Annotated in this window: 60 protein-coding genes, 1 tRNA gene, 1 pseudogene and 2 riboswitches (2 of these 64 cut by a window edge); of the genes and pseudogenes, 31 read left to right on the top strand and 31 right to left on the bottom strand. The window is 61.5% G+C overall.

The annotated features are described in order from the left end of the window. The 7 genes from sufB to sufA all read left to right on the top strand — a co-directional run. On the top strand, window positions 1–1,457 hold the 3' portion of the coding sequence (sufB, locus tag AMK00_RS11535) for a Fe-S cluster assembly protein SufB (protein ID WP_064802824.1). Its footprint begins 13 nt before the window's first position; the window shows 1,457 of its 1,470 coding nt (coding positions 14–1,470); its start codon lies beyond the left edge, outside the window; its stop codon occupies window positions 1,455–1,457. 60 nt (window positions 1,458–1,517) lie between these two features. Then, window positions 1,518–1,859, top strand: coding sequence for a GIY-YIG nuclease family protein (locus AMK00_RS11530; RefSeq protein ID WP_064810459.1), 342 nt, complete (start codon window positions 1,518–1,520; stop codon window positions 1,857–1,859). 101 nt (window positions 1,860–1,960) lie between these two features. Next, the gene (gene sufC, locus AMK00_RS11525; protein ID WP_064802821.1) at window positions 1,961–2,716 is read left to right on the top strand and encodes a Fe-S cluster assembly ATPase SufC; all 756 of its coding nucleotides are present in this window, start codon (window positions 1,961–1,963) and stop codon (window positions 2,714–2,716) included. 24 nt (window positions 2,717–2,740) lie between these two features. Next, on the top strand, window positions 2,741–4,015 hold the full coding sequence (gene sufD, locus AMK00_RS11520; RefSeq protein ID WP_064810458.1) for a Fe-S cluster assembly protein SufD: 1,275 nt from the start codon (window positions 2,741–2,743) through the stop codon (window positions 4,013–4,015). Window positions 4,016–4,028: 13 nt separating this feature from the next. Then, window positions 4,029–5,270 carry a cysteine desulfurase gene (locus tag AMK00_RS11515; RefSeq protein ID WP_064810457.1) on the top strand — a complete coding sequence of 414 codons (1,242 nt, stop codon included), beginning with the start codon at window positions 4,029–4,031 and terminating at the stop codon, window positions 5,268–5,270. A 12-nt stretch (window positions 5,271–5,282) separates the two neighbouring features. Then, a complete protein-coding gene (locus AMK00_RS11510; protein WP_064810456.1) occupies window positions 5,283–5,663 on the top strand; it encodes an SUF system Fe-S cluster assembly protein in 381 nt (126 codons plus the stop codon). Between the two features lie 123 nt (window positions 5,664–5,786). Beyond that, on the top strand, window positions 5,787–6,179 hold the full coding sequence (sufA, locus tag AMK00_RS11505; RefSeq protein WP_064802812.1) for a Fe-S cluster assembly scaffold SufA: 393 nt from the start codon (window positions 5,787–5,789) through the stop codon (window positions 6,177–6,179). 81 nt (window positions 6,180–6,260) lie between these two features. Here the strand turns inward: sufA and AMK00_RS30725 are convergent, their stop codons facing one another. The 6 genes from AMK00_RS30725 to gcvT all read right to left on the bottom strand — a co-directional run bounded on the left by AMK00_RS30725 (window position 6,261) and on the right by gcvT (window position 13,120). Further along, window positions 6,261–6,884, bottom strand: a complete 624-nt coding sequence (locus AMK00_RS30725; protein WP_082240297.1) for a hypothetical protein — start codon at window positions 6,882–6,884, stop codon at window positions 6,261–6,263. A gap of 152 nt (window positions 6,885–7,036) precedes the next feature. After that, complete coding sequence (locus AMK00_RS11500; RefSeq protein WP_064810455.1) at window positions 7,037–7,342, bottom strand: flagellar basal body protein; 306 nt, start codon at window positions 7,340–7,342, stop codon at window positions 7,037–7,039. Window positions 7,343–7,480: 138 nt separating this feature from the next. Continuing rightward, window positions 7,481–8,521, bottom strand: coding sequence for a GH25 family lysozyme (locus AMK00_RS11495; RefSeq protein ID WP_064810454.1), 1,041 nt, complete (start codon window positions 8,519–8,521; stop codon window positions 7,481–7,483). 208 nt (window positions 8,522–8,729) lie between these two features. Continuing rightward, window positions 8,730–11,594 (bottom strand): aminomethyl-transferring glycine dehydrogenase, encoded by a 2,865-nt coding sequence (gene gcvP, locus AMK00_RS11490; RefSeq protein ID WP_064810453.1) that lies wholly within the window; start codon window positions 11,592–11,594, stop codon window positions 8,730–8,732. Beyond that, window positions 11,594–11,956 (bottom strand): glycine cleavage system protein GcvH, encoded by a 363-nt coding sequence (gcvH, locus tag AMK00_RS11485; protein ID WP_064810452.1) that lies wholly within the window; start codon window positions 11,954–11,956, stop codon window positions 11,594–11,596. The genes gcvP and gcvH overlap by 1 nt, the downstream gene beginning before the upstream one ends. A gap of 27 nt (window positions 11,957–11,983) precedes the next feature. Further along, window positions 11,984–13,120 (bottom strand): glycine cleavage system aminomethyltransferase GcvT, encoded by a 1,137-nt coding sequence (gene gcvT, locus AMK00_RS11480; RefSeq protein ID WP_064810451.1) that lies wholly within the window; start codon window positions 13,118–13,120, stop codon window positions 11,984–11,986. 75 nt (window positions 13,121–13,195) lie between these two features. Further along, window positions 13,196–13,276, bottom strand: a riboswitch (glycine riboswitch). Continuing rightward, window positions 13,277–13,369, bottom strand: a riboswitch (glycine riboswitch). A 158-nt stretch (window positions 13,370–13,527) separates the two neighbouring features. Here gcvT and AMK00_RS11475 point away from each other — a divergent pair. Both AMK00_RS11475 and AMK00_RS11470 read left to right on the top strand, forming a co-directional pair. Further along, window positions 13,528–13,908: a hypothetical protein gene (locus AMK00_RS11475; RefSeq protein ID WP_064810450.1), complete on the top strand. Its 381-nt coding sequence runs from the start codon at window positions 13,528–13,530 to the stop codon at window positions 13,906–13,908. Window positions 13,909–13,981: 73 nt separating this feature from the next. Beyond that, window positions 13,982–15,025, top strand: a complete 1,044-nt coding sequence (locus AMK00_RS11470) for a copper chaperone PCu(A)C (RefSeq protein ID WP_064810449.1) — start codon at window positions 13,982–13,984, stop codon at window positions 15,023–15,025. Window positions 15,026–15,087: 62 nt separating this feature from the next. Here AMK00_RS11470 and AMK00_RS11465 read toward each other — a convergent pair whose 3' ends face one another. Continuing rightward, window positions 15,088–15,354: a hypothetical protein gene (locus AMK00_RS11465; protein WP_064802797.1), complete on the bottom strand. Its 267-nt coding sequence runs from the start codon at window positions 15,352–15,354 to the stop codon at window positions 15,088–15,090. A gap of 120 nt (window positions 15,355–15,474) precedes the next feature. Between AMK00_RS11465 and crcB the strand changes: the two genes are divergently transcribed. The 7 genes from crcB to AMK00_RS11430 all read left to right on the top strand — a co-directional run bounded on the left by crcB (window position 15,475) and on the right by AMK00_RS11430 (window position 20,989). Beyond that, window positions 15,475–15,852, top strand: coding sequence for a fluoride efflux transporter CrcB (crcB, locus tag AMK00_RS11460; RefSeq protein WP_064802795.1), 378 nt, complete (start codon window positions 15,475–15,477; stop codon window positions 15,850–15,852). Between the two features lie 87 nt (window positions 15,853–15,939). Next, a complete protein-coding gene (locus tag AMK00_RS11455; protein ID WP_064802793.1) occupies window positions 15,940–16,938 on the top strand; it encodes an RluA family pseudouridine synthase in 999 nt (332 codons plus the stop codon). Continuing rightward, complete coding sequence (locus AMK00_RS11450; protein WP_064810448.1) at window positions 16,935–17,588, top strand: HAD-IA family hydrolase; 654 nt, start codon at window positions 16,935–16,937, stop codon at window positions 17,586–17,588. The genes AMK00_RS11455 and AMK00_RS11450 overlap by 4 nt, the downstream gene beginning before the upstream one ends. A 9-nt stretch (window positions 17,589–17,597) precedes the next feature. Further along, entirely contained in the window at window positions 17,598–18,383 is a 786-nt protein-coding gene (locus AMK00_RS11445; RefSeq protein WP_064802789.1) for an ATP12 family chaperone protein, read from the top strand. Window positions 18,384–18,450: 67 nt separating this feature from the next. Beyond that, window positions 18,451–18,909: a hypothetical protein gene (locus AMK00_RS11440; protein ID WP_064802787.1), complete on the top strand. Its 459-nt coding sequence runs from the start codon at window positions 18,451–18,453 to the stop codon at window positions 18,907–18,909. A gap of 36 nt (window positions 18,910–18,945) precedes the next feature. Next, window positions 18,946–20,478: an acyl-CoA carboxylase subunit beta gene (locus tag AMK00_RS11435; protein ID WP_064810447.1), complete on the top strand. Its 1,533-nt coding sequence runs from the start codon at window positions 18,946–18,948 to the stop codon at window positions 20,476–20,478. 118 nt (window positions 20,479–20,596) lie between these two features. After that, the gene (locus tag AMK00_RS11430) at window positions 20,597–20,989 is read left to right on the top strand and encodes a DoxX family protein (RefSeq protein ID WP_064802783.1); all 393 of its coding nucleotides are present in this window, start codon (window positions 20,597–20,599) and stop codon (window positions 20,987–20,989) included. A 41-nt stretch (window positions 20,990–21,030) separates the two neighbouring features. Here the strand turns inward: AMK00_RS11430 and sugE are convergent, their stop codons facing one another. The 8 genes from sugE to lipB all read right to left on the bottom strand — a co-directional run bounded on the left by sugE (window position 21,031) and on the right by lipB (window position 28,294). Continuing rightward, entirely contained in the window at window positions 21,031–21,345 is a 315-nt protein-coding gene (gene sugE / locus AMK00_RS11425) for a quaternary ammonium compound efflux SMR transporter SugE (protein WP_064802781.1), read from the bottom strand. A 154-nt stretch (window positions 21,346–21,499) separates the two neighbouring features. Then, window positions 21,500–21,967, bottom strand: coding sequence for a YaiI/YqxD family protein (locus tag AMK00_RS11420; RefSeq protein ID WP_064810446.1), 468 nt, complete (start codon window positions 21,965–21,967; stop codon window positions 21,500–21,502). A gap of 10 nt (window positions 21,968–21,977) precedes the next feature. Next, window positions 21,978–22,451: a GNAT family N-acetyltransferase gene (locus AMK00_RS11415; RefSeq protein WP_064810445.1), complete on the bottom strand. Its 474-nt coding sequence runs from the start codon at window positions 22,449–22,451 to the stop codon at window positions 21,978–21,980. Further along, window positions 22,451–23,578, bottom strand: a complete 1,128-nt coding sequence (locus tag AMK00_RS11410; protein WP_064810444.1) for an S-(hydroxymethyl)glutathione dehydrogenase/class III alcohol dehydrogenase — start codon at window positions 23,576–23,578, stop codon at window positions 22,451–22,453. Before AMK00_RS11410 ends, AMK00_RS11415 begins: the two co-directional genes overlap by 1 nt. 75 nt (window positions 23,579–23,653) lie before the next feature. Continuing rightward, a complete protein-coding gene (locus AMK00_RS11405) occupies window positions 23,654–25,663 on the bottom strand; it encodes an acetyl-CoA carboxylase biotin carboxylase subunit (RefSeq protein WP_064810443.1) in 2,010 nt (669 codons plus the stop codon). A 108-nt stretch (window positions 25,664–25,771) separates the two neighbouring features. Beyond that, window positions 25,772–26,476 (bottom strand): hypothetical protein, encoded by a 705-nt coding sequence (locus AMK00_RS11400; protein ID WP_064802771.1) that lies wholly within the window; start codon window positions 26,474–26,476, stop codon window positions 25,772–25,774. Between the two features lie 97 nt (window positions 26,477–26,573). Further along, window positions 26,574–27,494, bottom strand: coding sequence for a DMT family transporter (locus AMK00_RS11395; protein WP_064810442.1), 921 nt, complete (start codon window positions 27,492–27,494; stop codon window positions 26,574–26,576). Window positions 27,495–27,574: 80 nt separating this feature from the next. Then, window positions 27,575–28,294: a lipoyl(octanoyl) transferase LipB gene (lipB, locus tag AMK00_RS11390; protein WP_064802767.1), complete on the bottom strand. Its 720-nt coding sequence runs from the start codon at window positions 28,292–28,294 to the stop codon at window positions 27,575–27,577. A 182-nt stretch (window positions 28,295–28,476) separates the two neighbouring features. Here lipB and AMK00_RS11385 point away from each other — a divergent pair. Continuing rightward, window positions 28,477–28,561 (top strand) — tRNA-Leu (locus AMK00_RS11385). A gap of 96 nt (window positions 28,562–28,657) precedes the next feature. After that, window positions 28,658–28,978 (top strand): annotated as a pseudogene (locus AMK00_RS11380) (methyltransferase); the annotation flags it as partial. Between the two features lie 60 nt (window positions 28,979–29,038). Here the strand turns inward: AMK00_RS11380 and AMK00_RS11375 are convergent. The 3 genes from AMK00_RS11375 to AMK00_RS11365 form a co-directional block, all read right to left on the bottom strand. Beyond that, window positions 29,039–29,407, bottom strand: coding sequence for a hypothetical protein (locus tag AMK00_RS11375; RefSeq protein ID WP_064802766.1), 369 nt, complete (start codon window positions 29,405–29,407; stop codon window positions 29,039–29,041). 301 nt (window positions 29,408–29,708) lie between these two features. Next, window positions 29,709–30,221: a BON domain-containing protein gene (locus AMK00_RS11370; protein ID WP_064802764.1), complete on the bottom strand. Its 513-nt coding sequence runs from the start codon at window positions 30,219–30,221 to the stop codon at window positions 29,709–29,711. A gap of 70 nt (window positions 30,222–30,291) precedes the next feature. Continuing rightward, window positions 30,292–30,786, bottom strand: a complete 495-nt coding sequence (locus AMK00_RS11365) for a peptide deformylase (protein WP_064810441.1) — start codon at window positions 30,784–30,786, stop codon at window positions 30,292–30,294. Between the two features lie 241 nt (window positions 30,787–31,027). Between AMK00_RS11365 and mgtE the strand changes: the two genes are divergently transcribed. Together mgtE and AMK00_RS11355 are read left to right on the top strand one after the other, a co-directional pair. Next, on the top strand, window positions 31,028–32,440 hold the full coding sequence (gene mgtE, locus AMK00_RS11360; protein WP_064810440.1) for a magnesium transporter: 1,413 nt from the start codon (window positions 31,028–31,030) through the stop codon (window positions 32,438–32,440). 65 nt (window positions 32,441–32,505) lie between these two features. Beyond that, entirely contained in the window at window positions 32,506–32,898 is a 393-nt protein-coding gene (locus tag AMK00_RS11355; RefSeq protein WP_011425479.1) for a MerR family transcriptional regulator, read from the top strand. 27 nt (window positions 32,899–32,925) lie between these two features. Here AMK00_RS11355 and AMK00_RS11350 read toward each other — a convergent pair whose 3' ends face one another. Beyond that, entirely contained in the window at window positions 32,926–33,915 is a 990-nt protein-coding gene (locus AMK00_RS11350; protein ID WP_064810439.1) for a heparan-alpha-glucosaminide N-acetyltransferase, read from the bottom strand. Beyond that, complete coding sequence (locus AMK00_RS11345; RefSeq protein WP_064810438.1) at window positions 33,915–34,679, bottom strand: DUF599 domain-containing protein; 765 nt, start codon at window positions 34,677–34,679, stop codon at window positions 33,915–33,917. Before AMK00_RS11345 ends, AMK00_RS11350 begins: the two co-directional genes overlap by 1 nt. A gap of 267 nt (window positions 34,680–34,946) precedes the next feature. Here AMK00_RS11345 and AMK00_RS11340 point away from each other — a divergent pair, with 267 nt between their 5' ends. Both AMK00_RS11340 and AMK00_RS11335 read left to right on the top strand, forming a co-directional pair. Beyond that, window positions 34,947–36,350 (top strand): L-serine ammonia-lyase, encoded by a 1,404-nt coding sequence (locus tag AMK00_RS11340; protein ID WP_064810437.1) that lies wholly within the window; start codon window positions 34,947–34,949, stop codon window positions 36,348–36,350. A gap of 183 nt (window positions 36,351–36,533) precedes the next feature. Then, window positions 36,534–36,971 carry a DUF1489 family protein gene (locus AMK00_RS11335; protein ID WP_064802753.1) on the top strand — a complete coding sequence of 146 codons (438 nt, stop codon included), beginning with the start codon at window positions 36,534–36,536 and terminating at the stop codon, window positions 36,969–36,971. 39 nt (window positions 36,972–37,010) lie between these two features. On the opposite strand, the gene AMK00_RS11330 is transcribed toward AMK00_RS11335, so the two are convergent. The 7 genes from AMK00_RS11330 to AMK00_RS11300 all read right to left on the bottom strand — a co-directional run bounded on the left by AMK00_RS11330 (window position 37,011) and on the right by AMK00_RS11300 (window position 43,736). After that, the gene (locus AMK00_RS11330) at window positions 37,011–37,286 is read right to left on the bottom strand and encodes a hypothetical protein (protein WP_064802751.1); all 276 of its coding nucleotides are present in this window, start codon (window positions 37,284–37,286) and stop codon (window positions 37,011–37,013) included. A 112-nt stretch (window positions 37,287–37,398) separates the two neighbouring features. Further along, a complete protein-coding gene (locus AMK00_RS11325; RefSeq protein WP_082240295.1) occupies window positions 37,399–38,925 on the bottom strand; it encodes a D-alanyl-D-alanine carboxypeptidase in 1,527 nt (508 codons plus the stop codon). Window positions 38,926–39,065: 140 nt separating this feature from the next. Beyond that, window positions 39,066–39,812, bottom strand: a complete 747-nt coding sequence (locus AMK00_RS11320; protein WP_064810435.1) for a hypothetical protein — start codon at window positions 39,810–39,812, stop codon at window positions 39,066–39,068. Between the two features lie 258 nt (window positions 39,813–40,070). After that, window positions 40,071–40,676, bottom strand: coding sequence for a transglutaminase-like cysteine peptidase (locus tag AMK00_RS11315; protein WP_064802741.1), 606 nt, complete (start codon window positions 40,674–40,676; stop codon window positions 40,071–40,073). A gap of 352 nt (window positions 40,677–41,028) precedes the next feature. Further along, window positions 41,029–42,000 (bottom strand): prolyl aminopeptidase, encoded by a 972-nt coding sequence (gene pip, locus AMK00_RS11310; protein WP_064810434.1) that lies wholly within the window; start codon window positions 41,998–42,000, stop codon window positions 41,029–41,031. A gap of 357 nt (window positions 42,001–42,357) precedes the next feature. Further along, window positions 42,358–42,969, bottom strand: coding sequence for a PilZ domain-containing protein (locus tag AMK00_RS11305; protein WP_064802738.1), 612 nt, complete (start codon window positions 42,967–42,969; stop codon window positions 42,358–42,360). A gap of 122 nt (window positions 42,970–43,091) precedes the next feature. Beyond that, the gene (locus AMK00_RS11300) at window positions 43,092–43,736 is read right to left on the bottom strand and encodes a PAS domain-containing protein (protein ID WP_189637600.1); all 645 of its coding nucleotides are present in this window, start codon (window positions 43,734–43,736) and stop codon (window positions 43,092–43,094) included. A gap of 260 nt (window positions 43,737–43,996) precedes the next feature. On the opposite strand from AMK00_RS11300, the gene AMK00_RS11295 reads away from it, so the two are divergent. Together AMK00_RS11295 and AMK00_RS11290 are read left to right on the top strand one after the other, a co-directional pair. Beyond that, window positions 43,997–44,785 (top strand): rhomboid family intramembrane serine protease, encoded by a 789-nt coding sequence (locus AMK00_RS11295; RefSeq protein ID WP_064802735.1) that lies wholly within the window; start codon window positions 43,997–43,999, stop codon window positions 44,783–44,785. A 95-nt stretch (window positions 44,786–44,880) separates the two neighbouring features. Next, on the top strand, window positions 44,881–45,315 hold the full coding sequence (locus AMK00_RS11290) for a CBS domain-containing protein (RefSeq protein WP_064810432.1): 435 nt from the start codon (window positions 44,881–44,883) through the stop codon (window positions 45,313–45,315). Between the two features lie 59 nt (window positions 45,316–45,374). Here AMK00_RS11290 and AMK00_RS11285 read toward each other — a convergent pair whose 3' ends face one another. The 3 genes from AMK00_RS11285 to folE form a co-directional block, all read right to left on the bottom strand. Beyond that, window positions 45,375–46,337: a patatin-like phospholipase family protein gene (locus tag AMK00_RS11285; RefSeq protein ID WP_064810431.1), complete on the bottom strand. Its 963-nt coding sequence runs from the start codon at window positions 46,335–46,337 to the stop codon at window positions 45,375–45,377. A 116-nt stretch (window positions 46,338–46,453) separates the two neighbouring features. Then, a complete protein-coding gene (gene hisI / locus AMK00_RS11280; protein ID WP_064802731.1) occupies window positions 46,454–46,906 on the bottom strand; it encodes a phosphoribosyl-AMP cyclohydrolase in 453 nt (150 codons plus the stop codon). A gap of 25 nt (window positions 46,907–46,931) precedes the next feature. Beyond that, the gene (folE, locus tag AMK00_RS11275; protein ID WP_064802729.1) at window positions 46,932–47,546 is read right to left on the bottom strand and encodes a GTP cyclohydrolase I FolE; all 615 of its coding nucleotides are present in this window, start codon (window positions 47,544–47,546) and stop codon (window positions 46,932–46,934) included. Window positions 47,547–47,855: 309 nt separating this feature from the next. On the opposite strand from folE, the gene AMK00_RS11270 reads away from it, so the two are divergent. The 4 genes from AMK00_RS11270 to thrS all read left to right on the top strand — a co-directional run bounded on the left by AMK00_RS11270 (window position 47,856) and on the right by thrS (window position 51,484). Next, entirely contained in the window at window positions 47,856–48,302 is a 447-nt protein-coding gene (locus AMK00_RS11270) for an iron-sulfur cluster assembly scaffold protein (RefSeq protein WP_064802727.1), read from the top strand. A gap of 5 nt (window positions 48,303–48,307) precedes the next feature. After that, window positions 48,308–48,712: a membrane protein insertion efficiency factor YidD gene (yidD, locus tag AMK00_RS11265; protein ID WP_064810430.1), complete on the top strand. Its 405-nt coding sequence runs from the start codon at window positions 48,308–48,310 to the stop codon at window positions 48,710–48,712. A gap of 115 nt (window positions 48,713–48,827) precedes the next feature. Further along, window positions 48,828–49,355, top strand: a complete 528-nt coding sequence (locus AMK00_RS11260; RefSeq protein WP_064802723.1) for a DUF1697 domain-containing protein — start codon at window positions 48,828–48,830, stop codon at window positions 49,353–49,355. Window positions 49,356–49,477: 122 nt separating this feature from the next. Next, window positions 49,478–51,484 (top strand): threonine--tRNA ligase, encoded by a 2,007-nt coding sequence (gene thrS, locus AMK00_RS11255; RefSeq protein ID WP_064810429.1) that lies wholly within the window; start codon window positions 49,478–49,480, stop codon window positions 51,482–51,484. A 259-nt stretch (window positions 51,485–51,743) separates the two neighbouring features. On the opposite strand, the gene AMK00_RS11250 is transcribed toward thrS, so the two are convergent. After that, window positions 51,744–52,847, bottom strand: a complete 1,104-nt coding sequence (locus tag AMK00_RS11250) for a hypothetical protein (RefSeq protein ID WP_064806155.1) — start codon at window positions 52,845–52,847, stop codon at window positions 51,744–51,746. A gap of 113 nt (window positions 52,848–52,960) precedes the next feature. Between AMK00_RS11250 and AMK00_RS11245 the strand changes: the two genes are divergently transcribed. The 3 genes from AMK00_RS11245 to AMK00_RS11235 all read left to right on the top strand — a co-directional run. Beyond that, a complete protein-coding gene (locus AMK00_RS11245; RefSeq protein WP_064810428.1) occupies window positions 52,961–53,545 on the top strand; it encodes a nitroreductase family protein in 585 nt (194 codons plus the stop codon). Next, entirely contained in the window at window positions 53,545–54,162 is a 618-nt protein-coding gene (locus tag AMK00_RS11240; protein WP_064810427.1) for a flavin reductase family protein, read from the top strand. The genes AMK00_RS11245 and AMK00_RS11240 overlap by 1 nt, the downstream gene beginning before the upstream one ends. 101 nt (window positions 54,163–54,263) lie before the next feature. Beyond that, window positions 54,264–54,680: the 5' portion of a DUF2336 domain-containing protein gene (locus AMK00_RS11235; RefSeq protein WP_064802715.1), read on the top strand. 729 nt of this gene lie beyond the right edge of the window; the window shows 417 of its 1,146 coding nt (coding positions 1–417); its start codon is at window positions 54,264–54,266; its stop codon lies off the right edge, out of view.

Here is a 54,680-nt window from a genome sequence, read left to right as displayed (position 1 = left end):
AGGAAACGATCGACCAGGTCCGCCTGATCGATGTGGACCAGTACAAATACGGTTTCGAGACCGTCATCGAAATGGATAAGGCGCCGAAGGGCCTGTCCGAGGATATCATTCGCTTCATTTCGGCCAAGAAGCAGGAGCCGGAGTGGATGCTGGAATGGCGTCTCGAGGCTTATCGGCGCTGGCTGACTCTGGAAGAGCCGACCTGGGCGCGCGTCAATTATCCGAAGATCGATTTCAACGACATCCACTATTACGCCGCGCCGAAGAGCGCGCCGGGTCCGAAGTCGCTCGACGAGGTCGATCCGGAGCTCTTGAAGGTCTATGAGAAGCTTGGCATCCCGCTGCGCGAGCAGGAAATCCTGGCCGGCGTCGAGAAGCCGAAGATCGCCGTCGACGCCGTTTTCGACAGCGTCTCGGTCGTCACCACCTTCAAGGCGGAGCTGAAGAAGGCAGGCGTGATCTTCATGTCGATCTCCGAAGCCATTCGCGAACATCCCGATCTGGTTCGCAAATATCTCGGCTCGGTCGTGCCGACCTCGGACAATTATTACGCGACGCTGAATTCGGCTGTTTTCACCGACGGCTCCTTCGTTTTCGTGCCGAAGGGCGTTCGCTGCCCGATGGAGCTTTCCACCTATTTCCGCATCAACGAGAAGGGCACCGGCCAGTTTGAGCGCACGCTGATCATCGCCGAAGAGGGCGCCTACGTCTCTTACCTCGAAGGCTGCACGGCGCCGCAGCGCGATGAAAACCAGCTGCATGCGGCCGTGGTCGAGCTCGTGGCGCTCGACGATGCCGAGATCAAGTATTCCACCGTCCAGAACTGGTATCCGGGCGACAAGGAAGGCAAGGGCGGCATCTACAACTTCGTCACCAAGCGCGGCGATTGCCGCGGTCACCGCTCGAAGATTTCCTGGACGCAGGTCGAAACCGGCTCGGCGATCACCTGGAAATATCCGTCCTGCATCCTGCGCGGCGACGACTCCAGAGGCGAATTCTATTCGATCGCCGTCTCCAACGGCCATCAGCAGATCGATAGCGGCACCAAGATGATCCATCTCGGCAAGAACACGTCGAGCCGCATCGTCTCCAAGGGTATCGCCGCCGGCGTTTCCAACAACACCTATCGCGGCCAGGTCTCTGCCCACCGCAAGGCGTCGAACGCACGCAACTTCACCCAGTGCGATTCGCTGCTGATCGGCGACAAGTGCGGCGCCCATACGGTACCCTACATCGAGGCGAAGAATTCAACGGCGCAGTTCGAGCACGAAGCGACGACCTCGAAGATCTCCGAGGATCAGCTGTTCTACTGCCTGCAGCGCGGCATCCCGACCGAAGCGGCGATCGCGCTGATCGTCAACGGCTTCGTCAAGGAAGTGCTGCAGGAGCTGCCGATGGAGTTCGCCGTCGAGGCGCAGAAGCTGATCAGCATCTCGCTGGAAGGGAGTGTTGGCTAAGCGGTTTTCCGTCATCCTCGGGCTTGTCCCGAGGATCTAAGCACGTCTGCGGAGCATGGGGTGAGCGGGTTTGTCTACATGATGTCCGACAAACCAAGAGGTGTAATCTACACCGGCGTCACCAGCGATCTGCAGGGGCGCATTTGGGAACACCGCAACGAAATCCATAAGGGTTTTACGGAGAAATACAGAGCGAAAAACCTCGTCTGGTTTGAGTATCATCCCAATATTGTGTTGGCGATCCAGCGGGAGAAGTCGCTGAAGCGTTATTTGCGCGAATGGAAAATTAAGCTCATCGAGGAGCTCAATCCGACCTGGATGGACCTCTACGAGCGCATCGATGAAATTGAGAATGTCTATCGACCGCATCCGAATACGCGGGAGTGGAGCGATTACAATTGAGGGCTTAGATCCTCGGGACAAGCCCGAGGATGACGGACGAGGCCGGTGCGAACGGTCAATCAGGCGGCCCTTGAAGCCGCTTTATGAACAGGAAAAATGAGATGCTTGAAATCAGAAACCTTCATGCCCGCATCGCCGAAGACGGCACCGAGATCATCCGTGGCCTGAACCTGACGGTGAAGGCCGGCGAAGTTGCGGCGATCATGGGGCCGAACGGCTCCGGCAAGTCGACACTCTCCTACGTGCTGTCCGGCCGCGAAGACTATGAAGTGACCGAGGGTGACATCCTTTATAACGGCGAGAGCATTCTCGAGCTCGATCCCTCCGAGCGCGCCGCCAAGGGCATTTTCCTCGCCTTCCAGTATCCGGTCGAAATCCCGGGTGTCGCCACGATGCAGTTCCTGAAGGTGGCAATGAACGAGCAGCGCAAGGCGCGCGGCGAAGACGAGCTGACGACGCCGGATTTCATGCGCCGCGTTAAGGACGCTGCGGCCAAGCTGCAGATCAATACCGAAATGCTGAAGCGGCCGCTCAATGTCGGCTTCTCCGGCGGCGAGAAGAAGCGCGCCGAGATCCTGCAGATGGCGCTGCTGGAGCCGAAGCTCTGCGTGCTCGACGAAACCGATTCCGGCCTTGACATCGACGCGCTGAAGATCGTTGCCGACGGCGTCAACGCGCTGCGTTCGCCTGATCGCGCCGTCGTCGTCATCACCCACTATCAGCGCCTGCTCGACTATATCGTGCCTGATACCGTCCACGTGCTCTACAAGGGCCAGGTGATCAAGTCGGGCGACAAGACCTTGGCCCATGAACTGGAAGCCAATGGTTACGCCGACATCATCGGCACAGCGGCCTGAGTTCGGGTGGAAAGGACGACGTCCATGAACATGCAGACGACGAGCCGCCTGACCGCGGCCGAAACGGCGCTGATCGAGGCCTTCAATCAGCAGATCGGCGACCTGCCGGGCAATGGTGCGGTGACGGCGCTGCGTGACCGGCTTCTCGATGATTTGAAGAAGGCCGGCCTGCCGACGCGCCGCATCGAAGCCTGGCACTATACCGACCTCAAGAATCTGCTGCGCGCCGTACCGGCGCAAGTGGGTGACGCGGGCTCCAACGCGCTTGAGCCGGTCGTTGCCGGTTCCTCGGTGCTGGCGGTCATTCAGGGCCATGCCAATCAGAAGGCGGCCGTCGATGGTCTTGGCCTTTCGGCCTATTCCGAACGGCTGATCGACGGTTCCGCCGTCGAAAGGCTCGATGCGTTGGGCAGCGACGATGCGGTCGGTCGGATCAACGGCAGCTTCGTGCGCGACGGCTATGTGGTCGACGTGCCTGATGAAACCGAACTTGAAAATCCGCTGGAAATCCAGTTCATCCATGCCGGCGGGCAGACGCATACGCGTCTTCCGGTTTCCTTCGGCGCCGGCGTCAAGGGAACTGTCATCGAGCGTCACCGTGCGGTGACGGGCGATGCCGCCTTCGTGTCCCACGTCAGTGACATCACCATCGGCGAGGGCACGGAGTTGACCTGGATCATCCTGCAGCAGCAGGGCGCCGACGACACGCATCTCGGTCAGATCCGCGTCGATCTTGGCGCTAACGCCAAGCTTCGCCTGTTCGTCATCAACGCCGGCGGAAAGCTGGTGCGCCAGGAACTGAATATCAAGGTGACGGGTGAGGGTGCCGATCTGACGCTGCGCGGCATCAACCTGCTCGGGGTCGAAAGCCATACCGATGTGACGATGGTGCTCGGCCACGACGTCCCGCATACCGGTTCGACCGAAGTGATTCGCAACGTCGTCTTCGACCGCGCCAAGGGTATCTTCCAGGGCATGATCCGGGTCGCGCCCGATGCGCAGAAGACCGACGCCAAGATGGCTTGCAACACGCTGCTGATGTCCGACGACGCCGAGTTTTCGGTCAAGCCGGAGCTCGAGATCTTTGCCGACGACGTGCAATGCGGCCACGGCGCCACGGTCACCGATATCGATGCCAATCATCTCTATTACATGATGGCGCGCGGCATTCCGGAGAACAAGGCGCGGGCGATGCTCGTCAACGCCTTCGTCGCCGAGATCGTCGAGGAACTGGAAGACGAGGCCTTGGTCGAGGCGCTGGAAAGCGTGATTTCGGCCTGGCTCGAAAAGCACGCCTGATCGGATAAATGCCATGGACAAGATAGTGCCGGCCACTGAGTACGACGTCGAAGCCATCCGCCGGGATTTTCCGATCCTGGCGGAGAAGGTGCACGGCAAGCCGCTGGTCTATCTCGACAATGGTGCGTCGGCGCAGAAACCGCAGGCAGTCATCGACGCCATCTCGCATGCCTACGCCCATGAATATGCCAATGTGCATCGCGGACTGCACTATCTCTCCAATGTCGCCACGGATGCCTATGAGGCAGCGCGCGAGAAGGTCCGTCGCTTCCTCAACGCGCCCTCGGTCAATGACATCGTCTTCACTAAGAATTCGACGGAAGCGATCAATACTGTCGCCTATGGCTGGGGCATGCCGAAGATCGGCGAAGGCGACGAGATCGTCCTGACAATCATGGAGCACCATTCCAACATCGTGCCCTGGCACTTCATCCGCGAGCGTCAGGGCGCCAAGCTGGTCTGGGTGCCGGTAGACGACGAAGGCGCCTTCCATATCGAGGATTTCGAGAAGAGCCTGACGGAGCGCACCAAACTCGTCGCCATCACCCATATGTCAAATGCGCTCGGCACGATCGTTCCAGTCAAGGAAGTCTGCCGCATCGCCCATGAGCGCGGCATCCCGGTCTTGATCGACGGCAGCCAGGGTGCCGTGCACCTGCCGGTCGATGTGCAGGATATCGATTGCGACTGGTACGTCATGACCGGCCACAAGCTCTACGGCCCATCCGGCATCGGCGTGCTCTACGGCAAGAAGGAACGGCTTGCCCAGATGCGCCCATTCCAGGGCGGCGGCGAGATGATCTTCGAGGTCGCCGAGGACGCGGTCACCTACAACGATCCGCCGCATCGCTTCGAAGCCGGCACGCCGCCGATCGTGCAGGCGATCGGGCTCGGTTATGCGCTCGACTATATGGAGAAGATCGGCCGCGAGGCGATCGCCCGGCATGAGGCCGATCTTGCAGCTTACGCAGCCGAGCGCCTCCGGTCGGTCAATTCGCTGCGGATGTTCGGGACGGCGCCCGGCAAGGGGAGCATTTTTTCCTTCGAGCTTGCCGGCCTCCACGCCCATGACGTCTCGATGGTGATCGACCGGCAGGGAATTGCCGTGCGGGCCGGCACGCATTGCGCCATGCCGCTCTTGAAACGCTTCGGCGTCACCTCCACATGCCGTGCATCGTTCGGCATGTACAATACCCGCGCCGAGGTCGATGCGCTGGCTGATGCGCTTGATTATGCGCGCAAGTTCTTTGCCTGAGGAGTGTCCGTGATGAGCCTGGACGAAAGCGAACAGAAGATCGACGTGCGCGAAGGCATCGTGCATTCCAGCATCCCGACCGATGAACTGGCGCGGCTCAGCGATGACGTCATCGCCGCGCTGAAGACCGTCTACGACCCGGAAATCCCTGCCGACATCTTCGAACTCGGCCTGGTCTACAAGATCGACATCGAGGACAACAGGATGGTGAAGATCATGATGACGCTGACCGCGCCCGGCTGCCCGGTTGCCGGCGAGATGCCGGGCTGGGTGGAGAATGCCGTTGGCGCCGTCGAAGGTGTGTCGGGCGTCGAGGTCGAAATGACCTTCGATCCGCCATGGACGCCGGACCGCATGTCCGAGGAGGCGCAGGTCGCCGTCGGCTGGTACTGAACCCGTACTGAGCTGCGCTAGTACGCAGTACCGCACGCGGTATTGATCCGTTTACCTCGGGCGACTACATTTGATTCACGAAGCACCGGATCTTGACCCCGGTTGTGGAAGGAGATGAAGCCGATGGGCTTTGCAGTGATGAGCATGACGGACGGGGCTGCCGCCCGCGTCAAGGCGATCGTCGAAAATTCCGGGCCGGAAGCGAAAGGGGTTCGTGTCGGCATCAAGAAGGGCGGCTGCGCCGGGATGGAATATACCATCGACCTGGTGACCGAGCCGAATGCCAAGGACGATCTGATCGAGCGCGACGGCGCCAAGGTCTGGGTCGAACCCTCAGCCGTACTTTACCTGCTCGGCACCGAAATGGGTTTCGAGCAGACGACGCTGCGCTCCGGCTTCACCTTCACCAACCCCAACCAGACATCGGCCTGCGGCTGCGGTGAATCCGTCGAACTGAAACCCGCCGATCTCGCTGCCCTTGCTGCACAGCGCCAAAACGAGCCGGCGCATTCCTGACATCGCTCACACACGCTGAAATTAGCCGCTATCCGTTCCTGATGAAGCCGGTTTGGCTCCGTTAAGATCGCGGCTTTCTATTTATGGATGAGCAAAACGAGGCGCTGCACCACAGGCTGCGTCTTGTTCGGCGGTGCCTGTCGCGAAAAATGATGGCGATTGGGATCGGGTCTCGATTTGCATGAGAGAAACGACGTGGCAGTCCGAAGGATTTTTCTCGGCTAACCGAACACCCAGGTTGGTGGAAAATATGGGGTCCGGATTCCAGCGCTCGTAGCGCCCAGTGCCGAGGAGTACATCTCGCTCGGCAAGAAATGCCGTCCTCAGTTGGTTTTCTTCGTCTGCCGAGATCGGCTTTGCTCCCCGAGCGAGTTCGAGTTTGCACGCACGTCGCGATTTGCCATGATCGGGTGGATACTCGGTTTCGACGACAACGAATCGAGCTCCGGGAACCTCCCAGCGCTGTTCAGCCATTTTGTACCCATGCAGAAGTGGAAAGGGTACCCCAGGTGCGGTCACCGGGGCCGCCGTTCTAATGTCACGCCCAAGGTCGCGTAATCCTGTTGCATCAAAGTCTTTGCCCGTCTCCACGGCAATTCGACAGCGTGTGAACAGGTCACGCCAAACACCGGAAAGGTCTTCGTTAGCGCTAGCACTGGTTATCAGGGCCAAATTCAGAAGAATTGATAAGGTGGTGCGGCGCAAGCGGAATTCTTTCCTGAGATGATGTGTAAGCGCGTAAAGGGCAATTCCGCTAACAGAGCGGCTGATTTCGCGACGGCCGGCGCAATCGGCAGATCGACATAGGTCCGATGCAAAGCAGATTTATAACAGCACGACGACTTTGAGAGTCGCACTCAGTCGCGCTTAATGCTCATCAGCATTTCCCACATGTCCGCGCCGGTCTCGAAGACCACTGCGTTCGCCTTGTTGGCCTGTTCGGCTTCGATGAGATCGGTTAGTTCGGTGGCCGGGTCGACATCCGACGCCGTCGGGCTGACTGTCGCCTGGACGCCGCCTGATGCAGCGGCGGTGAGGCTGGTGTTCAGCCTTGCGTAGTCAGGCGTGCTGCTATTTGCGACGTTGTTGGCGATCGCGCCGATCCGCATCGTCTGCGCCCGCATTCCCGAAAGAGCAGTGTTGGTAATCCCGGATATGCTCATCAGCCGTTTCCCCAGAACTGGATGATCGTCTTTTACCTGCAAGCATTTAGGGAATGCTGAAGGCATTGCGTTAGCAAAGACCTAGCGGATACGCGTTCGGTCGTTTCGCCTGTTCCGGAGTGGCACGGCGGGCCGTCGCTATCGCGACGCCACCCAGTCGTGCCAGTCGCTTTCGCTGCCGTTGAAAACGTTGAGGTCGATCTTACCGTCGACGCCGTCGGAGAGGCCGGAGCCGGAATATTGCCAGAACAGCCACTTGCGGCCGGGATAGACCTTGGAGGGGTGGGCGGCGACCGAGCGCAGCCAGAAGGGATAGTCGAGCATCTGGCCCTTCAAATTGTCGCGGTAGAAGTCCGGTGCCGTGTAGATGATCGGGCGCTGGCCGTAATGACGCTCCAGCTTGTCCATGAAGACCTGCATCTTTTCCCGGACGCGGGCCGGGGAAATGCGCCGCTTGCAGCTCGATTCGCCGTTCCATTCGACGTCGATGACCGGCGGAAGCGCGTTGGCTTCCTTTGGAACGTTGCGGATGAACCAGTCGGCCTGCTCGCCGGCCGTCCGGCACCAGTAGAAGAAGTGATAGGCGCCGTGTTTCAGGCCGGCTTCCCTGGCGCGGCGCCAGTTCTTCTTGAACATCGGATCGAGGTGATCGCCGCCATCCGTTGCCTTGATGTAGACGAAGTTGGCCCCCTGCTGGCGCAAAGTTTCCCAGTCGATCTCGCCCTGCCAGCGCGAGACGTCGACGCCATGCACGGCAAGCTTTCTCGGCGAAGTCCTGCCGAAGTTGATCGGTTTGGCATCGCGGAAGCGGTGGCCGTAAATTCGCGAGCGCGTCGGTGATTTCGGGCCGGCATCCGGATCGATCGCCGGGTCAGCGGGCATGAGCATCGCCACCGGCCGTTCCGTCGGCATCGGCATGCCGACCGGCCTGTCTGCGGGCACGAGCGCCTGGGGCTCCGGAACCGGTGCCGTCCAGCTCAATGCTTCCTGCGGCGGGCTTGCCTGTGGGGCAGCTTCGCCAACGGCGGCGGACGGTATCGGACCGCTCGGCTTCGCGATGGCGTTTGTGGTTTCCTTGGACGGTACAGGGGTGAGCACGTCTTCGGCGCCAGAGCTCGTGGAGCATCCCGACAGGATCACGGCGGCGAGGAGAATTGCTGATACAGCCGATGAACGCATAAGAACCTGCACGCAAGACCAAGATCGACGGTGACGTTTTCGGTAAGGAAAACTGCCCATTTTGAATTGCTAACAGAGACTTGCTAAGAAAGGTTAAATTTGAATCCAATGCCGCGAAAGGTACATTGGTTCATTGCGCCGGTTACAACCTGCGCAAGGCGGCGTGTCAGCCCTCCCGAACGGCGCGGGAGGGCCTGTACAATTGCTGTTATTCCGCAGCCTCCGCGTAGCTTTCCACCGGCGGGCAGGTGCAGATCAGGTTGCGGTCACCGTAGACATTGTCGACGCGGTTGACCGGGGACCAGTATTTGTCGACGCGGAAAGCGCCGGGCGGGAAGCAGGCCTGTTCCCGGCTGTAAGGCCGATCCCATTCGCCGACAAGGTCTTCCACCGTGTGCGGGGCGTTCTTCAGCGGGTTGTTGGCCTTGTCCATGCGGCCGTCCTCGATGGCACGGGCTTCCTCGCGGATCGCCAGCATCGCCTCGCAGAAGCGGTCGAGCTCGGCCTTGGTCTCGCTTTCCGTCGGCTCAATCATCAGCGTGCCTGATACAGGCCAGCTCATGGTCGGCGCGTGGAAGCCGCAGTCGATCAGACGCTTGGCGACATCGTCGACGGTCACGCCCGCGCTGTCGACCAGCGGGCGAGTGTCGATAATGCATTCATGCGCGACGCGGCCGGTTTTCGACTTGTAGAGCACGTCGTAAGCGCCCTTCAGCCGGGCGGCGATATAGTTGGCGTTGAGGATCGCCACCTTGGTCGCCTGGGTCAGACCTTCGCCACCCATCATCAGACAGTAGCTCCAGGAGATCGGCAGGATCGACGCCGAGCCGAAGGCTGCCGCCGAAACGGCACCCGGCCGGCCGTCGGTCTCCGGGTGGCCCGGCAGGTGCGGCGCCAGATGCGCCTTGACGCCGATCGGGCCCATGCCGGGGCCGCCGCCGCCATGCGGGATGCAGAAGGTCTTGTGCAGGTTGAGGTGGGAAACGTCGGAGCCGATGTCACCGGGGCGGGACAGGCCGACCATGGCGTTCATGTTGGCGCCGTCGAGATAGACCTGGCCGCCGTGCTGATGCACCAGTTCGCAGATTTGCTTGACCGTCTCTTCGAACACGCCGTGCGTCGAGGGATAGGTGATCATGCAGCAGGAGAGATTGGCCGCGTGCTCCTCGGCTTTGGCGCGGAAATCCTCCATGTCGATGTCGCCGTTTTCGCGCACCTTGACGACGACAACCTTCATGCCGGCCATCTGCGCCGAGGCAGGGTTGGTGCCGTGCGCCGAAGTCGGGATCAGGCAGACGTCGCGATGGCCTTCGCCATTGGCGATGTGGTAGTTGCGGATCGTCAGCAGGCCGGCATATTCGCCTTGCGCGCCGGAATTAGGCTGCATCGAGAAGGCGTCGTAGCCGGTGACGGCGCAGAGTTTTTCGGTGAGATCATCAAGCACCTCGCGGTAGCCGAGCGCCTGGTCTGCCGGCACGAAGGGATGGATATCGGAAAATTCCGGCCAGGTGATCGGCAGCATTTCCGCCGTGGCATTGAGCTTCATCGTGCAGGAGCCGAGCGGGATCATCGCACGGTCGAGCGCGAGGTCGCGATCGGACAGCCGGCGGATGTAGCGCGTCATTTCGCTTTCGGCCCGGTTCATGTGGAAGATCGGATGAGTGAGATACTCGCTGGTCCTGAGCAGGCCCTTCGGCAGGCGGTAGGACGGCTCGAAATCGGCGATCTTGAAATTGCCGCCGAAGGCGCGCCAGACGGCTTCGAGTGTCGCGGGGCGCGTGCGCTCATCAAGGCTCATGCCGATCTGGGTGTCGCCGACCTTGCGCAGATTGACGCCTTCGGCGACGGCGGCGCGCAGGATGAGGCCCTGCATGTGGCCGACATCGACGGTGATCGTATCGAAGAAGCTTTCCGGTTCGATCCTGTAGCCGAGCTTTTCCAGGCCCTTGGCCATCAGCACGGCCTTCTGGTGCACCTGCTGGGCGATCGCCTTGATGCCCTTCGGGCCGTGGAAGACGGCGTACATCGAGGCCATGACGGCGAGCAGCACCTGGGCGGTGCAGATGTTCGATGTCGCCTTTTCGCGGCGGATATGCTGTTCGCGGGTCTGCAGCGACAAGCGGTAGGCGCGGTTGCCGCGGGCATCGACGGACACACCCACGAGGCGGCCGGGCATGGAACGCTTAATGGCGTCCTTGACCGCCATGTAGGCGGCATGCGGACCGCCGTAGCCGACGGGAACGCCGAAGCGCTGCGAGGAGCCGATGGCGATATCGGCGCCCATTTCGCCGGGCGATTTCAAGAGCGTCAGCGCCAGAATGTCGGCTGCGACCACGGCGATTGCGCCGGTCTGGTGCAGGCGGGAGATCAGGCCGGTGAAGTCATGCACGTGACCGTGCGTGCCGGGATACTGGAAGATCGCGCCGAAGACATCGACCGGATCGAGATCGGTGAAGGGATTGCCGACGATGACGCTCCAGCCCAGCGGCTCGGCGCGGGTGCGAATGAGGGCAATGGTCTGCGGATGGCAGTCGGCATCGACGAAGAAGGCCTTCGCCTTCGACTTGGAGACGCGCTCGGCCATCGCCATGCCTTCGGCGGCGGCAGTAGCCTCGTCGAGCAGCGAGGCATTGGCGACGTCGAGGCCGGTGAGGTCACAAATCATCGTCTGGTAGTTCAGGAGCGCTTCCAGGCGACCCTGGCTGATCTCCGGCTGGTAAGGCGTATAGGCCGTATACCAAGCAGGATTTTCCAGGATGTTGCGCTGAATGACAGGCGGCGTGATCGTGCCGTAGTAACCCTGGCCGATCAGCGAAACCAGCACCTTGTTCTTGTTGGCCGTCTCGCGCAGCTTGTCGAGCGCCTCACGCTCGGTCATCGGCGCGCCCCAGACGAGCGGCGCCTTCTGACGGATGGCGGACGGCAGCGTCGCGTCGATCAAGCCGTCGAGGCTGCTATAGCCGATCACCTTCAGCATGTCGGTCATTTCGGCCGGCGAGGGGCCGATGTGACGGCGATTGGCGAAATCGTAGGGCTGATAGTCGGTGAACTGGAATTCGGTCGGCGTCGTCATTACGCGGTGAGCTCCTTGTAGGCGGCCTCGTCGAGCAGGCCGTCGGCATCGGCGGGGTTCTTGAGTTTGAGCTTGAAGAACCAGCCGGCGCCTTGAGGATCGGAGTTGATGAGCGAGGGATCGGCAACGATCGCTTCGTTGACCGCGGTGATCTCGCCCTCGAGCGGACAATAGACCTCTGAGGCTGCCTTGACGGATTCGACGGTTGCCGCATCGTCGTTCTTCGCAAAGCTCTTGCCGACTTCGGGCAGTTCGACGAAGACGAGATCGCCGAGCTGTTCGACGGCGTAGGTGGTGATGCCGACGGTTGCGACATCGCCGTCGAGTTCGAGCCATTCATGTTCAGCGGTAAATTTCAGCATGGAAAAATCCTTTCGGAAAACAGGGTTTCAGCGTTTGTAGGTCGGCGTCACGAAGGGCAGGGCGGAGACAACGACGGGCAGGAACTTGCCGCGCACTTCGGCATAGACCTGGGTGCCTGCCGCCGCATGCGAGACCGGCAGATAGCCCATGGCGACGGGACCTTCGACGCTGGGGCCGAAGCCGCCCGAGGTGACTTCGCCGATTTCGGTCTTGCCCTCGGCATCGGCGTAAAGCTTGGCATGGCCGCGCACCGGCGCCTTGCCCTCCGGCTTCAGGCCGACCCGCCGGCGGGCGGCGCCGTTTTCGAGTTCGGAGAGGATGCGGCCGGAGCCCGGAAAGCCGCCGGCGCGTGCGCCGCCGGCCCGCCGCGCCTTCTGCATCGCCCATTCGAGCGCTGCCTCGACCGGCGAGGTGGTGGTGTCGATGTCGTTGCCATAAAGGCAGAGGCCGGCTTCCAGTCGCAGGGAGTCACGGGCGCCGAGGCCGATCGCCTGGACGTCCGGATGTTCGAGCAACCTCATGGCGACATCTTCGGCCTTGTCAGCCGGGACCGAGATTTCGAAGCCGTCCTCGCCGCTATAGCCGGAGCGCGAGACAAGGCAGGAAATGTCATGCAGGCGGCAGTGGCGCACATCCATGAATTTCATCGCCGCGACGTCGGCCCAGAGTTCGGCGAGAACCTCGACCGCACGCGGTCCCTGCAGCGCGATCAGCGCGCGGTTCAAAAGGGTGATGTCGCACTGGTCGGCGATATGGGCCTGCAGATGGGCGAGATCGGCCTCCTTGCAGGACGCGTTGACGACGACGAAAAGGTGGTCATCGAGATGGGTGATCATCAGATCGTCGAGAATGCCGCCGGTATCGTCGGTGAAGAAGCCGTAGCGCTGGCGGCCCTGCGGGAGCCCGAGAATATCGACAGGCACCAGGCTTTCGAGCGCCAGCGCCGCATCCTCGTAGCTGCCCGACTTCGCCTTCACGATGACCTGGCCCATGTGGGAGACGTCGAAGAGGCCAGCCTCGGCGCGGGTATGAAGATGTTCTTTCATGACGCCCGCCGGATATTGCACCGGCATGTCGTAACCCGCAAACGGCACCATGCGGGCGCCGAGCGAAAGATGCAGGGCATGCAGCGGGGTTTTCTTCAGGGCAGCAGTATCGTCCAAACGACGCCTCCGGGGTTTGCGCCTTTTGCTAAGGCGCGGGCTCAAATCTGAAGGCGCGGCTGCGCGCTTCTCTCCTGAGCCCCCTCTGTCCCTTTGCCTGAGATTGTTATCCCTTCGGCGAGCGTTTCGAGAACGCTTCTCTCCAGAGTTCCGTCTGCCCCCTTGCTGGTCCTTTGGCCTGAGAGTTTCCGGGGCGGTTGCTCCTTCGGCACCGGTGGCACAAGCACCGGATTCTCCCAACAGGGTTGGCCGCAATTATCCGGCGGGCGCAGCGCTTGGCAAGGCCAAATGTCGTGACCTGACAAATTTTTGTCGCCATAGTCAGGGGAGGGCGCGATCTGCGGCAAATCTGCTTTTGCATTCGGCTGGGAAAACGGCTATCGCGACATGCTGTTGAAGGGGATCTCATGCGGCGGACAGGACTGAAAGCGACGCTCTTCCTGCGCATGCTTTGCGCCTTGGGCCTGCTTTTGCTCGGATTCGCCCATCAAGCGCCGCAGGCTATCGCTTCCGATGGTTATGATGCCGCGGCCTACATGCTGCCGGATGGCACCTTTGCCTCGCTCTGCGTCACCGTGAAGGAGGCCGAAGGCAAGACTGTCGGTTTCAAGCCGAATTGCGAAGCCTGCCGGCTGTCTGCCTCGGTGATTCTGCCGACACCGGATGCGTGTTCGTGGCTCGAGCGCAAGCTCGCCTCACTCGTCAATGCCCCGATCGAGGCCGCAGCCGTTGCCGGCGTCAGCGCCATCAGCCGGGCAAATTCGCGTGCGCCTCCTTCCCTCATCTGATCTGCCTCCGCAACCTAAGACGCAGAATGCCGGTTCGCCCAAAAGAAGATCGCGGCCGGCGAGGAGATATCCGATGAAAACAATCAAGACTTTCGCGCTTGCCGCGCTTCTTTCCGCAACCGCCTTCGCCGGCGCCCAGGCGCATGTCAGCTTCCTCGACCGCGAGGTGCCGCTGGACACCACGATTCTCGCCACGCTGCAGGTGCCGCATGGCTGCGATGGCAAGGCGACCACGGAAGTGCGGGTGAAACTGCCGGAAGGTTTCGTCTTCGCCAAACCGCAGCCAAAGGCTGGCTGGGAGCTCGAAGTGATCAAGGGCGACTACCAGAAGACCTACGACAATCATGGCGACAAGGTGAAGGCAGGCGCCATCGAGATCCGCTGGAAGGACGGCAATCTTTCCGATGATTTCTACGATACCTTCGTCATCCAGGGGAAGGTTTCGGGCGTCGAAGCCGGCAGCTCGCTCGCCTTTCCGGTGACGCAGCTGTGCGGCGATGCGGTCACGGCCTGGGATCAGGTAGCAACGGCCGGCGGCGATGCGCATGAGCTGAAAAGTCCGGCGCCGCTGCTGAAAGTGGTTGCCGGCGAAGATCATGGCCACGACCATGACGACATGGCTGGGATGAGCATGCCCGGCATGGACACGACCGGCAAAGCCGGCATGGACACGACCGGCAAAGCCGGCATGGACATGTCCGCCATGGCGGCTGGGGCGCAGGCCGGAGAAACGGTCAAGGCCGGCGACCTTGAAATCTCCGGCGCCTTCGCCAAGGCGATGCTGCCCGGCCAGCCGGTCGGCGGCGGCTTTTTCACGGTGAAGAACAACGGCAAGACGGATGATCGCCTGGTATCGGTGTCTTCCCCGGTGGCCGGCGAGGTTCAGATTCACGAGATGGCGACGAAGGACAATGTCATGCGGATGCGCCAGCTGAAGGATGGCGTCGCCATTGCCGCGGGCGAGACCCTAAAGCTCGAGCCAGGCAACCTGCATCTGATGTTCCAGAAGGTGAAGACCCCGTTCAAGCAGGGCGATACGGTGCCGGTGACGCTGAGCTTCGAGAAAGCCGGCAAGATTGACTTGGTGTTGCAGGTACTTTCGGCGCAAGGCAAGTGAGTACAGGCCGGTTAAGACAGAAAAGCCCGCGGCGCGGGCTTTTCGCTGGAAAGGCGGTTTTCTCAGACGTCTTCGTAGGACTGCAGCGCCTGCTTGAGGCCGGCCTGCGGCTGGCGATTGCCCTTCTCCATCAGATCGAGCGCCACTTCGGTCGACTGGATGATGCTGGAGGGATCGTCGATTCCTTCGGTGCCTTCGGCCTTCAACTGCCGGTCGGCGAGACGGCGGGAGTCGCGGGCGGCGGTGCTCGTGGCGACGCGCTGCGGTATTCTCAGCGTTTCCAGGGCAATGGCGGCGGTGCTTGCCGAAATGGACAGGAGCTGGGTCATGCCGGCACAGTATCGACAGGATCTTGGCGCCGGCATAAGAAAGTCGCTGGCATTTTACTGAATTAAAAGAATTTCAGTCCGTCACGTTCGGATGCGCTCTCAAACTCGGATATCCCGCCCATGATCCAGGCTCTCCTCGTCGCCGTCGGCGGCGCCATCGGTTCCGTCCTCAGATATTTTGTCGGCCAATGGGCGCTGAGGCTCATGGGGCCGGCCTTTCCCTGGGGGACTCTCGCCGTCAATGTCGTCGGCTGTTTCGTCATCGGTGTCTTTGCCGAACTGGTCGCGCGGAAGTTCAACGCATCGATGGAACTGCGCCTGCTGCTGATCACCGGTTTTCTCGGCGGCTTCACCACCTTCTCGGCTTTCTCACTCGACGCCATCTCGCTCTTCGAACGCGGCGAGGCGGTCGCCGGCGGCATCTACATAGCAGCCAGCGTCGGCCTTTCGATGGCGGCAGTGTTCACGGGCCTCGCCATCATGCGCGCTTTGGTCTGATTCCGGTTTCCGTTTTGCATGAAAATGCTCTAAGGCTGCGGCAAGAACGCCGGCTTGGCCCGCGCTGCAATTTCCGAAAGACTATTCATGGCTGGCATAGAACATATCAAGGTTGAACTCGATGAGGCGGGCATGCGGCTCGATCGCTGGTTCAAGGTGCATTTTCCCGGGCTCGGCTTCGGTCCGCTGCAGAAGCTTCTGCGCTCCGGCCAAGTGCGTGTCGACGGCGGCCGTGTCAAATCGGATGCGCGCGTGCAGGCCGGCCAGATGGTGCGCGTGCCGCCGCTCGATGTCGATGCAAAGCTGAAATCCGGTCCGATCGCCGGCAAGGATCTCAAGCATTCCAGCGATTTCGAACTCCTGTCGCGCATGGTGCTGCATGAGGACGAAAAGGTGATCGTTCTCAACAAGCCGCCCGGGCTTGCGGTGCAGGGCGGCTCGGGCGTCGCCAGGCATATCGACCAGATGCTCGAAGCCTGGATCAGCCCCAAGGGTGAGAAGCCGCGGCTCGTCCACCGCCTCGATCGCGACACGTCAGGCGTTCTCGTCATCGCCCGCACCCGCGGCGCCGCCCAGAAACTGACGGCGGCCTTTCGCGAGCGCGATACCAAGAAAACCTACTGGTCACTGGTCAAGGGCGTGCCGCGCAAGCGTGAGGACAAGATTTCGACCTGGCTCGTCAAGGAGCCGACCGCCGATGGCGACCGCATGCGCATCGCCAAGCATGGCGAAGAGGGCGCCGATCATGCCGTGTCCTACTACCGCATCGTCGAGACGGCGGCGCAACGTCTCGCCTGGCTGGAGATGGAGCCCTATACGGGGCGCACCCACCAGCTTCGTGTCCATGCCTTGCACATCGGCCATCCGATCATCGGCGATCCCAAATATTTCGACGACGATCCGAACTGGGATTTTCCCGGCGGTATCCAGAAGCGGCTGCATCTACACGCCCGCCATATCGACATTCCGCATCCCTCGGGCGGCCGGTTGCGCGTCACCGCGCCTTTGCCGCCGCATATGGTGCAGAGCTGGAACCTGCTCGGCTTTGATGAAAATTCGGCCCCTATCCTGGACGATGAAGCATGAAACTTGCGCTCTTTGATTGCGACGGCACGTTGGTCGACAGTGCCGGGCTCATCCACGAAACCATGCGCCGCACTTTCGAGAAGTTCGGCAAGGCGGAGCCTCGATTTGGCGACACCAAGGCCATTATCGGCCTGTCGCTGGATATCGCTATCGCGCGCATGCAGGGCAGGCCGCATGTCGAGCAGGAAGACATCGACATGACGGCGCATTACAAATCGCTGTTTACGATCGTACGTCAGGATCTCGACCACAGAGAGCCGCTGTTTGCCGGCATTCGGGAGATGATCGACGCGATCAGCGGCCGCGAGGATCTGCTGATCGGGGCGGTGACCGGCAAATCCCGGCGCGGGCTGAACCTCGTGATGGAGACGCACGGCTTCGACAAGCATTTTGTCGTTGCGCGCACCGCCGACGACTGCCCCTCCAAGCCGCATCCGGCCATGGTGACGGAATGTTGCGACGAAACCGGGATGAATGCCGCCGATACCATTGTCATTGGCGACGCGGTTTACGATATGCAGATGGCAAAGGCTGCCGGCGCCAAGGCGATCGGTGTTGCCTGGGGCTATGCCAGTGTGGATGAGTTGATCGCCAACGGCGCCGATGCGATCGCCTACCATCCGAACGAGATATTGCGCCATTTTTCCTGAGGTGAGCCCATGCGCGATCTGCTGAACGATCTTTCCGAGGGCCTGAGCCATCCCGATCCCATCCGCCGGGCCCAGATCCAGATGAAGAAGCCGCTGCCGAAGCGTTTCTACACCGACGTGGCGGTCGCCGAGGACGGGGGCAGTTTCGCGATCACGCTCGACGGCAAGTCGGTGCGCACGCCGGCACGGCAGGTTCTTGCCGTTCCCACAGAGGCGCTCGCACGGCTTGTCGCCGCCGAATGGCGGGAGCAGGGCGAGGAAATCGATCCGACCACCATGCCGGTGACCCGGCTGGTCAACACTGCGCTCGACGGCGTGGCAACCAATACGCAGGCGATCTTCGAAGATATTCTCCGCTTTTCCTCGAGCGACCTCATCTGCTACCGCGCCGACGGGCCGGAGCTGCTGGTCGAGCGCCAGAGGCAACGTTGGGACCCGATCATCGACTGGGCGGCCAGCGATCTCGGCGCCCGTTTCATTCTCGTCGAAGGGGTGATGCATCACGAACAGCCGCGTGAGGCGACCGCGGCCTTTGCCGTGACGCTGGCGCGGCATCAGAGTCCGATGGCGCTCGCCGCCCTCCATACGGTCACGACGCTGACCGGCTCGGCGATCCTGGCGGTTGCCTTGGCCGAGGGCCGGGTGACGGTGGAGGAGGCGTGGTCGCTTGCTCATCTCGACGAAGACTGGACGATCGAGCATTGGGGGCGCGACGAAGAAGCCGAGGAGCGAAGAGCCAAGCGCTTTGCCGAGTTCAAGGCGGCAGCGGATGTTTTTTTCGCCCTAAGCGCCTGAAACATATTGCCTTCTCAGACATTATGGCGAAATCTGCGACTCCAACGGGGTGGTGCGGGATTTTGCGATGGATTGGCTGAGGTCGTGTTTTTGCCGGACCGTGCTCGTCTGTATTGCGCTGACGGCTTGCGGCAGCCTCTCGGCCAACAAGCCGAAGGCGCCGCTCTATGATGTGCGCAGCGCCGTCGTTCTCTCCGGCCCGAACATCCCGGCCGAGCTGCTTGCCGGGATCAACGACCGCGTCAATGCCGCGATCAATGCAACGATGCGCGACACCGTGCTGCCGCGGGTGGTGCTGACAATCCGCGTGGTTTCGATTCAAAAGGGACTCGGTTTCCAAAAGGACCGCAACGTCGCCAAAATCAGCGTCGACGCGGCTTCGGTCGAGGATGGCTCGGTGATTGCCGTCAGCGCCTTCGACGTAACCAGTATCGCCGCCGATCCGAAACTTGCCGACGACATCATGGCCGAGGACGTCGCTGCACGGATTCGCTCGGTTTTCTCACTTAGCGGACGCAGCCGCTAGCGCATATCGACCGCGAGAGCGGCGAGGAGAGATCGCATGAAGGAAATTCTCGAAGAACTGGAACGCCGCCGCGGCATCGCCCGCCTCGGCGGCGGGAAGGAGCGCATCGATGCTCAGCACAAGCGCGGCAAGCTAGCGGCGCGCGAGCGCATCGACCTCTTTCTCGACGAGGGCTCCTTCGAAGAGTTCGACATGTTCGTGGAGCACCGCTCCACCGATTTCGGCATGGATAAGAGCCGTATCGCCGGCGACGGCGTCGTCACCGGCTGGGGCACGGTCAACGGCCGCACGGTCTTCGTCTTCGCCAAGGACTTCACCGTCTTCGGTGGCTCGCTTTCGGAAGCGCATGCGGAGAAGATCATGAAGGTGCAGGACATGGCGCTGAAGAACCGCGCGCCGATCGTCGGCATCTACGATGCCGGCGGCGCCCGAATCCAGGAAGGTGTGGCGGCCCTCGGTGGCTACGCCGAAGTCTTCCAGCGCAACGTGCTGGCCTCCGGCGTCATCCCGCAGATCTCGGTGATCATGGGTCCCTGTGCCGGTGGTGACGTCTATTCGCCTGCCATGACCGATTTCATCTTCATGGTGCGCGATACCTCCTACATGTTCGTCACCGGCCCCGACGTGGTGAAAACTGTGACCAACGAGACAGTGACGGCTGAAGAGCTCGGCGGCGCCGTGGTGCATACGGTGCGCTCGTCGATTGCCGACGGCGCCTATGAGAATGATGTCGATACGCTGTTGCAGGTGCGCCGGCTGATCGATTTCCTGCCGCTTTCGAACACTTCCCCGTTGCCGGAGATCGAATGTTACCAGTCGGTGACCGAGACCGATGCGTCGCTCGACACCCTGGTGCCGGCGAGCGCCAACAAGCCCTACGATATCAAGGAACTCATCCGGAAGGTGGCGGACGAGGGGGATTTCTTCGAAATCCAGGAGAGCTTTGCCAAAAACATCGTCTGCGGCTTCGGCCGCGTCGAAGGCTCCACCGTCGGTTTCGTCGCCAACCAGCCGATGGTGCTGGCCGGCGTGCTCGACAGCGACGCCTCGCGCAAAGCGGCGCGCTTCGTGCGCTTCTGCGACTGCTTCAACATTCCGATCGTCACCTTCGTCGACGTGCCGGGATTTCTGCCGGGCACGGCGCAGGAATATGGCGGCCTGATCAAGCATGGCGCCAAGCTGCTCTTCGCCTATGCCGAGGCGACGGTGCCGAAGCTCACCGTCATCACCAGGAAAGCCTTTGGTGGCGCCTATGACGTTATGGCGTCAAAACATCTGCGGGGCGACCTGAACTATGCCTGGCCGACGGCGCAGATCGCGGTGATGGGCGCCAAGGGCGCGGTCGAGATCATCTTCCGCAAGGATATTGCCGATCCGGAGAAGATCGCCGCCCATACGAAAATGTACGAGGACAGGTTCCTCTCTCCCTTCGTCGCTGCAGAGCGCGGTTATATCGACGAGGTGATCATGCCGCATTCGACCCGGCGGCGGCTGGCGCGCGGACTGAAGATGTTGCGCAACAAGGATCTCGCCAATCCCTGGAAGAAACACGACAACATCCCGCTCTGACATTCGGCCGCGTGTTGCCTGCTGTCGAAAAAGTGAACGGCCGTCAGCGATCCGTGTGTTCAATCAGGGCCGGGGACGGGCTAACGCTCGGCTGCAATTTCTTTAATGGAGAGGTTTAATGTCAACTTTCGAGCGTCTTTCCGCCTATCGCCCCTATGGGCTGGCCGCTCTCAGAATCATCACCGCGCTGCTGTTTATCGAGCACGGCACCATGAAGCTTTTCGCCTTCCCGGCTGAACAGATGGCGGGCTCGCTGCCGCCGCTGATGCTTTTCGCGGCTCTTCTGGAGCTTGTCGGCGGGCTCCTTATTCTCATTGGCCTGCTGACGCGGCCCGTGGCCTTCCTGCTGGCCGGCGAAATGGCGGTCGCCTATTTCATGGCGCATGCGCCGAAAAGCTTCTTCCCGGCCCTCAACCAGGGCGACGCGGCAATTCTGTTCTGCTTCGTCTTCCTCTACCTGTTCTTCTCGGGTGCCGGCGCTTTCTCCGTCGACAACCGCAAGGCAGCTTGAGCGATTGCTGAGGGGCGTCGACGACGCCCCTCAAGCTTATTTCAGGCTGTCAGCTTGAGACCGGCGATGCCGCCGACGATCAGCATGATGCAGGCAAGGCGGGAGACGCTTGCCTGATCGCCGAGCAGCCAGATACCGAGGAGCACGGTGCCGACCGTGCCGATGCCGGTCCAGACCGCATAGGCGGTGCCGATCGGCAGGTGCTTCACTGCCAAGCCGAGCAGCACGACGCTCACCACCATGGAAATGACGGTCAGCGTCGTCGGCAGCGGCCGCGTGAAACCCTCGGTGTATTTAAGGCCGATCGCCCAGCCACATTCGAAAAGACCAGCGAGAAAAAGCAGAAACCAGGCCATACGCCTCTCCTTATTCAAGAGCGAGGCCGTCCCCGCGACGATTGCATCCTTGGGATGCCGCAGTCGTCTGCGATGGAACCTATATGCGTGAGGAAGCGGCCGGCTTCAAGATAAGAATCGGCATGGCGGCCATGCCACCCGTTTCTTGCCGGCCCTATGACCTGCCACCGGCCTCACCGGAAAGGTTCTTGGCGCGGCGACAGAGGCGATCGAACGTCTCGAGAAAACGCGAGCGGTCCTTCGGGCTGAAGGCGGCATTATAACCTTTGCTTTCCCCGGTTTCCCGCAAATGCGCACCGAGATCGCGCATGGCGCTCGCCATGCCGATATTGGTCTCGTCGAAGACACGTCCGGTCGGACCACTGACGAAGGCGCCAGTCGCGACGCAGCGCACGGCGAGCGGCACGTCGGCAGTAACGACGACGTCGCCCGTGCCGGCGCGCTCGGCGATCCAGTTGTCGGCGGCATCGAAGCCGTTGGAAACGATGACGTTGTGGACCATCGGATCGCGGGACTGGCGCAGGCCGGAATTGGCGACGAAGGTGACCTCGAGGCCGTGGCGTTCGGCAACCTTCAGAACTTCCGGCTTCACCGGGCAGGCATCGGCGTCGACATAGATCATGGCGGTGTCCTCATACCGGCTGACTGGCCGGCTGTCTGACCATATCGATATGGGGAATGCCGTCTTCCAGATATTCCTGCGACGTCCCGACAAAACCGAACGATTCGTAGAAGCGGCGCAGATGGGCCTGCGACGACAAGGCGATCGGATTTGCCGGATAAAGCCGCTCACAGGCGGCGATTGATTCGCGCATCAATGCATCGCCCAGACGTTTGCCGCGATGGGCAGGCGAGACGACGACGCGGCCGATCTTTGACGGGTCCTGCGGCTCATGCGGTTTCAGGATCCGCACCGCCGCCAGGAGGTCACCGCCCTCCAACAGTCTGAGATGCAGGGCATCAATGTCCTTGCCGTCGAGTTCCGGATAGGGACAGTTCTGCTCGACGACGAAGACATCGACGCGCATTCGAAGGAGATCGTAGAGCTCCCGCGCGGGGAGCTCATCGAAATGCCTGAGATCGACTTGGTAGTTGGCTACCGCCATCAGTAGACCACCACGCCGCGGATGCTTTCGCCCTTGTGCATCAGCTCGAAGCCCTTGTTGATGTCTTCGAGCGGCATCGTGTGGGTGATCATCGGATCGATCTGGATCTTGCCCTGCATGTACCAGTCGACAATCTTCGGCACGTCGGTGCGGCCGCGCGCGCCGCCGAAGGCGGTGCCCATCCAGTTGCGGCCGGTCACCAGCTGGAACGGCCGGGTGGAGATCTCCTGGCCGGCGCCGGCCACATCGATGATGACCGATTTGCCCCAGCCGCGGTGCGATGCTTCCAGCGCCTGGCGCATCACCTTGGTGTTGCCGGTGCAGTCGAAGGTGTAGTCGGCGCCGCCGATCAGGTCGCCATTACGCTTGGTCATGTTGACCAGATAGGGCACGATGTCGTCGCCCACCTCCTTCGGGTTGACGAAATGCGTCATGCCGAACTTCTCGCCCCAGGCCTTGCGATCCGGGTTGATATCGACGCCGATGATCATGTCGGCGCCGGCAAGCCGCAGGCCCTGCAGCACGTTGAGGCCGATGCCGCCGAGCCCGAAGACGATCGCCGTCGAACCGATCTCGACCTTGGCGGTGTTGATCACCGCGCCGATGCCCGTGGTGACGCCGCAGCCGATGTAGCAGACCTTGTCGAAGGGGGCGTCGGGATTGATCTTGGCCAGCGCGATCTCCGGCAGCACCGTGTAATTGGCAAAGGTCGAGCAGCCCATATAGTGATGGATCTTGTCCTTGCCGATCGAGAAGCGCGAGGTGCCGTCCGGCATCACGCCCTGGCCCTGGGTCGAGCGGATCGCCGTGCAGAGATTGGTCTTGCGCGACGTGCAGGAATAGCATTCGCGGCATTCGGGCGTATAAAGCGGAATGACGTGGTCGCCCTTCTTGACCGAGGTCACACCCGGGCCGACGTCGACGACGATGCCGGCGCCCTCATGGCCGAGGATCGCCGGAAACAGGCCTTCCGGATCGGCTCCCGACAGGGTGAAATCGTCGGTGTGGCAGATGCCGGTCGCCTTGACCTCCACCAGCACTTCGCCGGCCTTCGGCCCTTCCAGCTGCACGGTCATCACTTCAAGCGGTTTTCCGGCCTGAACGGCTACGGCGGCGCGAACGTCCATCTTTAGATCTCCCTGATTTTCTCTGTTTCTGATTGCCTGTATCCGGGCAAGCTTGGCATGGCCGGCGAGGCCGGCTCAAGCGAATTCCATGATCACCGCGTCGACGGCCAGGCTTTCGCCGGCCGCGGCATTGATCTTGGAGACAACGAGATCGCGCTCGGCGCGCAAGACGTTTTCCATCTTCATCGCCTCGACGATGGCAAGCGTCTCACCGGCCTTGACCTCCTGACCCTCGGCGACCGCAATGGACACGACGAGGCCGGGCATCGGGCAGAGCAGGAGCCTGGAGGTATCCGGCGGCAGCTTCACCGGCATCAGCCTGTCGAGTTCCGCATGGCGCGGCGAAAAGACCTTGGCGGTCACCGACAGTCCCTGCCAGTCGACGCGCAGGCCGTTGAGGATGGGACGGATCTGCGCGGCAATATCCTGGTTGCCGACCCTGCCGCTCCAGACCGAATCACCCGGTCTCCAATCGGTGACAACGCTCCGGCTTTCGCCCTCGATCTCCATCTCCATATCGAAAGGAATGGTGACGAGGCCATCGAGCAATCTGACAGCGACGTAGTTCCCAGCTGTTTTGACCACCCAATGCTCCCGCAGCGTGGCCGATGCGGAGCGCAGGCGATCGGCGAAACGTTCGCGGCGGTTCGCTTCGATGAGCGAGGCAGACAGCGCGATTGCGGCAAGCGTGGCTTCCTCCTGCCGGTCCGGCTTCATCGGCGCGAAACCGTCAGGATATTCCTCGGCAATAAAGCCGGTCGACAGCCGGCCCTCGCGCCAGCGCGGATGTTTCATCAGCGCCGACAGGAAGGGAACATTGTGCTCGATGCCGTCGACGACGAAGCCGTCCAGCGCCTGGCCCATGGCCTCAATCGCTTCACTACGCGTCGGCGCCCAGGTGCAGAGCTTGGCGATCATCGGATCGTAATACATCGAGATCTCGGCGCCCTCGAAAACGCCGGTATCGTTGCGAACGACAATGTTGCCGGTCCTGCCTTCCGCCGGCGGGCGGTAGCGCGTTAGGCGGCCGATCGAAGGCAGGAAGTTGCGGTATGGATCTTCGGCATAAAGCCGGCTTTCGATCGCCCAGCCATTAAGCCTGATAGCGTCCTGGCTGAAGCTCAGCGGCTCTCCCGCGGCGATGCGGATCATCTGTTCGACGAGGTCAATGCCGGTGACGAGTTCGGTCACCGGATGCTCGACCTGCAGGCGGGTGTTCATTTCGAGGAAGTAAAAATTGCGGTCGCGGTCAACGATGAATTCGACCGTGCCGGCGCTCTGGTAGTCGACGGCCTTCGCCAGCGCCACCGATTGTTCGCCCATGGCCTTGCGAGTTTTTTCATCGAGGAAAGGTGAGGGTGCCTCTTCCGCCACTTTCTGGTTCCGACGCTGGATCGAGCATTCCCGCTCGCCGAGATAGACGACGTTGCCATGCGCATCGGCCAGCACCTGGATCTCGATATGGCGCGGCTCAACGACGAATTTCTCGATGAAGACGCGGTCGTCGCCGAAGGAGCTCTTCGCTTCGGAGCGGGCGCGCTCGAAGCCGTCGCGCACCTCGGCCTCGTTCCAGGCAATGCGCATGCCCTTGCCGCCGCCGCCGGCAGACGCCTTGATCATGACCGGATAGCCAATCCCGCCGGCGATCGTTTCCGCATGCGCGGCATCCTCGATGACGCCGAGATGGCCCGGCACGGTGGAGACGCCGGCCGCATTGGCGAACTTCTTCGATTCGATCTTGTCGCCCATCGCCATGATGGCCTTCGGCTTCGGGCCGATGAAAACGATGCCCTGCTTTTCCAGCTCGGCGCAGAAAGAGGCGCGCTCGGAGAGAAATCCGTAACCGGGATGCACCGCCTCGGCGCCGGTCGCCTTGCAGGCGGCGATGATCTTTTCGGCAACCAGATAGCTTTCCGACGCTGCGGCGGGGCCGATATGGACGGCCTCGTCGGCCATTTCGACATGCAGCGCATCCCGATCCGCATCCGAATAGACCGCAACGGTCGAAATGCCCATGCGGCGCGCCGTCTTGATCACGCGGCAGGCGATCTCGCCGCGGTTCGCGATCAGGATTTTCTTGAACATCGAGACTCCACCCAGAAATGCGTTCCGGAGTTTTACGCATAAAACACAGGAACGCACAATCGGGCTTGGCGCCGGCACGCAGGAGACGTGGGATGACGTCGCGGAATGTCAGGCGACGGCGGCTTCCGCGACGGATTCCTCGTCGACGATGCGCAGCCAGCGGCTGCGCCGCGGTTCCGGTCGATCGCGCAGCGTGACGGCGGCCATGATCCCAGCCCAGTGAGGATGGTTGGCGCCCGGCAGCGTTGCCTGCTCGATCTGATGGAGGACACCATATTCAGCCGGCGATACGGCGATGACGCCGCCTGCGGCGATGCTTCTGAAGATGCGCATCGCAAAATCGACGTCCTGGCGTGTGATGTTCTTGCGGTCGACGGCGCGCGACAGCTTGTAGCCGCCGATGCCGTCGGTGATCGCCAGCCGAAGCTGGTCGAGGGCAAGCGCTCTCAATTCACCCGGCACATCGGCCGAAATCTCCATGACGTGGAGAATGAGCTCGAGCTCCAGCGCCGAGTTGACGACGCCGTCGGTCGTGAACATGCGCATGATCCAGGCAACGTTGATTTCATCAAGCGAGCCCTGTGGATAGGTGTAATGGACGATGAAACCGGCGATCTGCTCCACGAAGAAAGCGTTCCACTCGGCACATTTTTCGGGACAGGAATTGTTGAGCGCCAACATTGCGACGACATCCTGAGACGTCCGGATCCCCTCGGGGAAAGCATGTTTGCGCAGCAGCACGATATCTTCGGCCGTCAGCCGATGCTTGCCGGCCACGACGCAGGCCGGAAAAGCGAGACGGAATTCGCTCATGTTTTAACTCCAGGCTTCATCATGAAGCCGGAAACCGTTTTAGCGGCTGCGAATTGACGATCCCTCAAGAAGAGGAGTTAACCCGCTGTTGCGGATATCAGGACGATTTTAGCGACTGTGCCTGCAGCCGCTCGCGCCAGATGATGAAGAGGCCGGATGCGACGATGATTAAAATGCCGATCCATTTGGAGAAATTCGGGAAATCATTGAACAGCGCATAGCCGAGCACGGTGGCCGAGATGATCTCGAAATATTGAAACGGGGCAAGCAGCGACAGCGGTGCAAGCCGGAAAGCCCGCACCACCAACATATGCGCATATCCTGAGATCGAGCCGAGGGCGACAAGCAGCGCAAGGCCGAGGCCGGAGGAGGGCAGGGAAATGGCGAAATCCCCATTGCCTGCGCTGCTGCCGACGAGAAGGGCGGCCGCCATGAAGATCGTTCCGCCGATGCCGGCCATGGTCTGCATGGTGAGGGGCGAGTCGGCCTCGCCGATGGCGCGATTGAGGAAAAGATAGAGCGAGAAGAGAAAGGCGCAGGCCACCGGCAGCAGCGCCTTCAAGCCGAAAATCTCGTAACTCGGCTGAATGACGATCATCGCGCCGCCGAAACCGACGACGATCGCCATCCAGCGCCGCCAGCCGACCTTCTCTCCGAGAAGCAGGGCCGACATGGCGGTCAGCATGAAGGGCTCGACGAAATAGATGGCAAAGACATCGGCAAGCGGCATGTATTTGACGGCGACGAAAAATAGCAGGCTCGCCGCCCCATGCAGCACGCCGCGCAGCAGATTCATCCACGGCCGCTTGGCGGAAAGCGCCTTGCGTCCAAAAATGACAAAGAGAATCGGCAGGGTGCAGGCGATCTGGAAGAAGAAGCGGTAGAAGGTGACCTGACCCGGCGACATCGATTCAAAGGTCGCCATGTATTTGGCGATGGCATCCATGATCGGCAGGATGAACATAGCGCCGGACATGATGGCCATGCCCTGCAGGGAATCTTGATGGGGCTTTGACATGGCTGCCGATTCTTGTGGGAACGGTGTCCATCAATCACGGGAAAGCCGGGCAAATCAAGCCCGTGAAACCGCTCAAGCAGTCAGAGATCATTCGCCGTTTCACCGAAAACCGTCTCGAACGCGGCGCGCAGCCGGATGTCGACATCCGCTATCATGACGGGAAGGCCGAGATCGACGAGGCTGGTGACGCCGTAGGCCGATATCCCGCAGGGCACGATGCCGCTGAAATGATCGAGATCGGGATCGACGTTGAGCGACAGGCCGTGGAAGGTCACCCATTTGCGCAGCCGGATGCCGAGGGCGGCAATCTTGTCTTCAGCCATCGTGCCGTCTGGCAGCAACGGCTTTTCCGGGCGGCGGACCCAGACGCCGACGCGATCCTCGCGCCGCTCGCCGCGCACGTTCATCATGTCGAGCGTGCGGATGACGACCTCCTCGAGAGCGGCGACAAAGGCGCGTACGTCCTGGCGCCTGCGCTTCAGGTCGAGCATGACATAGGCGACGCGCTGACCGGGTCCGTGATAGGTATATTCACCGCCACGTCCTGTCGCAAAGACCGGAAAGCGGTCCGGCTGGACGAGGTCGCCCGCATTGGCGCTGGTGCCGGCGGTATAGAGCGGCGGATGCTCGACGAGCCAGACAAGTTCGTCGCCGCCTTCTCCGATCGCCGCCACCTCGCGCTCCATCGTCTCCACCGCCGCCTCATAGGCAACGAGTCCGTCGGCGATACGCCAGCGCACAGGCCGAGTACCGAGTTTCGGGAGCATGGAGAATTCGAGATCGGTGCGAAGCATGGCCATTCCTTGCCGCCTGTCCGAAATGCCTGACGATATAGGGGCGGCAGGAGACCTATATGGACCCGTTTTCCGTCCAATTCAAATGCCGTGAAAGGTTTTCAAAAAAACTGTCATATCGCCCTTGTGCACCCCAAATGCTTTTGCTACATGCTGCCCCGCCGACGCAAATCGGCACCTACCACGATGCGGTCGTGGCGGAATTGGTAGACGCGCAGCGTTGAGGTCGCTGTGGGGCAACCCGTGGAAGTTCGAGTCTTCTCGACCGCACCATCCCTTTCAGGGAAACGCTCGCCGAGCGATAATTTCCGTATCCCTTGATCAGCCTGTGACCAGCCCGTGGCCATGATCGCTGCCGTCTGTTTTCTGGCAATGTTGCTCGGTTTCCTGCTGCAGATATCGACAAAGCTGGTATTGCGGCGAAGCTTCGGCCTGGTGGCGGCAAATCGCGGCGTGAAGATCGGCGGGCCCTACAGGTTGATCCGCCATCTGATGTACGCAGGTTATCTGCTGACGCATGTCGGCTTCTTCCTGGCCCATCCGAGCTCTTGGAATTTTGCCGTTAATTCCACGGCACTTGCGGCACAGTGTCTACGCCTTCTTGCGGAGGAGCGCCTGCTCAGGGAGGATCCTGTTTACGCGGTCTTCATGGCTAAAACCCGTTACCGGCTCGTTCCATTGGTGTTCTGAGGCCAGATAGCTCCCTGTTTAGAATGAAGGGGCCGATTTTCCGGCCCCTTATTTATTGGATCAATGCGTTGCGCGGCAGGCCTCGGTGCGCGAGGCGCCGCTGTCGGCACCTTTGGTATGGGAGCCGCTCGGGCCGACCATGCTGTGGCACGGGGGCAGGGGCTTGATGCTTGCGGTCGCGGTCTTGTCGATCGCGGGGGCTGCCATCGCCGTCGGCGCGAAACCGTCGCTGTCATTGGTATAGTCGCTGGAATAGGCCGGAGCTTTGTGGTTGTTGCTATAGTGCACCGGGGCAGGCTGCGCCATCTTAGAGGGCGCAAAGCCATCGCTGTCGTTGGTATAATCGTCGGAATAAGTCGGCTGGGCGAAGGCCGCGCCGGCAAGGCTGACGGCAAACAGGGAGGCGGCGAGGGCAAATTTGATGCGCATGGTTCTTCTCCTCAATCTGTTGTTGCATTCAACAACATAAACCATCCCCGGCAGATAAGATTTCGCGCGCCAATTGCGGCGATATTGTGAACGGAAGCCGATCGCTTCAATGCCTTTTGTTCAAATGAAATCACGGTGTTGTCAACGAACGTGACGTTTCCGTTACGGCAGCCGCGTAGCAAAACAGACGGCAGGCTACCTGCTCCTGCTGCAATCGGAAATTGTTAACTTTTGGTAATGTCAGGAACCTAGGAGGCGGTGTGCCCGCCTCCTGGCGATGGTCATCGTGATGCGCCTCTGGTCAGTCTTCGTTCGGGATATGCGCGTCGACCCCGGTCAGCTGCAGCCTGTTGCGGACATGGTGGACGCCGTCGACCGATAGCGCGCCGAGCTCGACCTTGCGGGCAATGCCGATCGTCTCGACCGAGCCTTCGAGGGTGACGACGTGACCGTCCGCATGAACCTCGATACTGTTGATATCGACCTCGGGAATATTTTCGAGAGCGTCGTTCACCCGCGCCTCGAGCTCGTCGCTTTCATCGCGATCGATCATACCGGCGCGCAACGAATCCTTGAGGCGATTCTCGTTGCCGTCTTGGTCTGTGCCGTCGATTCGGAAACCTGTGTTGGGATCGCTGTCGAAATTTGCCGCGGTCTCGCCATAGGGACGGTTGGCGGGGTCGCTGGCGGCGGTGCCGTCGGCATAAGGCCAGCCGTCATCGAGATTGCGTTCTTCGAGGTCGCGATATTCTTCTTCACGGGAAAGCTCGGGGGCCTCGCGTGAAATCGGGGTCTTGTCACCGATCCTTGCCATTATAGTCGCTCCTAGTTTCTCTCGGGACAACGCCGACAGGGGCGAATGGTTCGGTGTGGCGGGCGATTTGTCAGCCTTGGGTTTTCTCCCATTTTTTGACGAGGCGTTCGCGTTTCAGCCGCGAAAGCCGCTGCAGCCAGAAGATGCCGTCGAGCTGGTCCACCTCGTGCTGGACGCAGATGGCGAGGAAACCTTCGGCGGCCTCCTCGTGCACGATGCCGCCGGCATCCTGATAGCGAAAGCGGATCGCCCGTGGACGTGTGACCTCTTCGGTCGCGCCGGGCATGGAGACGCTGCCCTCGGCATGGTTCATCGTCTCCTGCGACCTCCAGGTAATCTGCGGATTGACGTAGAGGCGCACACCGTCGGCTCGATCGAGCTCCAGCACCGTCACACGGCGGAAAACGCCGATATGGGCGGCGGTGATGCCGACGCCGGGGGCTGCGCGCATCGTCGCCAGCAGGTCGTCGGCGAGCGCGGCTAACGAAGCATCGAAGTCCGTCACCGGTTCGCAGACGGTCTTCAGGCCCGGATGCGGATAGTGCAGGATCGGACGGATGGCCATGAAGCGGGTTCCCCTCTCTTTGAGCGGCGGGGAAACTATCGCCGGCCGCAGACATTGTCATCACGAAGCACGGTTGGCGCTTTACGACAAGGATGCTTTGAGCTAGCAGGGGCCAAGAATTCCGACTGCGGGAGCCTCGCGCGGGATTCGCTTATCCGCTTGTTGACAATGTGTTTTCGGCCGACATTTGCGAATGCGGTGCGGCAGTCGTTGAAATTCGAACCAGGTGCGAGGGCGGCAGATGACGACGACCGATGGGGAAGACCGCATTCGCCGGCGCGATGACGAAGAAGCGGATATTTACGACGAGGACGGCAATGTCCGCGGCGATTTCCTGGCGCTCGTCGGTGCGGCGATCGCCGATCGCGACACGCTGTTCCTGCGCGGGAATGTCGCCCGCCTGCATGAATCCGAGATAGGCGACCTGCTCGAATCGATCCAGCCGGATCAGCGCCTGGCGCTGGTGCGGCTGCTCGGCGACGATTTCGACATGACGGCGCTGACCGAGGTCGACGAGGCAATTCGCCGCGAGATCGTCGACCAGATGCCGAACGAGCAGATCGCGGCCGCCATCGGCGAGCTCGACTCGGACGATGCCGTTTACATTCTCGAAGACCTCGACAAGGAGGACCGGGAAGAAATCCTCGCCCAGATGCCGTTTACCGAGCGGGTGCGGCTGCGCCGGGCGCTCGACTACCCGGAAAGCTCGGCCGGCCGCCGCATGCAGACCGAGTTCGTCGCCGTGCCGCCATTCTGGACGGTGGGCCAGACGATCGACTATATGCGCGACGAGGAGGACCTGCCCTATTCCTTCTCGCAGATATTCGTCATCGATCCGACCTTCAAGCTGCTCGGCGCCGTCGATCTCGATCAGATCCTGCGCACCAAGCGGCAGACGAAGATCGAGCAGATCATGCGGGAGACCAACCATCCGGTGCCCGCCGAGATGGACCAGGAGGAGGCCGCCCAGCTTTTCGAACAATACGATCTTCTGTCGGCTGCCGTCGTCGACGAGAACGGCCGGCTGGTCGGCGTGCTGACCATCGACGACGTCGTCGACGTCATCCACGAAGAGGCGGACGAGGACATCAAGCGCCTCGGCGGCGTCGGCGACGAAGAACTGTCGGACAACGTGGTCTCGACGGCGCGCTCGCGGTTTCTCTGGCTTCTGATCAATCTCGGCACGGCGATGCTGTCGGCGAGCGTCATCGGCCTGTTCGACGCCTCGATCGAGAAAATGATCGCGCTTGCGGTGCTGATGCCGATTGTCGCTTCGATGGGCGGCAATGCCGGCACGCAGACGATGACGGTGACCGTGCGTGCGCTCGCCACCCGCGATCTCGACATCTACAATGCCGGCCGCATCATCCGCAGGGAGGCAGGCGTCGGCATTCTCAACGGCGCCGTCTTTGCGACGATCATGGGCGCGATCGCCGGCATCTGGTTTCACGACTATCAGCTCGGCGGGGTGATCGCGGCGGCGATGATCATCAATCTGATGGCGGCCGCCCTTGCCGGCATCCTGCTGCCGCTGCTGCTCGACAAGGTGGGCGCCGACCCGGCGATTGCCTCGTCGGTGTTCGTCACGACGGTAACCGACTGCACCGGCTTCTTCGCTTTTCTCGGTATCGCCACCTGGTGGTTCGGCATCTGACGGTTCGCCGAAATTGACTATTACGTAAAAGTCAATATTATTGCCGGTTCGATGACGGGGAACACATGCCGGTGAACAAATATTATAGCATAACGGAGCTGACGCGCGAATTCGGTGTCTCGACGCGCACGCTCCGCTTCTACGAAGACGAGGGACTGATCCATCCGGAGCGGCGAGGGCGCACGCGTCTCTTCCGGCCGGCGGACCGACGGCTCATCGGAGAAATCCTGCGCGGCCGGCGGATCGGCTTCACCATCGCGGAAATCCGCGAGATCATCCAGGTCTATAAGGAGCCGCCTGGCGAGCTCGGCCAGCTGAAGCTCCTGATGAAGCGCGTCGACGAGAAGCGTGAGGACCTGCGCCAGAAGCGCAAGGACATAGACGACACGCTGACGGAACTCGACAATATCGAAGAGGCCTGCCTGGGCCGTCTTGCCGAAATCGGCGTCACCACCTGAGAATTGCCGCAGGCGGTTGCCGGTCCTTTATTGCGCCTCGGCGCTGCATTCGCCGGCAATCGTCTGGACCCGCTCATCGTTCTGCAGATCGATCTTGCCCGCCTGCAGCGGTGTCAGCAGCGACTGCGCCTGCAATCTGTCGAGCGTGCACTGACAAAAGCTGCGGCAAAGCGCTTCGCCTTGCTGCATGACGCAGGCGGAGTTGCATTGCCTAAGGTAAGTTTCGACCGGATCCGGCTGCGGCGGTGGGACGACAAGGGAAAGACCGTAAGCGATCGCGATCAGCACCGGCTGATGAATGAGGTAGAAGGCAAGGCTGTGGCGGCCAAGCTTCGCCGGCCACCAGGAGCCTGTGCCGATGGCCGCGAGCCGATGCGGCAGCCTGGTTCTGATGGCAATCAAGGCGATGCTCAAGCCCACGAAGAACGGCGTAGCCCAAGGAAACAGCGGCACGTAATCGTTGGAGCGTTGCGGCGTTTCGGCAAGGCCGATCCAGGCGAGATATCTCGGATCGAAGAAGGCTGAACGGAGCAGGCCCGGTGTGCCGAAATTATCGAGGATCCAGGCGGCAAGGAGCGCGACTGTGACGAGGAGCGTGAAAGCGATCGGCAATCTGACAAAAACGACGCCGATGAGCGTGAGCACCGCAATACAATGCAGGATGCCGAAATAGATCCAGGTGTCCGGCATTGCAACGCGGGTGGCGATTGAAATGACCGCGGCCGCCGCGGCAATCATGCCGAAACGTTTCCAGAAGGACGGCCAGCGAATCGTCGGCGTGCTGGAGAGCGCCAGGCTGATGCCGACGATAAAGAGAAAGGTCGTGGCGATCGCCCGGGCATAGATCTTCAGCCAGCCGGTCTCGGCCGTGCCCGGCGCCAGATAGGCCATGAACTCCATGTCCCAGGTGAAATGGTAGCTCGCCATGGCGATCAATGCGACGCCGCGCGCCGTATCCAATAGACCGATGCGCGGCGGTCTTGCCACCGCATCTGCCTGCATTGCCGGCATTGTCATCAAAGTCCCCCGGTCAAATCACTTCCGTCGTTCGACGGCGTGCCGTGGCGAATAGCAGAAAGGTGTGGATTTGATGGCGGGCCGGCATCCATGATCGCCAGCCGCGCCTGCGAGAAGAACTGCCGCCGTGTCAGCACGAAGATGACGGTCGCCGTCGTCAGCATGAAGACGTAGGGATTGATGAACCAGCCGAGATAGCCGATCGACAGGAAGATCGCCCTGAGGCCCTCGTTGAAATTGCTGCCCGCGATGACATTCATGCGGATAACGCGTTCGGCGGCCCGCTCCGCGGCGATGACGTCGCTCTCGGCTTCGCGCATCATCGGAATGGAGCCGAAAAGGATGGTGCAATAGTTGAACAGCCGATAGGACCAGCCGAACTTGAAGAAGGCATAACCGAACAGCGCCGCCAGACCGCCGACCTTCATCTCAAAGGCGGCATGGCCACCATGGAAGACGACGGGCAGGTCGGCAAAGACGGCGTCGACCTTTTCCGTCGCGCCGAGCAGGGCAAAGCAACTGCCGAGCGCAAAGATCGAGGTCGAGGCGAAAAAGGCGGTGCCGTTCTGCAGGCCGGACATGATCTGCGTGTCGATCATCTTCAGGTCGCGCCGCAGAGAATTATAGATCCACTCCCGCCGCCGTTCGGTCATCGCATGGGTCAGGCTGGTGCGGCCGAAGAAGGTGCGACCCTTCAGCAGCCAGGAGTAGCCCATCCAGACACAGGCAAAGAAAGCCAGAGCGATATAATCCGCCGTCGTCATCAATGATTCAGTCTCCGCATGATTGCGGCCACCTTACATATGCGCTGAGATGCTGCAATGACCGGTAAGCCGGGCTCACACGGATTTAGAGCGCTGCGCGTCCATAAGGGGACACTCACGGCGATATAGCTCTGAAAAGCGATTCCGATTTTCATGGCTCTGCGCTAGTGTGAAATGTCGCACCGACTCCAGGCGATGTCGGTTCGCCGCTTGGATCCGGCGCCGGCGGCGTTTAAATTTGCATTCCAGTGTTCAGAAGGCGCATCCATGTTTCTTTCGGTATTCGACGTGTTCAAGATCGGTGTCGGACCGTCGAGCTCGCACACGATGGGTCCGATGTCGGCCGCCAACCGATTTCTCGACCTGATCCTGTCGAATGAATGGCCGCGTCCGTCATCGGGCGCTCAGGTCGTCGCGATCAAGGTCAGCCTGCATGGCTCGCTCGCCCATACAGGGATCGGCCATGGCACGGGCAGGGCTGTCATTCTCGGACTGATGGGCGAGGCGCCCGACAGTGTCGATCCCGACAGGATGGACGGCATCATCGATACCGTGGAGCGCACCGGCCGCATCACGCCTGCGGGCCATCCGGCCTACCAGTTCCAGCCGAAGACCGATCTGATATTCGACAAGAAACAGCCGCTGCCAGGCCATGCCAACGGCATGATCTTTTCGGCGTTTGACAAGGACGGCCGGCTGCTCCTCAAGCGCATCTATTATTCGGTCGGCGGCGGCTTCGTCGTTACCGATACCGAGCTGGAACAGATGCGGGCGAAGAAGAATGCCACGGGCGGCGTGCGCGTGCCCTATCCCTTCTCGACCGCCAAGCAGATGCTGGAGATGGCGGAGCGCTCCGGGCTGTCGATCGCGCAGATGAAGCGGGCGAACGAGGAGAGCCAGCGCAGCCGAGAAGAGCTCGATCAGGGGCTCGACCGCATCTGGGAGGCAATGCGCTCCTGCATCGAGCGCGGCCTCAAGGTGGAGGGTGTCATGCCGGGCGGCCTCAACGTCAAGCGCCGCGCCCGCCGAATTCACGACAAGCTGCAGGAGGAGTGGCGCAGCAATCGCGTCAATCCGCTGCTCGCCAATGACTGGCTCAGCGTCTATGCGATGGCCGTCAACGAGGAGAATGCCGCCGGCGGGCGCGTCGTCACGGCGCCGACCAATGGCGCGGCCGGCGTCATTCCGGCAACGATCCGCTATTACGAGCACTTTCATGAAGACTGGGACCAGAACGGTATCCGCGATTACCTGCTGACGGCTGCGGCGATCGGCGGCATCATCAAGCACAATGCGTCGATCTCTGGCGCCGAGGTCGGCTGTCAGGGCGAGGTCGGCTCGGCCGCGGCGATGGCGGCTGCAGGCCTGGCAGCGGTGATGGGCGGCACCCCGGAGCAGATCGAAAATGCCGCCGAGATCGCGCTCGAACATCATCTCGGCATGACCTGCGATCCTGTCGCAGGCCTCGTGCAGGTTCCCTGTATCGAGCGCAATGCGCTTGGCGCCGTCAAGGCCGTCACGGCGGCATCGCTTGCCGTCAAGGGCGACGGTCAGCATTTCGTACCGCTCGACGCCTGCATCGAGACGATGCGCCAGACCGGCCATGACATGAGCGAGAAATACAAGGAAACCTCGACCGGCGGCCTCGCCGTCAATGTCGTCGAATGCTGAGCGTGCGAACTGATTCGCTAGAGCGGTTGAGCGCTTCACGCGAGCGCTGAATCGATCTAAGTTCTTGATTTTGCGTAATTATCGGCAAACGCTTGGCGCTTTGCCTGGGAAAACCGCTTCACACTTTTCTTGGAATTGCTCTAGACGCTTGACGCCTGCCGCCAAAAGGATTTCAACGGCGGCATGGCATTGCATCTCATCAAACTCTGTGTCGGCGCCGACTCGATCGAGGATCTGCGCGAATGGGTGGCGGAGCGCTCGCTGCGCGCCATTGCCGCCGGGCTCGAACCGCATTCGGTTCACACGACGCGCATGGTGCCCAAACGCATGGAGGAGCTTCTCGACGGCGGCTCGCTCTATTGGGTGATCAAGGGACAGGTGCAGGCGAGGCAGAGGTTGCTCGACATCAAAACGTTCACAGACGACGAAGGGATCTCACGCTGCCGTCTGATGCTCGGTCCCGAGGTGATCGAAACGGCGGTGCAGCCGAAGCGGCCGTTCCAGGGCTGGCGCTACTATACCCAGGACGACGTCCCAGCCGATCTTACGAGTCTGGGCGCCGGCATCGCCGAAATGCCGGCGGACCTGCGCCGCGAGCTGACCGAACTCGGCCTGCTCTAATCCTTATCGCCCGAAACACCGATTCCGGAAGGCCGGATGTCAGCGCAGCCGCAGTTGCACCGGCGCACTGCCGCCCGGTGAAGTCACATGCAGATGAATGCGGGCTTCCGGCTGCGAATAGCGCCAGGCGCGGGCGCCATGGCAAAGCAGCAGATTGATGAGATCCCGGGTCTTGGCAGACTTCGCTCTCGGCCGTTGCAGACCGATTTCGGCAAGTCGCAGAGCCGCTTCGTGCAGCGGATGCAGGGATGAACGCCCTTTGGCCCCGCCGCGGCGGTCGCCTGGCATTCCCGGAACATTCTCATTGATCGCCATAGTTTTCCCCGTACGCATTACTGATCGAGTTCAAACCGATGGCCGGAAACGCAAACACCGATTCCGGCCGTTACGGATGCCGCCGGCATTGTCGCAGGCAGCACCGAATAACTCATTGTGCTGCGGCCCAGCACTTGATGCCGGCCTTCTTCAAGGCCTTGCAGGCATTGACCGCATCGCGCTGATCGTCAAAGCCACCAAAACGGGCGCGGTAGACCTGGTCGTTGCCAGCGCCGTAGGCGACGGCGAAGGGCTTTGCCGAGGCCAGCGCCTTGCCGCCCTTGCTCTTGGCGCTCTCCAGGAGGTCCATGGCCATCTGCCGGCTCGGCGAGACGCCGACCTGGACGACCCAGCCCGCAGGCGAAGCACTTGCCGGGGTGGCATTGGTCGATGCGGTCGTGACGTGATCGACGGCGGCGTTATCCTGTGCAGCAGGTGCGGCGACCGGAGCCTGCTGCTTGAAGCTCGTGGTCTTGACCTTGGTCGGCGCCGGCATGGCCTGGGCAACCAGCGGATTGTCGGATTTCGTCGCGGAGGTTTCGGCAAAGGCGACTTCGGTCTCGGCCACCTGATAGCGGGCGTCCGGCAGCGGCCCTTTACGCGGCAGGCCGAGGTCGGCGGCAGCGGCAGAAACTGGTGGCTGCGCCGCAGTGATCGTCTTTGCGACCTGTTCCGGGGCGACCTGCTGCCGAGCCTTCTGCGGCTGAACCGGAGCAGGCGTTTCGATCATTTCAGGGGCAGGGGCTGCCTGGGCCACCAGCGCCGAATTTCCGCCGCGGCTCGACGCCTTCGGCAGGTAGGCGGCGATCAGATTGCGCATCTGGGCATCGCGAGCCGACCCGGAAGTGCCGCCGAGCACGACGCTGACGATCGACTTCCCGTCGACCTGTACCGAACTCACAAGGTTGAAGCCGGCGGCGCGGGTATAACCGGTCTTGATGCCGTCGACGCCGCGCACGGAGCCGACCAGCCGGTTGTGGCTGCGGATCGTGCGAGTGCCGAACTTGAAGGCGCGGGTGGAGAAATAACCGTAATATTGCGGGAAATGCTGGCGAAGGGCGATGCCGAGGCGGGCCTGGTCGCGCGCCGTCGTCATCTGCGCCGTATTCGGCAGGCCGTTGGCGTTGCGATAGGTGGTGCGCGTCATGCCGAGCGCATGGGCCTTGGCGGTCATCATCTGGGCGAATCGGTCTTCGCTGCCGCCGAGCATCTCGCCAAGCGCGGTTGCCGCATCATTAGCCGACAGAGTGACGAGACCGAGGATACCCTGTTCGACGGTGATGGTGCCGCCGGCACGCACGCCAAGCTTGGTCGGCGCCTGGGCGGCCGCGTGAGCGGAGAAGGGAACCGGCGTATCGAGGCGGATGCGACCCTGCTCCAAGGCCTCGAAAGTCATATAAAGGGTCATCATCTTGGTCAGAGAGGCGGGATATTGCAGCCGATCGGCATTCTCGCTGTAGAGAACGTTGCCGGTCTTGGCGTCGACGACGATGCCCGCATATTTCGAATTGGCCGCCTCCGCGTCGGCATTGACCGAATCAACCAGGACGACCGTGAGAGCCATCGAAAGGATCGCCAGGAGCTTTGCGAAAAAGCTGCCGGACCGGGACGATGATACGGAGGAGACTGACCTTGACACTATTCCACTCTTCGCTTTGCATTTCAGATATTGGGCAGGAACCGCACACCCCCCGCCGCACAGCTCGTCTTTTGAAATTACCGATTCAGCGTTACCAATCCGTTTATGATGAATCGTTTCATGCCTTCTCCGCCGGCATTTTAGGGACCTGTCACAGAACGGTTCACAAGACGCGGCTCCACAAAGAGTCTGATCGCGGCATCAATATGTTCCCAGTCGACGAGATGGCTGCTGGAGAAGCGGTAGAGGACGCTGAGATCCTTGCCGACCTTGATGTCGCGCTGACAATCTCCGCTTGCAGCCTTGTCCGGAGTTGAAGGCAATATGCAGCGCACGACGTAGTCCGGCCCGCCTTTGACCGGTGCCGTGAGCAGCACTTCTCCGCCATAACCGGCGTCGGCGCGAAGTCGATGGAGTGTCAATCCGTCCCGGAAAGGCTCGGCTGTTCCTTCGATCAGATGCGAATAGATCGGCTCCAGCCGGCCGGACATGTCGCGTGACATGGTGCTCTGGGCGATCTGCAGGAAGATGAGGCCGGACGATTGGGCGACATCGTCGAATCGCAGATGGTTGTCCTTGCCGTAACCTTGCATGGAGGGCCAGGCGAGGTAGAGATCGACGCGCTCGGTGCCGCCGTCATGCCTCTGGCTCGGGAAGCGGATGGTATTTTCGGGGAATTTCACTGTGTCGCGGCCGATGGTCAGCGTGATTTCAGCCGTGCTGTCGGTATTGCCGGCAAGGGAGATGTGTCGGCCGAATGAACGGCCGGCGATGCTGATGGCGACGGTCAGGACCGCCAGGACTGATATCGCCACCATCGTGCGCAGGAGAAACCTCGTGGAAAGAAGCGGCTGCTCGTCGGGTGCGCTTTGGGCGGCTTGGCTCATGGCGGTTCTTCGCGTTTCGGTCCGCCGCAGGATGAACGTGAGCCGCCGGTGCCGATGATGAATCTCATCGACATGATCGAACCGGCACGGTTAATACTTCGCTAAGATTTCGGGGCGCAGTTGTGCCGGGATGGACCCCTTGTCCCAAAAAGGAGCGAGCCGTTCCCGGGACAGCGGGAACGGCTCTTGGGCACCGGTCGGGGACGGGATGCGGGGACTGACCGGGCCGAAACCTGTGCCGGCTTGGCCGGCGGTGGCCTACTTGACGCTACCGACCGCAACAGCGCGGCCGTCCTGAAGCTTCGACCAGCGGGCCGGATCGCTTGCGGACTGGCGCTTCAGATAGGTGTATTCGGTGTCCGACCACAGCAGCACCTTGTTGCGCATGTTGTCGAGAATGAAGTCGCCGTGATCGGTGCGGACCGTCAGCACCGCATGGCCTTCGCCGTTCGGCTGCAGCACGACCGTGATCAGCGTGTCGGATGGCGAGAAGCCGTCCTCGATCAGCATCTTGCGCTTCAGCAGGGCATAGTCCTCGCAATCGCCGACGGTGGTCGGATAGGCCCAGCGCTCTTCGACGCCGTAGATCTGTTCATCCGTCTCCGGCTGGATCGACGAATTGACGGTGTAATTGACCTTGAGGATTTCCTTCCAGCGATCCTCCGTGAGCACGGCCGGCCCGGCATCGCCGCCGGCATAGGTGCATTCCGCCGGATTGGCCTTGCAGAATTCATAGTGTCCGATCGGCGGGCTGGCATTGCCCGCCAGTGCCATGCTGGCGGGCGTTGCCTGTCCCGCGCCCGTCAGTGCCATCATGAGCGCACCGGCCAAAAGGCCGCCTTTCAGGATATTCGCAGCTGTCATTGCCGTCTCCCCTAAGTTGAGGTGACAATGACACGGACGTTTTTATCTCACGCAAAATTACGTAATAGAATTAAATGCTTAGTTGAATCAAATGCCGATAAAACTTGGCTCGAATACGAATAAAATTCGGCACGCATTTGTGACGAAGTCGATTAAAATTGTAGTGGACGCGGCAAGGACTTCGCCGACGGAAAGCCTGCGCTGCCGTCGCGTCGTTAAGAGCTGTCGCTGAGCCGGAAAAATGCCTGCGGCGCTGCGGCGCGATGCTTGCGGTGGCGATGCCGGCGGAATCGGCCGGTTGGAACCTGCCGAAAGCAGAATATCGCTCGGATTCCGGGGGGCGGCATTAAAATTATTTTTGAGGAAAATTGCGAAATCGATCGGTAGCGGCGACGATTGCCGCGCTCATATCGGGGTTTGCAGTGGAATGGGAAGCGCGCGGCAGGATTACGAGCTCGCTTTGCGGCCAGGCGCGGGCCAGTTCCCAGGCGGTGACGAGCGGCGCCTCGATGTCGAACCGTCCCTGCAGCAGGATGCCGGGAATGTCGGCAAGTCGCGCGGCGTTCTTCAAGAGCACGCCATCCTCCAGCCAGGCCCCGTTGACGAAGTAGTGGGTGATGATGCGGGCGCGCGTCAGCACATAAGCCGGATCGGCCCAGCGGCGCGGCAGTTCTTCCCCGGCGAGCAGGATCGAAGCTGATTCCCAATCATGCCAGTCTTGCGCCGCCTTGAGGCGCGTCTCAGGATCCGGATCGTTGAGGAGGCGGTGATAGGCGCTGGCCATGTCCTCATCCAATCGTGGCGCGCCGGATTGTATCCCTTGGCGGAAACGGTGCCATTCTTCCGGAAAGAGCGGCGCCATGCCGCGACAAAGCCAGTCGATTTCCGATCGCCGCGTGGTGGTCACGCCCGATATGATGATCGCTGTGACATGCTGCGGATGCGCTTCGGCATAGGCGAGCGCCAGCGTCGAGCCCCAGGAGTTGCCGAAAAGCAGCCATCTGTCGATGCCGAGAAAGAGCCGCAGCTCCTCGATATCGGCCACGAGATGCCAGGTCGTATTGAGGGAGAGATCGGTTTCGGGATCTGCAGCACTCGGCAGGCTCCGGCCGCAATTGCGCTGGTCGAAGAGGATGATCCGATAGGCGTCCGGATCGAACTGCCGGCGCGCCGCGCTCGAACAGCCCGAGCCCGGCCCGCCGTGCAGGACGAGTGCCGGCCGCCCCCTCGGGTTGCCGCAGGCTTCCCAATAGATCAGGTTGCCGTCGCCCGTATCGAGCAGGCCGTGATCATAGGGTTCGATTACCGGGTAGAGGGCTGGCATCGGTGCACCTGCGGTCGAGGCGGACCTTATCCATCATCTTCATAACGAAGGGAAGACGGACGACGGCCGGAAATTCCTCGACCCAAGATCCTGCCCAATTTCGCGCGGCCTGCTCCGCCCGACCTGTGTCGCAGCTTGTTCCACTCATAACTCTACATGACTTACTGGTTGGAACGACTTGCGACAGGATTTCGCACCGGCCTTCCAAAGCCGGATTTACCGCCGCTTGCAGATCGCTTGCCGTGAGGCTCGCGCTTTCAACACGACCCGACCCGGTGTGCTCCGGACCTGGCAAGCGCTTTCGGAGCAATCGGCCTCGAATTGATCCGCCGCAAGGCATCGTGGTTTTTCAGGCTGTCAAAGGAACTCGCGCAGTGTCTCGCGGGACTGGATCGACAGGAATTCGATCGCCACACCTTCGACGAAGTGACGCACGACACGGCCGCGCATGTTACCGAGGCGCACCGCCGTTCCGATCGTGGGACGCATTTCGACGTCGATGGCGGCGCCTGACAGCGACAGGTCCATGATGCGGCAGGTATAGCGCGTGCCATCCTCGAGCGTGAGTTCGGTCTTCGTATCACGCGGCGTCAGACGGTCGTGGCGACGATCTTCCGGCAGGCCGAGCTCGTGCTTGTTGGCAAGCCAGGTGAGCTGGGCAGCGAGCTTCTCGCGCTTGCGCTCGGTGGCATTGATCGACATGGTGAAGCCGCGGCCGTCGAGGGTCTGGACGTAACCTTCGACGCGCCCGAGATGGTCGATATAGGCGACGACGCGTTCGTTGGCGCGCGGCCGGCCGGAGCAGATGACGTACATGTCGCCGGGCGACATGTCGATCACCATGCATTCGAATTCCTCATAATTCGCAAGCATCAACCGGCCCTGCATATTGATCGGCACGCGCTGGAAAACGCCTTGTTCAGGGCGCGGCGCAGGTCGTTGCGTCTGAGCTGGCTGGAACGAGTGCATCAAAGGGCTTCTTCATAAAAACTGGAGAGATCAATCCTTACCTCCAATCCATTAACAGAAGGTTGTTTCGCCTTATTGTGACATAGCCGAAAACGAGTGCGCGCCTTGTGCTGAAACGAGACTTAACGCGCCTCGGCACTCAGCAGCTGTGACACCATGCGGCGCATGGCCTGGCCGAACCCGATGCCTTTTGTCGCGACGACCTCGTTGATCGAGCGCAGTTCGGCCGGCGTGGCGTTGCTGATTTTTTCGGGCAGCAGACGGCTGCGGTCAAGCGCCAGGAATTCCAGCGGCACGATCTCCAGCCAGCTCGCAGGCGCCTTCGGTGCGATCGCGCCGAGTAGCCGGTCGCAGGCGCCGTCCGACGAGCGCAGCGGCATCATGATGATCTCGAAGGAGGCCTGATGACCGACGGTGCTGTAGCCGGTGGTGTTGAACAGGGCCGGCATGGCATGGTCCATGACGCCCATCGCCGTGCGTTCGATATCCGCGTGCTGGCCATGCGCCCAAAGAGACGAAAAACGTTCACCGCGCAGGTCGCGCCCGAAGAAATCGCAGATGCGAGTGCCGGCGAGCCGGAAAACGATGTCTCCGCCGTCGCGCGTCTCGAGGATGAAGAGACTTTGCAGTAGATGGGGAACGGCAGAGGGTTCGACCTGTGATTTCAGCGGCGCATCGGCAGCGCCGCGGATACGGTTCCAATAGTCAAAAATTTCGATGGTCGTTTGCACACGCATTTCACACCAACCTGTCCCATTCCGGAGCATTTTCGGGCAGTCATTGCCCGTACAGCTTCTACCTTGCGGATTTCGTGCCAGATCCAGGCCGTTAAGGTTAAGAAAGGGTTTCGGTTGAGGCGCGGCGTCTATCGTGACAATGTCCAGCCATCGCTTCGACTTTCGGAGTTCAGCACGATCTGCCGATCCCGGGTCTTTCCAGGAATTCGGGTTACGCCGCCCGGCACTACGGGCGGCTTTTTTTTTGACAGGCGCTCCTGTATGGCTGAGGCCTCAACGAGGCGATAAAAATGAACGAGCAGACGGGCGAGCCAGACAAGGCGCCCGAACCTTCCGAGGCCCGGCCGCCGGCGCGGCCCCCGCGCGTACCGGTCTTCAACCTTCCGCCGGCGCTGCTCTTCAGCCTTTGCCTGCTCATCCTTATTTACGCGGTGCAGGCGCTCGTTCTCTCGGACGATGCGGTGGGCTGGCTGCTGTTTACCTTCGGTTTCGTCCCCGCTCGCTACGTGATTCCGTTGTCGCAGCAGGGGCTGGAACTGTTCTGGACGCCCGTTACCTATTCGCTGCTGCACGGCAGCACCCAGCATATCGTCTTCAACGCCTTCTGGCTGATGGCCTTCGGCGCGCCGGTCGTGCGCCGCATCGGGACGTTGCGGTTCCTGTTCTTCTGGATCTTGTCCGCCGTCGCTTCCGCCGCCCTGCACGCGATCCTCAACTGGGGAGACGTATCGCTGCTGATCGGCGCGTCGGGCGTCATTTCCGGGCTGATGGGGGCCGCCTGCCGATTCGCCTTTCCGGCCGATCGGCGACCGATGCCGGTGGCGCATCTCAACGCCCGGCTTTCCATCATCGACGCCCTGAAGAGCCGGACCGTCGTCATCTTCATGCTTCTCTGGCTGGTCGGCAACGCGCTCATCGCCGTCGGCATTCCGCTCGTCGGCGACAGCGACCAGGAGATCGCCTGGGATGCGCATATCGGCGGCTTCGTCTTCGGCTTCCTTTTGTTTTCGCTGTTCGACCGGGCGCCACGGCCGCCTGCAGAACCGACGGGAGCGGCGAAGGATATGTTGCAATCCTGAGCGGGGCGGTGCACCATCGAACGATCCGCGATTGGGGGGAGAAACCGCCGCGGACGCCTGTGACAGATGTCACGGGCTCGACATAGGAGGTTCGAATGACCAGTTCAGTCAAAGCAATCCTCGACCTGAAGGGCAGGGACGTCATCACCGCCGGGCCGAACACAACCGTCGCCGAGGCGGCCGCCATTCTGAGCAAGAAGAAGATCGGCGCCATCGTGGTCGTCGGCATGGAAAACCGGATTTCCGGCATGTTCACCGAGCGCGATCTCGTGCATGCCATCGCCAAGCACGGCAAGGATAGCCTCGATCAGCCTCTCTCGCAGGTGATGACTTCAAAGGTCTACCGTTGCCACGAGGAGACGACTGTCAACGAGCTGATGGAACTGATGACCAGCCGCCGCTTTCGCCACGTTCCGGTGGAAAGCAACGGCAAGCTTGCCGGCATTATCTCGATCGGTGACGTGGTGAAGTCGCGGATCGCCGAAGTGGAGCGCGAGGCCGAGGATATCAAGGCCTATATTACCGGCTGAGCTTGCCCCATTGGTCCGAAGGATCCCGTCGCCCGAGCTGCCTGTTGCGGGGCGACGCCTCACGGAGCGCTGGCGTAGACTTCCTGCATGCGCTTGATCTCGGGAAGCCTGGCTCTCGCTTCCTCGTAACCGCGTTCGATCGCCTCACCGGCGCGGTGAAATTCCGAGAGGCCGATATAGCTCAGGCGCGGCTGCAGCGAAATGTCGGGCGGATCGCCGGCAAGGCGGGCGCGGGCAATCCTGTCCTGGATGATGTTGAAAGCCTGCACCATGACACCGGTCATGCCGAGGCGGGCATAGGGCGCCTCTTCCTGTTTCTGCAATTCCTGCTGCGAGAGGCTGGCATTGTGCCGGACCACGGCCGAGCGGCCGTAGAGATCGTAATTGAGATTGACGGCGACGACCAGCGGCTGCTCATAGGCACGGCAGACGGAGACGGGAACCGGGTTGACCAGCGCGCCGTCGACCAGGGTGCGATGATTGCTGCGGACCGGCTCGAAGATGCCCGGCAGGGCATAAGAGGCGCGCAGCGCCGTGATCAGCGAACCATTGGCGATCCAGACCTCGTGGCCGGTATTGACCTCGGCCGCGACCGCGACGAACGGCCGGTCCAGATCCTCGACGTTCAGGCCCTCGAGATGCTCCTGCATGCGCTTGGTCAGCCGCATGCCGCCGAACAACCCGCTGCCGCCGATCGTCAGATCGAGCAGACTGGCGATGCGGCGCATGGTCAGCGAGCGTGCGAAGCTTTCGAGTTCATCGAGTTTGCCGGCGAGATAGCAGCCGCCGACCAGCGCGCCGATCGATGTGCCGGCGATCATGCCGATCTCGATCCCGGCCTCGTCCAGAGCGCGCAAGACGCCGATATGGGCCCAGCCGCGGGCTGCGCCGCCGCCAAGAGCGAGCGCGATCTTGATTCTGTTGACAGGCGCGGGCGCAGGGATTGTCTCGAGTATCGTCGACATGCCGGAACCGGAACCTTCGCCTTCAGCGCTTTGACGGTGCAGACTCCAGTTCAGCATTGCGCTCTCCCCTCCAGCAGAACACGTATGTCACGATAGTGTGCCCGATCGGTTGCCAAATGGTATATAGAACCGGTTTCTGGCACAATAAGGGGCAAATGCCCGAGACGGTCAGTCTATTTTCCGTAGACGTCCTGCGGATCGAAATGACGCTCGTCGTCGACGATGTCCAGCATCGGTTTTCCCTGGCGCAGCGTCACCGTCCGATAGAAGCAGGAACGGCGGCCGGTGTGACAGGTGGCGTCATGGCCGGCGACCTCGACCTTCAGCCAGATGGCGTCCTGATCGCAATCGGTGCGAATTTCCTTCACCGTCTGAAGGTTGCCCGAGGTCTCGCCCTTTTTCCAGATCTTGCCACGCGACCGGCTGAAATAATGGGCCGTGCCCGTCTGGATGGTCAGCGCCAGGGCCTGGGCATTCATATGCGCCACCATCAGCAGTTCGCCATCGCCGGCGTCGGTGACGATCGCAGTGATCAGGCCGCGGTCGTCGAAACGCGGCGTGAAATCGCCGGCGTCTTCCAACGCCGACTTGTCTTCGGATGGTTGATTGAAGATCAGTTGACTCATTGCGGCCCTCCTGAGGGAGCCGGTATCAGCGGCTCCGCACCATGCTCATGAAACGGGCCTGATCGGCCGGTTCGGTCTTGAACGTTCCGGTAAAGGTCGTGGTCAAGGTGGTCGAACCCTGCTTCTGAACGCCACGCATCGCCATGCACATATGTTCGGCCTCGATCAGTACGGCAACACCGCGCGGATTGAGCGTATCGTCGATGGCCCGCGCAATCTGGGCCGTCATGGTTTCCTGGGTCTGCAGGCGCCGGCCATAGATCTCCACGACTCGGGCAATCTTCGACAGGCCGAGCACGCGGCCATCAGGCATATAGGCGACGTGGGCCTTGCCGATGATCGGCACCATATGGTGTTCGCAATGCGAGTAGAACGGAATGTCCTTGACAAGGACCATGTCGTCGTAGCCTGCGACCTCTTCGAAGGTCCGGCCGAGCACGTCCTCCGGCGCCATATCGTAACCGGCGAACAGCTCGCGATAGGCCTTGGCGACACGGGCTGGGGTCTCGATGAGGCCTTCGCGTGTCGGATCGTCACCGGCCCAGCGCAGCAGAACGCGCACGGCTTCCTCGGCCTCCTGCTGGGAAGGGCGGTCCGAGTCCCGGTTCGGCTGCGGAAAGTTCTTTACGATGGCGTCCATGATCAATGGTCTCCTGGTCCGCACCGCGGACCCATCTGTCGGAATTGCCACTGGTCAGTCCCATGCGGGAATTCATGCACCTTTGGCAGGCTCCGGGGCTTTCAGGGCAAATTCAATGCCCGTCCGGCACGGTTTCCCAATCAAACTTACACAAGGCCATTGCATTTTCATGGCCTTGGAACGACATACATATAGGAAGACGGCCATTATATGTAAGTATCCTCAGATGACACGGTGTGTTTTTTGTTTCAATAACAATAACAGCACCATTTAGGCCGATCCGCAGCGATTTTGGAGCGGAAATCCAGCATGGACGACATCTACAACAGCAAAATCCTCGAATTCGCCGGCAATATTCCGTTGACCGGGACGCTCGATGATGCCGATGCGACCGCCCAGGCGCACTCCAGGCTTTGCGGTTCCAAGGTACGGATCTGGCTGAAGATGGATGGCGATGTCGTGACAGATTTTTCCCATGACGTGAAGGCCTGCGCGCTCGGCCAGGCTTCGTCCTCGATCATGGCCCGCCATGTCGTCGGCGCAACATCTGGTGAATTGCGGCAGGCGCGGCTGGACATGCTCGCCATGTTGAAGGCAGACGGGGCAGGGCCGACGGGGCGGTTCGAAGATATGCGTTACCTCCTGCCCGTGAGGGACTATAAGGCCCGCCATGCTTCGACGATGCTGACCTTCGACGCGGTCGTCGACGCGATCGGGCAGATCGAGGCGAAACGGGCGGAAGTTGTCGAGGCGTAACCGAGATGTGCGAGTTCTGCGTCCGGCAGGCTGACGATGAGGACGATGGCGGCGCGGCCGCATCGAGACAGCCGCACGCAAAGACTGCGCGCTACTCCCGCAATTACACCGGAGCATTCCGCAAGACTCCGGACCGCCTGCTCGGCATGGGGCTCCTCCGCCTCTATCAGCTGACGCTTTCCGGCTTTGTCGGCAATTCCTGCCGCCATATCCCGACCTGCTCGGAATATGGTTACGAGGCGATCGCCCGCCACGGATTATGGGCCGGCGGCTGGATGACGCTGTTTCGCGTCGGCCGCTGCTGTCCGGGCGGCACCAGCGGCCTCGACCAGGTGCCCGAGACACTCGGCAACGATTTTCACTGGTGGACCCCATGGCGCTATCTCGTACTTGGACGCAAGAGAGGGTGACCGCGGTGACGATGCCCGGCGAACATCATTGTGTTTCGGAGGTCAGGGCAGCGAGGATGCGTGAGGCGCGGTCACTGTTCGGTGACTACGATCGCGAGGAGGAGAGCGAGTTGCTATGAGCATGTTTGTCGCCCTCCTGCATAGCATCGTGCTCTCGCCCGACCGCCGGGTGATCATGGAAGACCTGCGCGCGCTTGCCAGAGAGCTCGGCTATCGCGAGCCGCGCACACTGGTTTCAACGGGCAATCTCATTTTCGAGGCCGACGAAATACGTCCGCATGAACTCGAGGTCGCGCTGGAAGAGGGTTTCGAAGAGAAGTTCGGCAAACATGTCGATATCATCGTGCGCAGCGACTGCACCTGGATGGCGCTCTGCGGCACCAATCCCTTCCGGGACGGCAGCGGAGACCAGGTAATCGTCCGGGTGATGCGCCTGCCGATCGATCCTGAGAAGGTGGAGGCGCTGAAACCGCTGATGGCGGAAGGGCAACGTATCGCCGTGGTCGGCGGCGATCTCTGGATCGATTTCGCCGGCAAACCGAGTCAATCGAAACTGCTTTCGGCGCTGACGACCCAGCGACTCGGCGTCGGAACGATGCGCAACTGGAACACCGTTTGCGGTCTTGCGCAAATGATCATGTGAGCCGGCTGCTTCTTTACTCCCAGGTGAAATCTGAGTATCAGGCGGCAGCGCATCCAACAAAGGGAGGCGCTGTCGTTGCAACCACCCGCATTCGTTGGCGGGACTGGACAAGGAGAATTTCGATGTCCCAATCCGTTTCCCTGACATTTCCCGATGGTTCCGTGCGCAGCTTCCCGGCTGGCGCAACAGGCAAGGATGTCGCCGAATCCATTTCCAAGTCGCTCGCCAAGAGCGCCGTCGCCATTGCCCTCGATGGCGCCGTGCAGGATCTTTCCGATGCCGTCACCGACGGCAAGATCGAGATCGTCACCCGCAAGGACCCGCGCGCGCTGGAGCTCATCCGCCATGACGCCGCGCATGTGATGGCCGAAGCGGTGCAGGAGCTTTGGCCCGGCACGCAGGTGACGATCGGTCCCGTCATCGAGAACGGCTTCTATTACGATTTCGCCAAGAACGAGCCTTTCACGCCCGACGATCTGCCGAAGATCGAAAAGAAGATGAAGGAAATCATCGCCCGCAACGCGCCGTTCACCAAGCAGATCTGGTCGCGCGAAAAGGCCAAGGAAGTTTTTGCCGCCAAGGGCGAGCAGTACAAGGTCGAACTCGTCGATGCGATCCCGGAAGGCCAGGATCTGAAGATCTACAACCAGGGCGAATGGTTCGACCTCTGCCGCGGCCCGCATATGGCCTCCACCGGCCAGGTCGGCACTGCCTTCAAGCTGATGAAGGTCGCCGGCGCCTATTGGCGCGGCGACAGCAACAACGCCATGCTGTCACGCATCTATGGCACCGCGTGGGCAGACCAGGCCGATCTCGATAATTACCTGCATATGCTGGCGGAAGCCGAAAAGCGCGATCATCGCAAGCTCGGCCGCGAAATGGACCTGTTCCATTTCCAGGAGGAGGGGCCGGGCGTTGTCTTCTGGCATGGCAAGGGCTGGCGCATCTTCCAGACGCTCGTCGCCTATATGCGCCGCCGGCTTGCCATCGATTATGAAGAAGTCAACGCACCGCAGGTGCTCGACACCTCGCTCTGGGAAACCTCCGGTCACTGGGGCTGGTATCAGGAAAACATGTTCGGCGTAAAATCGGCGCATGCGATGACGCATCCCGACGACAAGGAAGCGGACAACCGCGTCTTCGCCCTGAAGCCGATGAACTGCCCCGGCCATGTGCAGATCTTCAAGCACGGACTGAAGTCCTATCGCGAGCTGCCGATCCGGCTTGCTGAATTCGGCCTGGTGCATCGCTACGAGCCGTCGGGCGCGCTGCATGGGCTGATGCGGGTGCGCGGCTTTACGCAGGACGACGCGCATATCTTCTGCACCGACGAGCAGATGGCGGCCGAATGCCTGAAGATCAACGATCTGATCCTCTCGGTTTATGAAGATTTCGGCTTCAAGGAAATTGTCGTCAAGCTTTCCACCCGGCCGGACAAACGTGTTGGTTCCGATGCGCTCTGGGATCGCGCCGAAGCCGTGATGACCGATGTGCTGAAGACGATCGAGGCGCAGTCCGAAGGCCGCATCAAGACCGGCATCCTGCCGGGCGAGGGTGCCTTCTACGGTCCGAAGTTCGAATATACGCTGAAGGACGCGATCGGCCGCGAATGGCAGTGCGGCACGACGCAGGTGGACTTCAACCTGCCGGAACGCTTCGGCGCTTTCTATATCGACAGCAACTCCGAAAAGACGCAGCCAGTGATGATCCACCGCGCCATCTGCGGCTCGATGGAGCGTTTCCTCGGCATCCTGATCGAGAACTTCGCCGGCCATATGCCGCTCTGGGTATCGCCGCTACAGGTGGTGGTCGCAACGATCACCTCGGAAGCTGATGCCTATGGGCTTGAAGTGGCCGAGGCGCTGCGCGAGGCCGGTCTCAACGTCGAAACCGACTTCCGCAACGAGAAGATCAACTACAAGATCCGCGAGCATTCCGTCACCAAGGTTCCTGTCATCATCGTCTGCGGCAGGAAGGAAGCCGAGGAGCGCACGGTCAACATCCGCCGCCTCGGCAGTCAGGACCAGGTTTCGATGCAGCTTGACGCCGCCGTCGAGAGCCTCACCCTCGAGGCGACGCCGCCCGACGTCCGTCGCAAGGCCGAGGCAAAGAAAGCCAAGGCGGCCTGAAAATAGGGGGAATACGACAGCGCCGACCTCGGCGCTGTCGGAAATGTCTTTCGCGAGGGGCAGCCACTCGTGCGCCTCCCGTCTCCACTTTCAAATCTTCCTGCCAATGAATGAAATCCGCGCCTGGTCTAGCGGCATCGGCCGATGCGTAGATCCAAAATGATAGCGTCGTTTGCACGTCTGATCAGACGCGCGGCGCTACAGAGCGCCGGCCGATCGGCTTGATCGCTGGTACGCCGGAGAAGCGTGCCCGGCAGAATCAATCCAGGCTGGCGCCGTCGCCGCCGCCCTGCGGCACGAGCTGTTCGTAGGAGGGCAGAGGCTCCTCCGGAGCCGGCTGGACACCCGGGGGTGGCGGCGTGCCGGCCGGCGCCTGCTGCACCGTGCGGGCCGCCGGGCTCTCGGGCTGTTGCGGTTGCTGGTCCTTCATCAGAACTTCGACGTCGGTATTCCGGCCGGCAACCACTGTAAAATCGCGCTGATAGATCTTGTCCTTGTTGCGGGCGACGGCCGAGTATTCGCCTTCGGCAAGGACCATGGTCGGGAAGGCGCTGACGCTTTCGCCGACGCTGTCGCCCGCTGCCGTTAGGATCGACCAGGCGGTGTCGGCGATCGCCTCGCCGCCGGCTTCGGAGACCAGCTTGAAGGTCATCTGGGCGGCGCGGTGCTGGATCGTTGCCTCTGTGAGCTTGCCGGCCTCGACCTGGATGTCCGCGCGAATGACGGCGTTGACGCTGCCATATTCGGAAACGATGTGATAGGTACCGGCATTGAGGCGCACGACAGTATTCGGCGAGACATCGGCCACGACGAGGCCGCGCTCACCGTCGTCGCGCACTTCCGAGGAATAGATCGAGAAACTCAACTGGTCGGGGCGGATGCGGGCATCGGTGCCGGAGACGGCATTGAGCAGCAGGCCGCCGGCATCGAGGACCATCACCTGCTTGTCGACTTCTCCGTCAGCGGGCACGGTCAGCTTCTTTGTGACGCCGGCGCGGCCGAAGGAGACATTGACGAAATAATCGCCCGGAGCGAGTTGGAAGGCAGCGGGTCCGCCCTTGGCGCTGGCGATCAGCGGCAGCTTGCCGTCGGTGCCCGCGATCGGGCTGAAGACATACCAGGAAAGCCCGTCCTCGACAGGCGTACCGTCGGCCGTCAGCTTGGCTTCCATTTCGATGTCGCGCAGCTTGGCTCCTTCGGGCGCGGTGCCGGGCGCAATGAAGGCGTTGAGCTTCGGCATCTTCGACGTCGAATCGAGCTGTTTGAAGTCCTTGAAGGCATCCTGCGCACCGGCGCCGATGGGCATCAATACCATCAGAGCGATGGCGAGGCCGATGCGTGCAAGAGGCGAAATGCCAAACATCTGTTTCGTGAACCGATTGACTTCTGAAATCGCAAAGGCCACTTCAAGACCAACGCGATGGCAAATTCAAGACCCACGCTTTGCAGCAGCATAAAAATGAAAGTTTCTCCCGCATGAAATCCGATATCAAGCTGATCGATTACCTCGCCGTGCGCCGTTCCATTCCCGCTTTCCAGATGTGCGAACCCGGCCCTGAAAAGGCCGAGATCAAGGAGATCCTGCGGCTTGCTTCGCGTGTTCCCGATCACGGCAAGATCGCTCCCTGGCGCTTCATCGTTTATCGCGGAGATGAGCGTGCGCGCCTTGGCGAGGAGCTTCTCAAGCTGGCGCTCGAGGCAAAGCCGGAGCTTTCCGAAGAGATGATCCAGGTCGAGCGCACCCGCTTCACCCGCGCACCGGTCGTTGTCGCCGTCGTCAGCAAGGCGGGGCCGCATATCAAGATCCCGGAATGGGAGCAGCTGATGTCGGCGGGCGCGCTTTGCTTCAATGTCATTCTCGCCGCCAATGCCAGCGGCTATGTCGCCAACTGGCTGACGGAATGGTTCGCCTATGACGAGCGCGCCTATCCGCTGCTCGGCGTCGAGCCAGGCGAAAAGGTGGCGGGTTTCATCCATATCGGCTCGACGACATTCCCGGCGATCGAGCGGCCGCGGCCGGAGCTTGCCGATACCGTGACCTGGGTCGGTGGAGAGGACTGATGTTCTACACGACGGACGGCAACCGGCACGGACTCGCGCATGATCCCTTCAAGGCGATCGTATCGCCGCGGCCGATCGGTTGGATCGGCAGCAAGGGCCGGGACGGTTCGATCAATCTTGCGCCTTATTCCTTCTTCAACGCCGTCGCCGACCGGCCGAAGCTGGTGATGTTTTCTTCCGCCGGACGCAAGGACAGCCAGCGCAATGCGGCGGAAACCGGCGCCTTCACCTGCAATTTCGTCAGCCGCGATCTCGCCGAAAAGATGAACCTCTCCTCGGCGGCGCTGCCTTACGGCAACAGCGAATTCGATTTCGCCGGGCTGACGCCGAAACAGTCCGAACTGATCGACGCCCCCTATGTTGGCGAGGCTTACGCCGTGCTCGAATGCAGGGTCACCGAAATCATCGAGCCGAAGACGTTATCGGGCGCGCCGTCTGAAAACGTTCTCGTCTTCGGCGAGGTGGTCGGCATCCATATCGACGAGGCGATCGTCAGGGACGGCCGCTTGGACATGTCGATCGCCCGACCTGTGGCCCGCATGGGCTACATGGATTACAGCGAAGGCAGCGATGTTTTCGAGATGTTTCGGCCGCAGGTACCAAAGGCGGAAGCCTGAGCGCAAGGCATGCAAAGGCTTAAGAAATATGGTGAACCAATCTTAAACCTTTTGTCGCTACGGTCACAGCATTGAATGAAACGCGAAGGAATCGCGTTCAAGTGCTGGGGCGTCGCGTGATCGTAGAAGCTTTCCTTCGTTGGATCGAAACGGCCAAGACCGGTGATCGGGCCCGGGCCGCGAACGCACTCGGTCGAGCCTATCTGCAATCCGAGATGAGCGGCGAGGAGCGGGCGGCAGCCGAGATGGCGATGACCTTTCTTCTCGATGACCCGTCGCCGCGTGTGCGGCTTGCGCTGGCCGAGGCGATCGCCTGGTCGCCCGACGCGCCGCGCAGCCTGATCCTTTCGCTTGCCGCGGACCAGCCCGAGGTTGCCTGCCACGCCGTTACCTGTTCGCCGCTTCTCAGCGACGCCGATCTTGTCGACCTCGCCGCACGCGGCAACGGCGCCACCCGCATGCTGATCGCGGCCAGAGGCCATGTCACCCGCCCGGTCTCGGCTGCACTCGCGGAGGTC

It is taken from the genome of Rhizobium sp. N621 (assembly GCF_001664325.1).
Taxonomy (GTDB): domain Bacteria; phylum Pseudomonadota; class Alphaproteobacteria; order Rhizobiales; family Rhizobiaceae; genus Rhizobium; species Rhizobium esperanzae.
This window is presented reverse-complemented; position numbering and strand designations above follow the sequence as displayed.

Bases quoted from the DNA above. Each gene is read 5' to 3' on its own strand.
- mgtE (WP_064810440.1), top strand. From the start codon at position 31,028: ATGACGACGACCGATGGGGAAGACCGCATTCGCCGGCGCGATGACGAA.
- AMK00_RS11465 (WP_064802797.1), bottom strand. From the start codon at position 15,354: ATGACCCAGCTCCTGTCCATTTCGGCAAGCACCGCCGCCATTGCCCTG.
- AMK00_RS11510 (WP_064810456.1), top strand. From the start codon at position 5,283: ATGAGCCTGGACGAAAGCGAACAGAAGATCGACGTGCGCGAAGGCATC.
- AMK00_RS11330 (WP_064802751.1), bottom strand. From the start codon at position 37,286: ATGGCGATCAATGAGAATGTTCCGGGAATGCCAGGCGACCGCCGCGGC.
- hisI (WP_064802731.1), bottom strand. From the start codon at position 46,906: ATGAGTCAACTGATCTTCAATCAACCATCCGAAGACAAGTCGGCGTTG.
- AMK00_RS11270 (WP_064802727.1), top strand. From the start codon at position 47,856: ATGGACGACATCTACAACAGCAAAATCCTCGAATTCGCCGGCAATATT.
- gcvP (WP_064810453.1), bottom strand. From the start codon at position 11,594: ATGACGACGCCGACCGAATTCCAGTTCACCGACTATCAGCCCTACGAT.
- AMK00_RS11470 (WP_064810449.1), top strand. From the start codon at position 13,982: ATGAAAACAATCAAGACTTTCGCGCTTGCCGCGCTTCTTTCCGCAACC.
- AMK00_RS11395 (WP_064810442.1), bottom strand. From the start codon at position 27,494: ATGTCAAAGCCCCATCAAGATTCCCTGCAGGGCATGGCCATCATGTCC.
- AMK00_RS11340 (WP_064810437.1), top strand. From the start codon at position 34,947: ATGTTTCTTTCGGTATTCGACGTGTTCAAGATCGGTGTCGGACCGTCG.
- AMK00_RS11295 (WP_064802735.1), top strand. From the start codon at position 43,997: ATGAACGAGCAGACGGGCGAGCCAGACAAGGCGCCCGAACCTTCCGAG.
- sufC (WP_064802821.1), top strand. From the start codon at position 1,961: ATGCTTGAAATCAGAAACCTTCATGCCCGCATCGCCGAAGACGGCACC.
- AMK00_RS11245 (WP_064810428.1), top strand. From the start codon at position 52,961: ATGAAATCCGATATCAAGCTGATCGATTACCTCGCCGTGCGCCGTTCC.
- thrS (WP_064810429.1), top strand. From the start codon at position 49,478: ATGTCCCAATCCGTTTCCCTGACATTTCCCGATGGTTCCGTGCGCAGC.
- sufA (WP_064802812.1), top strand. From the start codon at position 5,787: ATGGGCTTTGCAGTGATGAGCATGACGGACGGGGCTGCCGCCCGCGTC.
- AMK00_RS11335 (WP_064802753.1), top strand. From the start codon at position 36,534: ATGGCATTGCATCTCATCAAACTCTGTGTCGGCGCCGACTCGATCGAG.
- AMK00_RS11455 (WP_064802793.1), top strand. From the start codon at position 15,940: ATGGCTGGCATAGAACATATCAAGGTTGAACTCGATGAGGCGGGCATG.
- AMK00_RS11400 (WP_064802771.1), bottom strand. From the start codon at position 26,476: ATGAGCGAATTCCGTCTCGCTTTTCCGGCCTGCGTCGTGGCCGGCAAG.
- AMK00_RS11375 (WP_064802766.1), bottom strand. From the start codon at position 29,407: ATGCGCATCAAATTTGCCCTCGCCGCCTCCCTGTTTGCCGTCAGCCTT.
- AMK00_RS11445 (WP_064802789.1), top strand. From the start codon at position 17,598: ATGCGCGATCTGCTGAACGATCTTTCCGAGGGCCTGAGCCATCCCGAT.
- AMK00_RS11415 (WP_064810445.1), bottom strand. From the start codon at position 22,451: ATGGCGGTAGCCAACTACCAAGTCGATCTCAGGCATTTCGATGAGCTC.
- AMK00_RS11285 (WP_064810431.1), bottom strand. From the start codon at position 46,337: ATGCTGAACTGGAGTCTGCACCGTCAAAGCGCTGAAGGCGAAGGTTCC.
- AMK00_RS11440 (WP_064802787.1), top strand. From the start codon at position 18,451: ATGGATTGGCTGAGGTCGTGTTTTTGCCGGACCGTGCTCGTCTGTATT.
- sugE (WP_064802781.1), bottom strand. From the start codon at position 21,345: ATGGCCTGGTTTCTGCTTTTTCTCGCTGGTCTTTTCGAATGTGGCTGG.
- AMK00_RS11260 (WP_064802723.1), top strand. From the start codon at position 48,828: ATGAGCATGTTTGTCGCCCTCCTGCATAGCATCGTGCTCTCGCCCGAC.
- AMK00_RS11355 (WP_011425479.1), top strand. From the start codon at position 32,506: ATGCCGGTGAACAAATATTATAGCATAACGGAGCTGACGCGCGAATTC.
- crcB (WP_064802795.1), top strand. From the start codon at position 15,475: ATGATCCAGGCTCTCCTCGTCGCCGTCGGCGGCGCCATCGGTTCCGTC.
- AMK00_RS11240 (WP_064810427.1), top strand. From the start codon at position 53,545: ATGTTCTACACGACGGACGGCAACCGGCACGGACTCGCGCATGATCCC.
- AMK00_RS11435 (WP_064810447.1), top strand. From the start codon at position 18,946: ATGAAGGAAATTCTCGAAGAACTGGAACGCCGCCGCGGCATCGCCCGC.
- AMK00_RS11345 (WP_064810438.1), bottom strand. From the start codon at position 34,679: ATGACGACGGCGGATTATATCGCTCTGGCTTTCTTTGCCTGTGTCTGG.
- AMK00_RS11495 (WP_064810454.1), bottom strand. From the start codon at position 8,521: ATGCGTTCATCGGCTGTATCAGCAATTCTCCTCGCCGCCGTGATCCTG.
- AMK00_RS11450 (WP_064810448.1), top strand. From the start codon at position 16,935: ATGAAACTTGCGCTCTTTGATTGCGACGGCACGTTGGTCGACAGTGCC.
- AMK00_RS11290 (WP_064810432.1), top strand. From the start codon at position 44,881: ATGACCAGTTCAGTCAAAGCAATCCTCGACCTGAAGGGCAGGGACGTC.
- AMK00_RS11430 (WP_064802783.1), top strand. From the start codon at position 20,597: ATGTCAACTTTCGAGCGTCTTTCCGCCTATCGCCCCTATGGGCTGGCC.
- gcvH (WP_064810452.1), bottom strand. From the start codon at position 11,956: ATGCTGAAATTTACCGCTGAACATGAATGGCTCGAACTCGACGGCGAT.
- AMK00_RS11500 (WP_064810455.1), bottom strand. From the start codon at position 7,342: ATGAGCATATCCGGGATTACCAACACTGCTCTTTCGGGAATGCGGGCG.
- AMK00_RS11370 (WP_064802764.1), bottom strand. From the start codon at position 30,221: ATGGCAAGGATCGGTGACAAGACCCCGATTTCACGCGAGGCCCCCGAG.
- AMK00_RS11250 (WP_064806155.1), bottom strand. From the start codon at position 52,847: ATGTTTGGCATTTCGCCTCTTGCACGCATCGGCCTCGCCATCGCTCTG.
- yidD (WP_064810430.1), top strand. From the start codon at position 48,308: ATGTGCGAGTTCTGCGTCCGGCAGGCTGACGATGAGGACGATGGCGGC.
- sufD (WP_064810458.1), top strand. From the start codon at position 2,741: ATGAACATGCAGACGACGAGCCGCCTGACCGCGGCCGAAACGGCGCTG.
- folE (WP_064802729.1), bottom strand. From the start codon at position 47,546: ATGGACGCCATCGTAAAGAACTTTCCGCAGCCGAACCGGGACTCGGAC.
- AMK00_RS11410 (WP_064810444.1), bottom strand. From the start codon at position 23,578: ATGGACGTTCGCGCCGCCGTAGCCGTTCAGGCCGGAAAACCGCTTGAA.
- AMK00_RS11300 (WP_189637600.1), bottom strand. From the start codon at position 43,736: ATGCTCCGGAATGGGACAGGTTGGTGTGAAATGCGTGTGCAAACGACC.
- AMK00_RS11320 (WP_064810435.1), bottom strand. From the start codon at position 39,812: ATGAGCCAAGCCGCCCAAAGCGCACCCGACGAGCAGCCGCTTCTTTCC.
- AMK00_RS11475 (WP_064810450.1), top strand. From the start codon at position 13,528: ATGCGGCGGACAGGACTGAAAGCGACGCTCTTCCTGCGCATGCTTTGC.
- AMK00_RS11420 (WP_064810446.1), bottom strand. From the start codon at position 21,967: ATGATCTATGTCGACGCCGATGCCTGCCCGGTGAAGCCGGAAGTTCTG.
- AMK00_RS11350 (WP_064810439.1), bottom strand. From the start codon at position 33,915: ATGACAATGCCGGCAATGCAGGCAGATGCGGTGGCAAGACCGCCGCGC.
- AMK00_RS11305 (WP_064802738.1), bottom strand. From the start codon at position 42,969: ATGCACTCGTTCCAGCCAGCTCAGACGCAACGACCTGCGCCGCGCCCT.
- AMK00_RS11365 (WP_064810441.1), bottom strand. From the start codon at position 30,786: ATGGCCATCCGTCCGATCCTGCACTATCCGCATCCGGGCCTGAAGACC.
- AMK00_RS11315 (WP_064802741.1), bottom strand. From the start codon at position 40,676: ATGACAGCTGCGAATATCCTGAAAGGCGGCCTTTTGGCCGGTGCGCTC.
- AMK00_RS11405 (WP_064810443.1), bottom strand. From the start codon at position 25,663: ATGTTCAAGAAAATCCTGATCGCGAACCGCGGCGAGATCGCCTGCCGC.
- AMK00_RS11515 (WP_064810457.1), top strand. From the start codon at position 4,029: ATGGACAAGATAGTGCCGGCCACTGAGTACGACGTCGAAGCCATCCGC.
- pip (WP_064810434.1), bottom strand. From the start codon at position 42,000: ATGCCAGCCCTCTACCCGGTAATCGAACCCTATGATCACGGCCTGCTC.
- lipB (WP_064802767.1), bottom strand. From the start codon at position 28,294: ATGGCCATGCTTCGCACCGATCTCGAATTCTCCATGCTCCCGAAACTC.